Genomic DNA, 57,017 nt, shown 5'->3' with positions numbered 1-57,017 from the left:
GGGACGACGACGGGATGCCGTGGAAGAAGAAGCCGGGCCGTGAGGATTACGCTTGCCTCGCGTGGTTCGGCGTCGTCGGAGTCTTCTCCCTGCTCCTGCTGCCCACCCGTGCCTGGCTGATCGCCACCGCGCCTGACTGGCTGGCCATGATCACCGGCGGCCGGACCGCCGTCGCGGTGAGCGGTGCACTCGCGTCCCAGGGGGAGATGCCGCACTGGCCGATCGTGCTGGCCGTCGCCTCGGTGCTCAGCCTGAAGTTCGACTGGATCTACTGGTGGGCGGGCAAGCTGTGGGGGCGCGGCATGATCGAGGTGTGGGCGGGCCAGTCCAAGCGCGCCGCCCGCGGCTACGCCCGCGCCGAACGGTGGGCCGAGAAGCTCGGCCCGCTGGGCTTCCTCATCGCCTACGTGCCGTTGCCGTTGCCTCTCATGCAGGTCGTGTTCGTCCTGGCCGGGGCCACCGGGATGGGCATCAAGCGCTTCCTGGTCTACGACTACATCGCCTCGACGCTGTGGCTGGTCCTGTACTTCTACCTGGGCTGGCGCTTCGGCGAGCCGATCGTCGACGTGCTGGAGGCGTACGCCCGGATCGCGATGTGGGTGGCGCTCGGCCTCATTGCGTTCATCTTCGTCTCCACGTACCTTGCGCAGCGGCGGAAGGCCCGCGAAGGCGCCTCGGGCGGGGACGCCGGGTAGGCCTCACCGGGCACCCGTCGCCCAACGCTGAGGCTCCGGGTCAGGCGCGGCGGCAGATGGCGACGAGGAACGTCGACGCTGCGGTGAAGGGGCGAAGGTCCCAGGTCTCCAACGGAAGGTCGAGCGCGAGGCCCGCCTCGTCGAGATCCGCGAAGAAATCGCTGAACTCGTAGCCACGGCCGCCGCCGAAGCCGATGATCGCGCGACCCTCGGGGGCGAGGTGGTCGGCGAACCTGCGCAGCACATCGACCCGCGTCGAGGGGGCGAGGAACCCCATGACGTTACCGGCGGCCACGATGACGTCGAAGGGCTCTGAGATCCCGTGGGACGGCAGGTCGAGCTCGGCCAGATCCCCCGTGATCCAGGTCGGGCCGGGGTAGTCCTGCTCGGCGGCTGCGATGAGCGCGGAATCGACATCGACGCCGACGACCGTGTGCCCCATCGCGTGCAGGCGGCCTCCCACTCGGCCCGGCCCGCAGCCTGCGTCGAGGATGCGGGAGCCGCGCGGCACCATGGCGTCGACGGTGCGCGCTTCGCCGCCCAGGTCGTGCCCCTCGGCCTCCATGGTCTTGAACCGCTGGATGTAGCGGGCGGAGTGGCTGGGGTCGGCCGCGATGATGCGTGTCCACTTGCTGGGTTCGGGCGCCATGAAGGATTCCTGTCGGTTTGCGCACCCCCGCGCCGGAGACGGGGGCAGTGGAGCCTCCTGAGGGAGTCGAACCCTCGACCACTCGCTTACAAGGCGAGCGCTCTGGCCGCTGAGCTAAGGAGGCAGCCCGGCTATTGTGCCAATCAATCGCTCAGAACGAAAAGTCCACGGCCCGTCATGCGCCGGAGGCGGCGACGAAGAGCTGTCCCTGGCCCGTGAGGGCCACGTGCTCATCGGCGCACAGGAAGGCGGCGTCACCGCAGCCCAGGCGCCGGATCCCGTCGTCGCCCTCCAGGTGGAACTCCCCGTCGGTGACCAGCGCGATGCGCGCCGAGTCGGACCGCGGCAGGTTGAGGGTGTCGTCCGAGACCGGGGAGACGAGCCACAGCTCGAACTCCGGGAAGGGCGTTGGGTAGACGTAGATGCCGTCGGCACCCTCGGCGTTGAGGATGTGCGGCACGAGCGGGGTGAAGTCCACGACGTGCAGGAGGCCGTCGACGTCGATGTGCTTCTTGGTGAGCCCCCCGCGGATCACGTTGTCGGAGTTGGCCATGATCTCCACGCCCGTGCCGCGCAGGTAGGCGTGCATGACGCCGGCCTCCAGCGCCACGGCCTGCCCTGGTTCGAGCGAAATGCGGTTGAGGAGCAGTGCGGCGAGGATGCCCGGATCGCCGGGGAAGTGTTCGTCCAGTTCGACGGCGGTCCGGGCGAACTCGCCCAGTGCTCCCGGCGCCTGGAGGTGGTTGACGGCGGCGGCGAGCACCTCGTCGACGAGGTGGCGACGATCGTCCTCCAGGCTCAGGACGTCGAGGAAGACCTCCTGCAGGCCGAGGATGTCGGAGCGGTCGCGCAGCGGCCCGATGACAGACTGCAGCTCGTCCGCAACGCCCAAGCCCTCGAAGAGGCCCGCGGTCTCGACCGGATCGCGGAACCCGAGCAGGCCCTCGAACGGAGTGAGCGCGACGATCGCCTCGGGCTTGGGCCAGTCGTCCTTGAAGACGCGCGTGGGATCCGCTGGGTCGAGGCCGAGCAGCGACTCGCGGGCGTAGCCCACCTCGGCCTGTTCCCGTGAAGGATGGGCCTGCAAACTCAGCGGGCTGCCCGCCGACAGAAGCTTGAGCAGGAAGGGCAGCCTGGCGCCGAACGCCGCGTGCGTCGCCTCGCCGATCATCTCCGGGTGGCTGAGCAGGAAGTCCTCGAGCGAGGTGCCGTCCTCGAGGTGGGCAGGACCTCCCGGGTGCGTTCCGAGCCAGTACTCGGCCCACGGCTGGCCGTCCGGCTCGCGACGAAGAATCGCGGGGATCTCGTCGTGGCTTCCCCAGGCGAAGTGCTGGACGTGGCCGGTGAGTCGACGCATGGCTGCGATCAGTCCTTATCATCGAAGAGTTTGAGGGCGGAGTCGACTCTACCCCCCGCCGACGACACCCTTTCTAGGAGGGTAATGACACCCTTGTGATTTTCCCCTTAGACTGTCGGCATGTCTCAGGCCACGACCTTCGCCCACGGAGTCGAACTCTCGGCGCGCGACGCCGCCGTCCTGGACTTCGAGGACGGGTGGTACAAGTCGCCGGTGCCGAAGGAACAGGCCATCATGGAGCGGTTCCAGCTGACCTCGACGAAGTACTACCAGCTGCTCAACGCGCTGATCGACGCCCCCGAGGCACTCGAATACAAGCCCCTGCTGGTGAAGCGCCTGCGCCGCGAACGCTCGCGTCGACAGCAGCTCCGCTCGGCGCGCCGCCTGCACGCCTGATCCGGGGTCACCCCCTCAGCAGCCGTCTGATCCCCTCCCGGACCGGCCTCTTCTGACCCTCCCGATAGCCGCCTGCGGCCAGACCCGCCTGCACCTCGAAATGGTTGGCGGTGGCCCGGTCGCCGCTGCGCACCATGGACCACGCCATCGACGCCACGTAGAGCGGCACGAACGGAAGCCCAAGGCAGTAGGCCCATTGCCAGGCGTGCTCATCCTCATGCGCCATGAGCGTCGGGACGCGCGCCTCGGCTTCCTCCAGGGAACGGGTGGGGATGATCACGACGCTGCCGACCGTCACCGCACTCGCGCGCAGCAGGGGCAGACGGGCCCGGTCGACGATGACAAGGGACGATCGACGACGGAATCGACCCCGCGCCACCGCGCCCAGCACGAGGCCAAGGGGCGTGGACAGGTTGAGTACGTTGGCGATGTCCCTCAGGACGCGTGGGGTGTCCATGTTCTGTCCTCCTCGTCGGGGGGTCGGCCGCGGGGGCCCCGAGTATCAGAATCTTTGCACTCGTTTGGGGAGAGTGCTAATAATTGGGTTAGCACTCGGCTGGCCCGAGTGCTACCGAATCGCCGGTGAGGCCCCTGTGGTCGTCCGTCGCGGGCACCGCGATTCACAGCCAACTGAAGACATAAACCCCGGGGCGGCCACGCCCCATCGACGGGAGGACTCCCGAAACACCATGGCAAAGCTGATTGAATTCAACGAAGAGGCGCGTCGCGCTCTCGAGCGTGGCATGAACACGCTCGCCGACGCCGTCAAGGTGACGCTTGGTCCCAAGGGCCGCAACGTCGTCCTGGAGAAGAAGTGGGGAGCCCCCACCATTACCAACGACGGCGTCTCCATCGCCAAGGAGATCGAGCTCGAGGATCCCTACGAGCGCATCGGCGCCGAGCTCGTCAAGGAGGTCGCCAAGAAGACCGACGACGTCGCGGGCGACGGCACCACCACCGCCACGGTCATCGCCCAGGCGATGGTCCGCGAGGGTCTCCGCAACGTCACGGCCGGCGCGAACCCGATGGGCCTGAAGAAGGGCATCGAGACCGCTGTCACCGCGATCACCGAGAAGCTGGCCGAGATGGCCATCGACGTGGAGACCAAGGAGCAGATCGCTCAGACCGCCTCCATCTCCGCCGCCGATACCGGCGTCGGCGAGATCATCGCCGAGGCGATGGACAAGGTCGGCAAGGAGGGCGTCATCACGGTCGAGGAGTCGAACACGTTCGGCCTCGATCTCGAGCTCACCGAGGGCATGCGGTTCGACAAGGGTTACATCTCCCCGTACTTCGTCACGGACGCGGAGCGGATGGAAGCGACCCTCGACGACCCCTACATCCTGCTCGTCAACTCGAAGGTCTCCTCGCTCAAGGACCTCCTGCCCGTGCTCGAGAAGGTCATGCAGTCCGGCAAGCCGCTGCTGGTCATCGCCGAGGACGTCGAAGGTGAGGCCCTCGCCGGTCTCATCGTCAACAAGATCCGTGGCACCTTCAAGTCGATCGCCGTCAAGGCGCCCGGCTTCGGTGACCGTCGCAAGGCCATGCTGACCGACATCGCGATCCTCACCGGCGCTCAGGTCATCTCCGAAGAGGTCGGCCTCTCGCTCGACGCCGTGTCGCTCGACCTGCTCGGCCAGGCCCGGTCGGTCATGGTCACCAAGGACGAGACCACCATCATCGAGGGCGCCGGCGAGTCGGCTCAGATCGAAGGCCGCGTGGCCCAGATCCGTCGCGAGATCGAGAACTCCGACTCCGAGTACGACCGCGAGAAGCTCCAGGAGCGCCTCGCCAAGCTGGCCGGCGGCGTGGCCGTCATCAAGGTCGGCGCGGCCACCGAGGTCGAGCTCAAGGAGCGCAAGCACCGCATCGAGGACGCCGTCCGCAACGCGAAGGCGGCCGTCGAGGAGGGCATCGTCCCCGGCGGTGGCGTTGCGCTGCTGCAGGCGTCGAAGGCCGCAAAGGTCGACGGCCTGACCGGTGACGAGGCTGTCGGCGCGCAGATCGTGTTCACGGCTGCATCCGCCCCGCTCAAGCAGATCGCTGCGAACGCGGGTCTGGAGGGCGGCGTCGTCGCTGAAAAGGTTTCGCACCTGGCTGTCGGCGAAGGCCTCAACGCGGCCACCGGCGAGTACGTCAACATGGTCGAAGCCGGCATCATCGATCCGGCCAAGGTCACCCGTTCCGCGCTGCAGAACGCGGCGTCGATCGCGGCCCTGTTCCTCACCACCGAGGCCGTCATCGCGGACAAGCCCGAGAAGGCTCCCGCGATGCCCGGTGGCGACGACATGGGCGGCATGGGCGGCATGGGCGGCTTCTGAGCCACCGCTGCCACACTCGCCACACAGGGCGGTCCCGCTTCGGCGGGGCCGCCCTGTGCGCTGCGTGGGACGGGACGCGACCGTCGGTGAGAAGCGATAAGGCGACGCCGGCCGTCGGCACTAGGCTGGCGCGCATCGCTGAAGAAGGAGCACCCGCATGGAACGCGCACTGCTGGCCGAACGCACCGGCGCCGGATCGATCGCCGAGTACCTGGACGCGGTCGTCCAGCAGGTGCGCGATCAGGTGGGCGACCGCGCGGTGTTGTGCGCCCTGTCCGGCGGGGTCGACTCGAGCGTGTGCGCCGCCATCGTCCACAAGGCCGTCGGGGATCAACTGACCTGCATCTTCGTCGACCACGGCCTGATGCGCGCGGGCGAGCCGGAACTGGTGGCGGAGCTGTTCGGGCGGAACTTCGGCATGCGGTTGATCAGTGTCGACGCACGGGACCGGTTCCTTGGGAAGCTTGCTGGCGTCGACGATCCCGAGGCGAAGCGCAAGATCATCGGCGAGGAGTTCATCCGCGTCTTCGAGGAGGAGGCCGCCAGGCTGGGCGAGGTGGACTTCCTCGTGCAGGGCACCATCTACCCCGACATCATCGAGTCCGACTCCGCCAAGGGTGTGGTCAAGAGCCATCACAACGTGGGCGGGCTGCCCGAGGACATGGTGTTCGACCTTGTCGAGCCGGTGAAGTTCCTGTACAAGGACGAGGTCCGCGAGCTCGGTGAGGCGATCGGTCTACCCCGCGAACTCGTGTGGCGCCAGCCGTTCCCGGGCCCGGGGCTCGGGGTCCGGGTGGTCGGCGCGATCACTCCGGAGAAGGTCCGCATGGTGCGGGAGTCCGACCAGATCTTTCGCGACGAGATCGCCGCCGCGGGTCTGGACCAGAGCATCTGGCAGTACTTTACGGTGTGCCCCGGGTGCCGGTCGGTGGGCGTCACCGACGGCGTACGTACCTACGGCGAGGCGATCGTGCTGCGCGCGGTCCACAGCAACGACGCGATGAGCGCCGACGTGGCTGAGCTCTCGCCGGACCTGCTGCGTCGGGTCACGCTGCGGATCTGCGCGGAGGTCGAGGGCGTCAACCGCGTCATGTACGACACGACCCCGAAGCCTCCCGGCACCATCGAATGGGAATGAGGATTGCCCAACAGGTTGACGGGCGTGACTCAGGCGGAGCGGCGCACCATCCGGTGCATCGGCGCGCCGCCCCAGCTGGGGCCGGAGCGGAACGACTCATCGAGGGACACGAACCCCCGGCGAACGTAGAAGCGCTCCGCGCGCGCGTTGCCCGAGATCAGCCACAGGTAGAGGTCCTGCCCATCGTCGACGGCGCGGAACAGGTCGAGCGCCAGCCCCGTGCCCTGGAACTCGGGCGAAACGTAGAGACGCGCCAGCTCGCGATCGGCGGGCGAGGGGGTCAGCCCGTACTGCACCTCCCACTGCTGCGGTCCGTCGACGGCGGAGGCGAGCCCGACGATCTTCTCCCCGTCCTTCGCGACGGCGAACTTGGCCGTGCCCGGATCCGCGAACTGGCGGGCCAGGTCGGGCACCCACTCGTCGCGGTACTGCGACTGCACCTCTGCGAAGTCCGGCCGCACGATCCCCTGGTACGTGACGGTCTGCTGTTCGATGAGGAAGTCGAACCAGGCGCCTGCGTCGGCGGGTTCGGGCGCAGCGATGAGAGGCTTTTGCACCGATGCACTCTACCTTCCGGGGTTTCTCGCGGGAAAACCGCCGGCGGGCAGGCAAGATGGGCCCATGAGTCTGTTGGAGGTCATCGCGCTGCACGCCGCGGACGCGGAGCGGGCTGAAGCAGGCGGCGCCGACCGCATCGAGCTGCTGGGCACCATGGATGATGACGGGCTGTCGCCCGAACCGCGTCTCGTGGACAAGGTGCGCCGCGCCACCTCCATTCAGATCCGGCCGATGGTCCGACTGCGTCCCGGGTTCGGCACCGATGGGGGCGAGGTGACGAGGATGCAGGGTCTCATCGCCGCCTACCTCGACGCCGGAGCCGACGGCGTCGTGCTCGGATTCCTCAACGGACTCAACCGCATCGACAGCGAGGTGGTCTCCGAGCTGGTGGGTGACGGGGATTTCCCCTGGACGTTCCACCGGGCCATCGACCACTGCCTTGACGCGGACCGCGCGTGGAAGGCTGTGCGTGCTTTGCCGCGCGTGGATCAGGTACTGACGGCCGGCTCGGTGCGTGGAGTCGAGCACGGCCTCGACGATCTCCTGCGGCGGGCCCGGGCCGACGCGGACGTCGCACGGCTCATCATGGCGGGCGGGGGGCTGACGCCCGAACACGTCCCCTGGCTGGTGCGTGCAGGGGTCAGGTCTTTCCACATCGGCTCGCCGGCCAGGCCAGGTGGGTCCTTCAAGGCCTACGTCGACTCCGAGCTGGTGTCGAGCTGGCGCGATCTCATCGACGACGAGGCGGCCCATGCCCGACACGTTCACAGATGACCGACCTGTCCGCGAGCGTGATGCTGCGCGGGTGATCGTCGTCGCCGATCGCGAGGTGTTGCTGCAGGGTGACACAGACCCCGGCGTGCCCGGATCGCGTTTCTGGCAGACGCCGGGGGGAGGCGTCGATCCGGATGAGCTGAACCGAGCCGCTGCGGTCCGCGAGCTGGAGGAGGAGACGGGGCTGATCGTCGACCAGGACGACCTCGAGGGCCCCGTCGCGATCCGGCGGCTCATCCGGGGCTACTCCGACCGGATCCTGGTGCAGGACGAGACGTTCTACCTGCTGCGCACCGCGCGGTTCGACGCGGTCCCGGCTGGCCTCTCCGCGAGGGAAGAGGAGCGCCACGTCGACACCGACTGGCACCGCCTCGATGCCCTCCCCGAGAACACCTGGCCGGCGGAGTTGCCTCGGCTCGCGCTGTGGCGCGGGGAGGAGATGGTCGATCTCGGGGTCGTCGAGGAGTCGACGGTCCCGGTCAACCGGCCCCTGTGAGCAGTGCCTCTGCGGCTAGATCCGCCGGTTCGCCACGACGAGGAATCCGATCGCCACGGCCAGCGAAACCAGCTGGATAAGCAGCGAGCTGCCGCCGAGGGTGTCCGTGAGCAGCTGAACGACGGTGAAGGCGAGCCCGGCGCCGAGCGCCCAGCGCCCGATCAGACGCGCCTTCGGCGTGGAACGTAGGCCGAGCGCTCCTGCGACGACGAGCAGGAACGGTGCTGCCGTGGCCAACAGGAAGCCGATGAACGACAGACCGCTCGCGAGCAGCACGAGTTGCCTTGACGACTGATCCACCGGCACAGGTGCGGGGGGAGGCGGGGGGTAGCTCGCGGCGGGAGGTCCCCACGGACCGGCGTTTCGGGCTGCTGTCGGGGGCGGCTGCTGGCGCGGGTCCTGGTGGGGCACCGCGCCCGGTCCCACCGGCGGACGTGGAGGAGCAGGCTGCGGCAGCGGAGGCTCCGAGGGCGGTGCCGGGGGAGGTGGCTGCGTCGCCGGCGGCGGTGGCGGGGGGACCACGGGAGAGGCGGAGGTGGCGATGGGCTGGCGGGGATCGCGCTTGCGGGCACCCGGGCGAGCGGTCACCACGGATGAGGCCACCTCGAAAGGCTCGCGCGGATCTCTCTCCGCGGCCGCCTGCGGCGCACCGCTGTCCAGAGGTTTGGCGTCGGTGGGGGCGTCGAACGAGCCCGGGGGCGCGATGGGGCCTGGGGTTCCGGCCGACCAGGGAGGAGCTCCGGTCAGCGGATCCGCCGTCGGCGTCGCAAAGCCGTCCGGCCTCTCCAGGGGCGCGTACGCCGCGCCGTCCTTCCACGATGCCATGTGCCCATGCTACTGATGGCGGCAGCGTCGATGGTTGCGCCGGCGGTCGGTCCTCTCGGTCGGAGGTGCGGATCCGCGCGGACGCGCAGCCAGGGTGCGCAATTTCGGGTGAAAGTGAACAAAATGTGCGCGACTGGGACTGCCGGGAATACCCTCTTTGCAGGAGTTGGTCACCGACAACAGCGTCGATGATGTGAGGAAAAGGTTTGCGATGGAAGTTGTGATCTGCAGGGACGCCCAGGAAGTCGGCGAGCTTGCTGCCGACCGCGTGATCGCCTACCTGGAGGGCATCCACACGCCGGTGATCGGCCTGGCGACGGGGAGCTCCCCGCTTGCCCTGTACGCCGAGCTCTCCCGTCGGGTCCAGGCGGGCACCTTCGACTTCTCGCACGGCCTCGGCTTTGCCCTGGATGAGTACGTCGGGATCGACCCCGACCATCCCGAGAGCTACCGAAACGTCATCCGCCGCACGGTCGTTGAACCGCTGAAGATGGACCCTGGCCGTGTCCGGGTGCCCAACGGTTTCGCCGCCGATCTGCAGGGTGCCGCCGATGAGTACGACGCGGCGATCGAAGAGGCCGGGGGAGTGGACGTCCAGATCCTCGGGATCGGTTCCAACGGACACATCGGCTTCAACGAGCCCTTCTCCTCCTTCTCGTCCCGGACGAGGGTCAAGACCCTGACCCCGCAGACGCGCGAGGATAACGCCCGCTTCTTCAACTCACTCGACGAGGTGCCCCGCCACTGCGTCACGCAGGGCCTCGGCACCATCATGGATTCGCGCGTCGCGGTCCTGGTCGCCACAGGCGAGCACAAGGCCGATGCGATCGCCGCGATGATCGAAGGCCCGGTCTCGCAGAGGTGCCCCGCGTCGATCCTGCAGTTCCACCCCCGCGCCGTGATCGTCATCGACGAAGGGGCTGCGTCCAAGCTGGAAAGCGCCGAGTACTTTCGGCACGTGGCGGCCAACGACCACGTCACCGGGTACTCCCGCGACTGATCAGCCACGCCTGGCGGCGTGGAGCGTGCGGCGATGCGCTCGGCGCCTCGAAACTGCCGGGTGGCCCAGAGGGGATAGACTGGCGGTTCCATTCGGGACAACTAGTTAGAGCGAGGACGAAAGTGCCTACCGGTAAAGTGCGTTTCTTCGACGCCGACAAGGGCTTTGGATTCATCTCCAAAGACGACGGCGGCGATGTGTACGTGCGCTCCAACGCGCTGCCAGACGGCGTCACCACCCTCAAGGCCGGGCAACGGGTCGAGTTCGGCGTCGTCGAGGGACGCCGGGGTGAGCAGGCGCTCAGCCTGACGCTGCTCGAGATGCCGCCGTCGCTGTCCAAGGCGTCCCGCAAGAACCCGGAACAGATGGCCGTGATCGTCGAGGATCTGATCAAGATGCTCGATGGACTCGGCAACGACTACCGCCACCGGCGGCACCCGGACAGCAAGCATGCTGGCCGGATCGCAGGTCTACTGCGCCGTGTCGCCGACGAATTGGAGCTGTAAATGGCCAAGCCCAAACTCGATGCCGTCGCCGCGGGCGCTGTCGACCTAGCCCGCAACGCAGCAGTCGAGGTGGGCGGCGCAGACGCCGTCGGCGAGCATCTAGGGGTGTCGCCCGAGGAGGGCGAGCGTCTCGTCACGCACTACTTCGAGAGCCGCGTGCCCGGCTACGACGACTGGCAGTGGGCCGTCACGCTCGTGCGCGCTACGCGGGCGAAGACCGCGACGGTGAACGAGATCGTCCTGCTGCCCCGGGCTGACGCGCTCCTGGCGCCCCAGTGGGTGCCCTGGGAGGACCGGATCGGTGCCGGTGACATCGCGCCCGGCATGCTCATGGCCACCCCCGACAACGACCCCAGGCTCGAGCCCGGGTTCGCTGCCACCGATCTTCCGGTGGACGCGGACAACGCGGACTGGGTGCAGCTCCGCAGCACCGTCTCGGAGCTCGGCCTCGGCAGGGCCCGTGTGCTGAGCCGGTTCGGTCGCGACGAGGCCACCGAGCGTTGGCTCGATGGCCCGCCCGGTCCGAACAACGAGGAGACCCGGGAGGCCCCCGCCAACTGCGGTACCTGTGGCTACTTCGTGGCTCTCCGCGGCTCGCTCGGCGTGCTGTTCGGCGCGTGCACCAACCAGTACTCGCCGTCCGACGGCCGCGTGGTGTCGCTCGATCACGGCTGTGGAGGCCACTCGGACGTGGTGGCCGAGGAGCGGCCCAGGGAACTGCCGGCGCCCGTCTTCGACACGATCAGTATCGACGAGGGCTCACTCTTCGACTGACGGGGCGCGCGGTGGAGAGCCGTGCCCACACAGCGCATCGGCGCGGCCACCTGGCCGCGCCGATTGTTTTTCCACAGTGGTGTCCCGACTTCAGGACGTCGGGCAGGCGCCCTTGATGACGAAGGTCTCGAGCGCTTCGGGATCCTGCTCTGCGGCCGCTAGGTCCATGAACGTTCCCTGACCCGTCACCGTGAAGCTCTCGCCGTCCCACGCGATGTCGGCGCGGCCGGTCTCGCCCTTGTAGTCGACGAGCTTGCCGTCAGCAAGCACCACGCTGGCGCTCACCACCGTCTGGCGGTCGGCGCTCGTGATGAGCGCAACCTTCGCGCCACCCTCGTTGCTGCCGCTCATCGTCCAGTCGTCGTTCATCGAGGTGCAGCCGACCTTCGTGATCGCCTCTTCGATGTCCCCGAGCCGCACGGCGGCGCCGCCTTCCGGCGCTTCGGTACCGATCTCCGACGGGAGGGGTTCGTTGGTGGGGACAGCTGAGTTGGCGGCGGCGGTGCCTTGGCCAACGGGCGCCGGAGCGCCGCCGTCGCCGGAACAGGCGCTGGCCAGCAACGCGACCGAGGCGGCGCCGGCGAGAAGAACAACCTTCACACGGTTCATTGGTAGACCCTTTCGACGGGCCCAGCTTAGGGGAGAGGCCAAACCACCCCCGGCTCCACTCGTCCGCTCGCGCAGCGCAACTGTCCGCAAGCCGCCCCTGTGTCGGGCGGCCGGGGAGACCGGTCCTAGGATGAGGGTCCGTGGTTACCAATACTCCCAAGGCAGCGCGGCTGCACCCTGAGACCCAACCGTCCGGCTCGAAGCTGGACGGATACTTCGAGATCACGAAGCGGCACTCCACCGTCAGCCGAGAGGTGCGCGGCGGCCTGGTGACGTTCTTCGCGATGGCCTACATCATCGCCCTCAACCCGCTCATCATCGGTACCGCGGTTGACAAGGACGGGCGCCTCATCTCCGGAGCCCCGAAGTTCCTCGACGCCGCCATGACGCAGGTGGACAACGCAGCTGTCGGCGCGTCGATCGGGATGGTTGCCGCGGCCACAGCCCTGGTCGCCGGCCTCCTCACCATTGCGATGGGCGTCATCGGCCGGTTCCCGATCGGCCTGGCCGCCGGCCTCGGCCTCAACGCTCTGGTCGCCTACGTCCTGGCCCCGCAGATGACCTGGCCGCAGGCCATGGGGCTGGTGGTCTGGGAGGGCATCCTCATCGCCATCCTCGTGCTCACGGGCTTCCGCACCGCAGTGTTTCGGGCCATCCCGCGCACGCTGCGCACCGCGATCTCGGTGGGCATCGGCCTGTTCATCACGTTCGTCGGATTCGTCAACGCCGGGGTGGTCCGCAAGGCGGCCGGCACCCCGGTCGAGCTGGGTATCAACGGTTCCCTGCAGGGCTGGCCGATCGCCGTCTTCTTCATCGGGATCATGGTGCTCATCGCCCTTCACGTGCTGAAGGTCAAGGGCGCGATGCTGCTGTCGATCGTGGTGGCCACGGTCGTGGCGATCGTCGTCGAGGCCACGGCCAAGATCGGCCCGCAGGTGACGGCCGACGGCGCCAACCCGTTCGGCTGGTCGCTCAACGTGCCCTCGCTGGCCAACTTCACCCTGCCGGATCTGGGTCTCATCGGGCGGGTTGACATGGTCGGTGCCTTCTTCGTCGACGGTGAGTTCCAGTTCACCCGGCTGCTCGCGCTGGCCGTCCTCGTCTTCTCGCTGCTGCTGGCTGACTTCTTCGACACCATGGGCACCGTCGTGGCCGTGGGGTCGGAGGGCGACCTGCTCGATGAGCACGGGATGCCCCCGCGCACCACTGAGATCCTGCTCGTCGACTCGGTGGCGGCTGCAGCGGGAGGCCTCGGCTCGGTCTCGTCCAACACCTGCTACATCGAATCGACCGCCGGCGTCGGTGAGGGTGCCCGCACCGGTCTCGCCTCCGTCGTCACCGGCCTGGCATTCCTGCTGGCCATCTTCCTGTCGCCGATCATCAACCTGGTGCCCTCCGAGGCGGCCGCTCCGGTGCTCGTCTTCGTCGGCTTCCTCATGATCTCCCAGGTCGTCGACGTCGACTGGAACGACCCCGAGGTCGGCATCCCGGCGTTCCTGACAATGGTGCTCATGCCGTTCGCCTACTCCATCACCGTCGGCATCGGGGCGGGCTTCCTGGCCCACGTGTTCATCAAGCTGGTGCGCGGCCACGGGAAGCAGGTGCACCCGCTGATGTACGTGGTGGCGGGACTGTTCGTCATCTACTTCGTGCAGGGCGCACTCCTGGGCCTCATCGGCGCCTGAGCCGGGAGGTCACCCGCTCCCTGTTCAGCTTCCCCACCGCTCCGGGGTGAGGGAAGGCAGCACGTCCCGAAAGGTGCCATTCAGCGACACGTACGACCACTGTGGTCGTGCGTGTCACCAAACTGACCCTTTCAGAGTGGGTAGAGAAGGACCGATTGGCGGCGATCCCGGCGGGTTGCGCCGCCGAACCGGGACAATGGGGCCACGGAGGTGGCGTCCATGACAGAGGGATTCACGAGAGCGAGCAGCGGCATCGACGGGCTGGATCGCATCGTCGACGGGCTCCGGCTGGGCGACAACGTCGTCTGGCAGGTCGATTCCGTCGACGACTACCGGCTCGTCGCAGCCCCCTTCGTCGCGCGGGCGCGCGAGGAGGGACGGCGCCTGATCTACGTCCGGTACGGGGCCCACGAACCGGTCGTCGACGAGTCGCCGGACATCGAAGTGGTGACGGTGGAGCCGGGCTTCGGGTTCGAGGCTTTCGCCACCGGCGTGCACCAGTTGATCGCCGAGCGGGGCCGCCAGGCGTACTACGTGTTCGACTGCCTCACCGACCTCATGTCGGAATGGCACTCCGACCTCGCCGTCCTCAACTTCTTCGAGGTGACGTGTCCGTTCCTCTACGAGTTGGACACCGTCGCCTACTTCCCGCTGGTGCGTGGGGAACACTCCTACACCACCATCGCGGGCATCCGGTCAACCACCCAGTTGCTCCTCGACCTCTACAGCGTCGACGGCAACCTCTACGTCCATCCGCTGAAGGTGTGGGGCAGGCACTCGCCGACCATGTTCTTCCCCCACGAGATCGCCGGCGATGAGGTGCGGCCGATCACCTCGTCGGCGGCGTCATCCCAACTGTTCGCGCGCATCTCCGGGACGATGGACCCGCCCGATCACTGGCAGACCCTTGTGCAGGCTGGGCGGGACGCGTTGCGGTCCGGCAATCCCGGAGATCAGGCAGCGGCCAAGCGGTTGCTCACCGAGATGCTGATCGGCGGGGAGGGGCGAATGGTCGAACTCGCCGACCAGTACCTGAGCCTGACCGACCTGGTGGACACCGCCTCGCGCGAGATCGGCACCGGCTTCATCGGAGGTAAGAGCGTCGGCATGCTCGTCGCGCGCGCCATCCTGGCACGCGGCAGGGACGAGCGTTTCCGCACCCGCATGGAGGCGCACGACTCCTACTTCCTGGGCTCGGACCTCTTCTACTCCTACGTGGTGGCCAACGGGTGGTGGCGGCTCTGGATGGAGCAGAAGACGCCCGACGGCTACTTCGACGCGGGCGCGCGCCTCCACGAGAAGCTCAGCTCGGGAAAGTTTCCTCCCGCGGTGCGCGAACAGTTCATCCGCATGCTGGAGTACTTCGGACAGTCACCCATCATCGTCCGGTCATCCTCGCTGCTGGAGGACAACTTCGGCAACGCCTTCGCGGGGAAGTACGAGTCGATCTTCTGCGCGGGGCAAGGCAGCCCGGAGGATCGCTACCAGCGGTTCGAGGATGCGGTGCGGGCCGTCTACGCCAGCGCGATGAGCCAGGAGGCGCTCGCGTACCGGCGCAACCGCGGCCTGTCACACCTCGACGAGCAGATGGCCGTGCTCGTCCAGCGGGTCTCAGGCGACCACCACGGGGACCTGTTCTTCCCTCACGCCGGGGGAGTGGGCAACTCGTCGAACCTGTACGTCTGGGAGCGCGGCATCGACATGGATGCGGGGATGCTCCGCATCGTCTTTGGCCTCGGCACTCGAGCCGTCGACCGCACCCACGAGGACTACGCGCGCATCGTGACCCTGGATCGGCCTACCCGCCGGCCAAGCGTCGAGGAGGGCAAGGAACGCCGGTTCTCCCAGCACTTCGTCGATGTCATCTCCCTGACCGACAACGCGCTGGTGACGGTGCCGTTGGGGAGCCTCGTCAGCGGGCAGGCTGGGGACCCGAACGGCGACATCGGTGCCGACTGGAGCCTCTTCCTCTCCCCGGACGAAGGCGCCAAGCGCAGGCTGCGCGAGTTGGGACGCACGACGACGACGCCCCAGGTGATCTGCGATCTACAGGGTCTCCTGGGGTCCACGGATTTCGGCGACCTCATGCGCGGAGTCCTCGCGACCCTGAGCGCCGCGTACAACTACCCGGTCGATATCGAGTTCACCGTCAACCTGGGCCCCGACGGCGACTACAGGTTCAACCTGGTTCAGTGCCGCCCCCTCCAGACCCGCGGTCTGGGCAAGGCGGTCCGGATGCCGGAGCTGACGGACCCCGCCGACTGTCTGTTCAGCGCCGGGGGCAACTTCATGGGCGGCAACGTCCGGCTCCCGCTCGACGCCGTCGTCTACGTCCGGCCCGGCCGCTACCTAGGGCTCGGACACCAGGATCGCTACGCGGTGGCTCGGCTGGTCGGCGAGGCGACCCGCGCGCTCAAAGGCCGGGGAGTCATGGCGATCGGGCCTGGCCGGTGGGGCACCACGACGCCGTCGCTGGGGGTCCCCGTGTCCTACTCCGAGATCGCGGCGGCCGACGCGCTCATCGAGTACACCTACCCCGACGGCGACTTCCGCCCTGACCTGAGTTATGGCAGCCACTTCTTCCAGGAGATCGTCGAGGGTGAGACGTTCTACGCCGCCATCTTCGGGGGCCAGCCCGGGGTCGTGTTCAACCACGAGCGGCTGACGGACCAGCCCAACCGCATCCTCGATCTCGTGCCCGGCGCGACGGCGACCCTCGCGGACGTCGTCCACGTGGTCTACCCCGCCAACCTCGTGCTGTACTCCGACGTCGTTTCGCAGCGGGTGATCTGCGCCTGAGCGCGGCGGGGGAGCGGTGGGGGCGTGGAACGACCCTGTGCCGCTGAGGTGGCGGCCGCTAGGCTGGCGCCCATGATTTCGAAGGTACTGGTCGCCAACCGAGGCGAGATTGCGGTGCGCGGATTCCGCGCCGCCTATGAGCTGGGATTCCGCACGGTCGCCGTGTTCGCCCACGAGGATCGCAACGCCGACCACCGCATCAAGGCCCACGAGTCCTATCTGATCGGCGAGGAGGGGCATCCTGTCCGTGCCTACCTCGACATCGACGAGATCATCCGCGCCGCCAAGGAGTCGGGATCCGACGCGATCTACCCTGGCTACGGCTTCCTGTCCGAGAACCCCGACCTTGCGGCGGCCTGCGCAGCCAACGGCATCACGTTCATCGGCCCGCCGGCCCACGTCATCGAGCTGGCCGGCAACAAGGTCCGCGCGCTCGAGGAGGCGCGCAAAGCGGGGGTGCCCACGCTCGACTCCACCCCGCCCTCGACCGACGTCGACGAGCTCACGCGCGGCGCTGAGGAGATCGGCTTCCCCGTGTTCATCAAGGCAGTCGCGGGCGGCGGCGGCCGCGGCATGCGCCGCGTCGACGACCCCGCCAAGATGGCCGAGGAGCTCGGCGCCGCGATGCGCGAGGCGCAGGGCGCATTCGGCGACCCGACGGTCTTCATCGAGCAGGCCGTGGCCGCACCGCGTCACATCGAGGTGCAGATCCTCGCCGACGGCGAGGGCAACATCGTCCACCTCTTCGAGCGCGACTGCTCCATCCAGCGCCGCCACCAGAAGGTGATCGAGATCGCCCCCGCGCCCCACATCTCCGACGAACTGCGCGAGGCCCTGTGCAGCGACGCGGTGAAGTTCGCCGAGGCGATCGACTACTTCTGTGCCGGCACCGTCGAATTCCTCGTCGAGACCGAGGGCGAGCGCGCCGGCCAGCACGTCTTCATCGAGATGAACCCGCGCATCCAGGTGGAGCACACCGTCACGGAGGAGATCACCGACGTCGATCTCGTCCAGGCCCAGATGCGGATCGCCAACGGCGAGACGCTCGAGGAGATCGGAATCCGCCAGGACGAACTCGAGATCCGCGGCGCTGCCCTGCAGTGCCGGATCACCACGGAGGATCCGACGAACTCATTCCGGCCTGACACCGGCCTCATCACGGCCTACCGCTCCGCCTCCGGCGCCGGCATCCGCCTCGACGGCGGCACCACCGGTACCGGCGTGGAGATCAGCCCGCACTTCGATTCGCTGCTGGTGAAGCTCACCGCCCGCGGCCGAGACCTGCACATGGCCACGGCACGCGCCCGGCGGGCGCTGGCAGAGTTCAGGGTGCGCGGCGTCGCCACCAACATCCCCTTCCTGCGGGCCGTCCTGGACGACCCCGACTTCGAGGCCGGCGGCGTGACCACCTCGTTCATCGACGAGCGGCCCTACCTGCTCACCGCCCGAACCCCGGCCGACCGGGCCACCAAACTGTTGCGCTACATCGCTGAGGTGACGGTCAACAAGCCGCATGGCGATGCGCCCATGCACCTCGAGCCGCGGGTCAAGCTGCCGCAGGTGGACCTCACCTCCGAGATCGCGGCGGGCGCCCGGCAGCGGCTGCTGGCGTTGGGAGCCGAAGGATTCGCCAAGGAGTTGCGTGACGCCGTGCCAGTGGGGGTCACGGACACCACCTACCGCGACGCGCATCAGTCGCTCCTGGCGACCAGGGTGCGTACGCGCGACCTCCTTGAGGTCGCCCCCGTGCAGGCGAGGCTGCTGCCGCAGATGCTGTCGGTCGAGTGTTGGGGCGGGGCCACCTACGACGTCGCACTGCGGTTCCTCGGAGAGGACCCGTGGGAGCGCCTCGCCGCCCTCCGCGAGGCGATGCCCAACCAGAACCTGCAGATGCTGCTGCGCGGACGCAACACGGTCGGCTACACCCCGTACCCGACGGAGGTGACCAACGCGTTCGTCGCGGAGGCCGCCAGCACCGGCGTCGATATCTTCCGGATCTTCGACGCTCTCAACGACGTCGAACAGATGCGGCCGGCGATCGAGGCTGTGCGGGAGACCCCCTCGGTGGCCGAGGTGGCGCTCTGCTACACCTCCAACCTCCTCGACCCGGCCGAGAAGATCTACACGCTCGACTACTACCTGAAGCTGGCGGAGAAGATCGTCGATTCGGGCGCCCACATCCTGGCGATCAAGGACATGGCCGGGCTATTGCGTCCCGAGGCGGCCCGCCGGCTGGTCACCGCCCTGCGCGAGCGGTTCGACCTCCCGGTCCACCTGCACACGCACGATACGACGGGCGGTCAGCTCGCCACCCTGCTCGCCGCCATCGAGGCCGGCGTCGACGCCGTCGACGTCGCCAACTCGGCGCTCAGCTCGACCACGTCCCAGCCGCCGATGTCCGCGCTGCTCATGGCACTGGATCAGACCGAGCGCGCACCCGGTCTGGACCCGGAGGCCGTGCTCAACCTGGAGCCCTACTGGGAGGCTGTGCGCAAGATCTACCGTCCGTTCGAGTCGGGGCTGCCGGCTCCCACCGGGCGCGTCTACAGCCACGAGATCCCCGGAGGCCAGCTCAGCAACCTGCGTCAGCAGGCGATTGCGCTGGGGCTGGGAGACAAGTTCGAGCAGATCGAGGACATGTACGAGGCCGCCGACAAGATCCTCGGGCGCCCCACGAAGGTGACGCCGTCGTCGAAGGTGGTCGGCGACCTTGCGCTGCACCTGGTGGCGGTGGGGGCCGACCCGGCTGAATTCGAAGCAGATCCGCAGCGCTTCGACATCCCGGACTCGGTGATCGGCTTCCTCAACGGTGAGCTGGGCGAACCGGCCGGCGGTTGGCCGGAGCCCTTCCGCAGCAAGGCCATCGAGGGCCGTCGCCAGCCGGTGCGCGTCACCGAGGTGCCAGACGAGGATCTCGCGCTCCTGGCCGAGCAGGGCAGGGAACGCCAGCAGACGCTCAACCGGCTGCTCTTCCCCGGCCCGACGAAGGAGTTCGAGCAGCGCCGCGGCGACTTCGGCGATATTTCGGTGCTTCCCACGTTGCCCTACCTCTACGGCATGGACGGGGGCGAACAGGAGTACGCGATCACCCTGGAGAAGGGCGTCACGCTGCTCGTCGGCCTCGAGGCCATCGGCGAGCCGGACAAGCGCGGTAAGCGCACGGTCATGTGCACGCTCAACGGTCAGATCCGGCCGGTCCGGGTGCGTGACCTCTCGATCAAGTCCGAGGTTGCCGCTGCGGAGAAGGCGGACAGCTCCAACAAGGGTCACGTCGCGGCTCCGTTCAGCGGTGCGGTGACGCCGACCGTTGAGGAGGGCGCGACCGTGTCGGTTGGGGATGCTGTGGCGACCATCGAGGCGATGAAGATGGAGGCCGCGATCAACGCTCCGGTCGCTGGCAAGGTCTCCCGTGTCGTCCTCTCCGGTACTACGCAGCTGGAGGGCGGCGACCTCGTGGTCGTCATCGATCCCGCCTGACCCCTGTCCGTGATCCCTGAGCTTGTCTCTCCGTGATCCCTGAGCTTGTCGGTCCTTGATCCCTGAGCTTGTCGGTCGAGCTTGTCGAAGGGTTACGGCCCCGGCTGTGGTCGCCGCCCCTGGGGTTGGGGGCGGTGGTAGGCGTCGGTGTCGTTACCCTTCGACGGACGCTCCTCGCTGGCGCTCGTCGCTGCTCAGGGACCGATTCGACGGACGCTCCTCGCTGGCGCTCGTCGCTGCTCAGGGGCCAACCAAGGTCCCTGAGCTTGTCGAAGGGTTACGGCCTCGGCTGTGGTCGCCGCCCCTGGGGTCGGGGGCGGTGATGGGGAACGGTGTCGTTACCCTTCGACGGACGCTCGCTCGTTCCTCGCGAGCTGCTCAGGGACCGGTTCGACGGACGCTCCTCGCTGGCGCTCGTCGCTGCTCAGGGACCGATTCGACGGACGCTCCTCGCTGGCGCTCGGCGCTGCTCAGGGACTGATTCGTCGGCACCGTGAACGCGACCAGATCGAGGTGGGGGTCATTGGCCGCGGTCTCCAGCACTCCAACGAGCTGGTCCACGACAGCGTGCGCCTCTGGTGTGAACTCGGGGCGCTGGTCGATCGAGCGCAGGGCGTCGAGCGTCTCCACCACCTGCACGTGCTTCGCGTAGCCCGCGATCTGATCCGGGAGGCGACGAAGTGGGATGCCGAGATCGCGCTCGGCGAGGTTGCGGAGAGCGTAATCGCTGTTGAGGCCGGCGCGGGCGAGGTCGAACTCGATCTGTTCGGTCCTCGCCAGGTTCCAGGGGACCTTGGCGCTCGCCGCCGCGACCCCCTGCACCCAGGTGGCGACGAGAGTCCACGCCTGCGGGAGTCGGTCAGGGGCTACGAAGCTGCCCGTCAGCACGGCGTCCATGTCAGCATGGGTAGGGGCCGCCGGGTCGACGCGAACCTCATCGTGTCGCAGGACCGGCCCGAACCAGCGCCGCTTCTGGGCCGTTGGCGGGGAGAACGTGTCAGCCGCCAGCGCGCGCAGCCGGGCGGCGAGGGCCTCGTCGGCCCTGAAGATGTCGCGCACGTCGTCGATCGACACTGCGCACACCACGAGCGTCTGCATGCCATCACGGTAACCCGGGCGTACTATCGGGGTCAGTGAATCCGAAAACCCGACGCATCATTGTCACGAGCGTGCTCATCGCGCTCGTGCTGCTCGCTGTCGCCAGCGTGGTGTGGGGGCCAGCCCAGCCGTGACTATTGTTGGCGGAATGAACCTGCGGACCGCGGCTGCTGCCCTCGCGCTGGGGCTCGGCCTGGCCGCCCTGTCCCTGCCATCTCTCGCGGAGGAGATCGCCCCGCCCGAAGGCTCCACCCCCGTCGTCGGAATGGCGCCCGACCCACAGTCGGACGGCCTGTGGCTCGCAGGACCCAGCGCCGACGATGGCGTGATCCTGCACTCGGCGGACGGTCGGGAGGTGACGTTCGGCGGCGACCCGCTCTCGGTACAGGCGCTGGCCTGGAGCGGCGACCGCCTGTGGATCGCCGACATCGGCGACGAGCCGGCAGAGCGGGAGTCAGTCGTGGTGTTCCGCCTCGGCAGCGTCGCAGGCGGGCGCAGCACCTACCACGCGTTCGACTTCCAGTACGACGACGGACCGCGCGACGCGAAGGCGATGATGATCTCGGGCCGTGGCCGCATCTACATCGCCACCACCGGGGATGACCCCGGCATCTACCGAGCCCCGCTCGAGCCCTCCCGGCAGGATCTCAACACGCTCACCCGGGTCACCGACGCTCCCGACGGGGTCACCGACGGGGCGTTCCTCAGCGACGGCGCCACGATGGCGCTCCGGACAGCCGCCGGGATCGAGTACATCGACGCTTTCACCTGGGAGACCTTGGCCACCGACACGATCGTCGGCGGCGCGGAGAGCGAGTCGATTGCGGTGGGCTCCGACGACACGGTCTACGTCGGCGGGAACCCGTCGATCCGCGTCGTCGAGGTTGCGACCTCCGACGTGACGACGAGTCTGCCGCCAGAGGCTGAGGCCGGCGCTTCAGCAACCCCGTCACCGTCCCCGACGCCGGACGCCACGGGCACCCAAGCCCCGCCTGGGGAGGTTCCAGTGGAGGAGCCGTCGGACAGCCCGGCCCGAACGGGCACGATGATCGCCCTGGTTCTCGCGGGGATCGTCGCGGTCACCGCCGGGGCGCTCACATTTCTGCTGAAGCCGTAGCCCTACCCGATCATCCGTGCGACGAGATAGTCCACGCACTCGGTGAGCGCGACGACGTCCTCGGGATCGACCGAGGCGTAGCAGCCCACGCGAAGCTGGTTGCGCCCGAGCGCCCGGTAGGGGTCGACGTCGACGATGCCGTTGGCCCTGAGCTCGGCGATCAACTGCTTGCCGTCGACCTCGTCGGCCAGGTCGATGGTGGCCACGACGGGGGAGCGCTCGGCGGGGTTGGCGACGAACGGCGTCGCGAACTCGCTGCCCTCGGCCCAGTCGTACAGGATCGTCGTGGATTCGGCGCACCGGTCGGCCACCACCGACAGGCCGCCGAGCTCCAGCATCCAGCCCAGCTGATCCTCGAGCAGGAGGAGGGTGGCCAGCGCGGGCGTGTTGAGGGTCTGGTGCTGACGGGAGTTGCGGATCGCGACGGTCAGGTCCAGCGACTCGGGGATCCAGCGGCCGCTCGCCTTGATGGACTCGGCGCGCTCCACCGCGGCGGGGGAGAGGAAGGCCAACCAGAGGCCGCCGTCGGAGGAGAAGTTCTTCTGCGGCGCGAAGTAGTAGACATCCGTGGCCGAGATGTCGGCCGGCATGCCGCCGGCCGCAGAGGTGGCGTCGACGAGCACGAGCCCGTCACCGATGCGGCGAACCGGCGCGGCCGCGCCGGTGGAGGTCTCGTTCTGCGCCCACGCGTAGACGTCGGCGTCGGTGGGCTCGGGCAGCGCGACCGAGCCGGCGGGAGCCTCGCTGATCGCGGGGTTCTCGAGGTGCGGGGCCCGCGCCGCCGCTGCGTAGAACTTGCGGGAGAACTCGCCGAAGACCCCGTGCGCCGATCGACGCTCGATCAGGGAGGACACCGCGACGTCCCAGAACACCGTCGAGCCACCGTTGCCGAGCACAACCTCGTACCCGTCCGGGATGGAGTAGAGCTCGGCGAGCGACTCCTGGACCGAGGCGACGAGGTTCCGTACGGGAGCCTGCCGGTGGGAGGTGCCCATGATGTCGCCGCGCAGCGACAGGTATTCGAGCGCCTCTGGGCGCACCTTCGCGGGGCCGGAGCCGAAGCGGCCGTCGACGGGGAGCAGGTCTTCGGGAAGCTGGATCACAGCCCTAGTCTCCCACCCCCGCCGTGCCCGGCTCCACGGGGTCCGCGTCGAAAAGTGTTGACATGCGCGCCCACTCGGGGTGCGATGCGCACCGCTGACAGGGGTGGTGCTTGGATGTGGCCATGAGCATCGAAGAGCTGTCCGTCGCCCGCGCCGTGACCCCCGACGGAGTCGTCGACAACGCGGTCATCACGATCGAGGATGGGCGCATCGTGTCCGTCACTTCCGGAGGCTCGGGCGGGCTGAAGCTGTGGGCGGTGCCGGGCTTCGTCGACACCCACTGTCACGGTGCCGTGGGCGTCAGCTATGGCAATCCCGATCGCGCGGCCAACATGCGCGCCATCGAGTACCACCGCAGGCAGGGCACCACCACCACGTTCGCCTCCACCGTCACGGAACCGATCGAGAAGCTCGAGGCTCAACTCGCGGTGCTGCGCGCTCTCTACGACGACGGCGAACTCGCCGGCATCCACCTCGAGGGACCCTTCCTCGCCGAGGCCAAGAAGGGGGCCCACGATGCCGCCCTGCTCCGCGACCCGGACCCCGAGTCCGTCGAGCGACTGATCTCCGCGGGTGGACCGGCGCTGAAGATGATCACGATGGCGGTCGAGCGCGACCATTCGGAGGAGGCCACCCGCCGCTTCATCGAGGCCGGGGTGCACGTCGCCTTCGGTCACTCGGACGCCGACGACGTCACCACGGCGCTGTCGATCGAGTGGGGCGCCGACATCGCCACGCACCTGTTCAGCGCCATGCGGTCGATCCACCACCGCGAACCGGGGCCCGTCCCGGTCCTCCTGTCCGACGAGCGCGTCATGGTGGAACTCATCTGCGACGGAGTCCATCACAAGGCCGTGATCGCCGCGATGTCCATCGACGCCGCCGGCCCAGAGCGCGTGGCGCTGGTCACCGACGCCATGAGCGCCACGGGGCACGGCGACGGCCGGTACATCCTCGGCGAGCTGGAGGTTGACGTGCTGGACGGCACCGCCCGGCTCGTCACCGCCGACGGCACGCCGGGTGCAATCGCGGGGTCCACCCTCACGATGGCGAAGGCGTTCGAGTTCGTCGTCTGGGAGGTGGGCGTGTCCATTCCCGACGCCGCCCTCATGGCCGCCACGACGCCCGCGCGCTGGCATGGGCTCACGGACGTGGGGGAGCTCGCGGCGGGACGCCTGGCCGACATCTGCCTCGTCGACGACGAGGGGGCGCTGCACGGCGTGATCCGGCACGGCGAATGGATCGTCTCGCCGCACTGACCTGTCCGAACCCGCCTAGGATGGACGGGAAGGGGTGCGAATGAGTGATTTGATCGATACGACGGAGATGTATCTCCGAACGGTCTACGAACTCCTGGAGGAGGGGGTCGTACCGCTGCGCGCGCGCATCGCCGAGCGCCTCCATCAGTCCGGCCCCACCGTCTCCCAGACCGTGGCCCGCATGGAGCGCGACGGGTTGCTCGTCGTCGACGCTGACCGCACCATCAAGCTCACGCGCGAGGGTGCGCGCCTGGCGCGCGACGTCATGCGCAAGCATCGGCTCGCCGAGTGCCTGTTGACCGAGGTGATCGGGTTGGAGTGGGAGAAGGTGCACGACGAGGCGTGCCGCTGGGAGCACGTCATCTCGGTCGACGTCGAGAAGCGCCTGCTGGCCATCCTCGACCAGCCGACCCGCTCGCCCTACGGCAACCCGATCCCGGGGCTCCGCGCCCTCGGGGTGGAGGTTCCCCTGACGCCGTTCAGGGAGGGGGCAGATCCTCTCATCGACGAGCTGACCGACCAGCCCCAACGTTTCGTGCTGGTCAGGATGAGCGAGAACATCCAGGCCGACGCTTCGATGCTGGCCGACCTGGCCCACATCGGACTTCGTCCAGGCGGCATCTTCGAGGCCTCCCGCGCCGACGGCGACGTCCACCTGACCGTCGACGGTAGGGACGCGACGATCGGGCTGTTCGCGGCGGAACTGCTCTTCGTGAGCCGCCATGGCTGACCCGATGCGCTGGTTCGGAAGCCGACAGCCGGGGGCAGTCGAGGCGGTTCTGGGCCGCGCCTACGGCGGCGGAAGCACCCCGTACGAGTGGCTGTCCCGGGCCGTGTCCAAGTCGGCCGTCACAGTGCTGGATCTGGCCTGCGGTGCGGGAGCGATGATCGACCGACTCCAGCGCGACGGACGAACCGTCATCGGCCTGGACCGTTCGGCCGAGGAACTCGCTCTGGCGCGGGAGCGCGGCAGGGGGCCGCTGGTGCAGGCGCACGCCTCCTATCTGCCGTTCGCCGACGGCAGCTTCGACGCGGTCGTCACCTCACTCGGTTTCGCGGTGGTCGCTGACCGCCCCCGGTTCCTCGCCGAGGCGGCCCGGGTGCTCCGGCCGGGCGGCGTGTTCGCGGCCCTGACGCCGTCCGTCAGACCGGCCAACGTGGAGGACCTCCGGGTCGTCAGCCGCCTCGCCGGCTATCTGCGCGTGACCCCCCACGTGCCCGGCATCACCGAGTTCAAGGCGAACCAGGCGCTATCCGCCGTCGGCCTGACGAAGGCCGAGGACAAGCGTGCCCGGTACTACTTCGAGGTGTCGAGCAGGGAGGACGCTGAGCTCCTTCTGGGTGGGCTGCGCAGCTCGCCGGATCGCGGCCGGGCAAGCAGCGCCGTCGATTTCATGACGGCCAGGGTGGAGTCGCTCGGGCCCCTGCGGGTGCCGCTGCCGATGCGACGCATCATCGCCATCAAGTAGCGGCTGAAAGCAGGGGTGCTGCGGCCGGCTCGCGAAAATACCCCCGGGGGTTTATACTTTGGAATATCCGCCAGCCATGTAGCGTTGTACGCAATGCACTAAAAGACGACGAAAGGGGTTCGCCCGTGGCGACCACCGACCTGACTGCAGAGAACTTCGAGACCATCGTCAAGGACAACGAGGTTGTCCTGATCGACTTCTGGGCCGACTGGTGCGCGCCCTGCAAGCGCTTCTCGCCCATCTTCGAGGAGGCCTCTGGCCGGCACGACGACGTCGTGTTTGGCAAGGTCGACACGGAAGATGCGCGTGATCTGGCCGCCGCCCTCGAGATCCAGTCGATCCCGACGATCATGGGCTTCCGCAAGGGCAACCTGGTCTTCCGCCAGGCCGGCCTGCTGAGCGGCAAGCAGCTCGACTCCCTAATCGAGCAGATCAAGGAACTCGACATCGACGCCCTGGTCGAAGAGGCCAAGAAGAACTGACGCTCCGCGTCCCGCACGAGGCCCGTCCCCATCGGGGGCGGGCCTCGTCGCATCCCCGATTCCATCCCGGACCGGTACCCCGCTAGGGTTCCTGACCCCCGGCGCGGCACCCGACCCGGCTCCCCCTACGATGGCTTGTAGTAGCGATCTTCAGCGAAGGGGAAGCCAATGACGGCCGAACGACGGGACATGACCGTCCTACCCGATCTCAGCCAGAGTGAGGGGCGGGTCGGCCCCGTCCGATCGCGTCGCCCCATCTATCTCGACATGCTGCCGCCCTGCAACGCTGGCTGTCCGGCCGGCGAGAACATCCAGGAATGGTTGCGGCTGATCAAGGCCGGCGAGGCCGAGGCGGCCTGGCGTCAGTTGGTTGCCGATAACCCGTTCCCCGCCATCCACGGCCGCGTCTGCTACCACCCGTGTGAGACCGCCTGTAACCGCAAGGACCTCGACGCAGCCGTCAGCATTCACTCCGTGGAGCGCTACCTCGGCGACCTCGCCATCGAGAAGGGCTGGCAGTTCCCGAAGCCCCGCCGTAGGTCTGGGCGCCGCATCCTGGTCGTCGGAGCGGGGCCGTCGGGACTGTCGGCCGCCTACCACCTGGCCAAGCTCGGCCACGAGGTCGAGATCTTCGACGCCGGCGACCTCCCCGGTGGCATGATGCGCTACGGCATCCCGGAGTACCGGCTCCCGCGCGACGTGCTCGACGCCGAGATCTCGCGACTCGTGGAGCTCGGCGTCGTGCTGCGACAGAACACGCCGATCAAGGACCTCCTCGCCACCCAGGCCGACGGAAACTTCGACGCCGTCTTCGTCGCGGTGGGCGCCCACATCTCCAAGCGCGTGGACATCCCCGCCTCGGACGCCACCCGCGTCGTTGACGCCGTCAGCTTCCTGCGGGACGTCGCCTCCGGCGAGCGACCCATCATCGGCCGGAAGGTCGCCGTCTACGGTGGCGGCAACACGGCGATGGACGCGGCCCGCGTCGCACGACGCCTCGGGGCAGAGGAGTCGGTGGTGGTCTACCGCCGGACCCTCGAGCAGATGCCAGCCCACGAGGAGGAGCGCGAAGGCGCCGAGGCGGAGGGCGTCAAGATGAACTGGCTCCGCACGATCACGTCCATGGACGAGGAAGACCTGACGGTCGAGATCATGGAGCTGGACGAGAACGGCAAGGCCCGCGGCACCGGACGCTACGAAAAGCTGGCGGCGGACACCGTCATCCTCGCGCTCGGTCAGCGCGCTGACACCGACTTCCTGCGCGCGATCCCCGGCATGAGCTTCAACGACGACGTCGTCGACGTCGACCCGACCAGCCTCATGACGGCGGTGCCAGGCATCTTCGCCGGGGGAGACGCCGTGCCGTCGGACCGCACGGTCACCATCGGCGTCGGCCACGGGAAGAAGGCCGCCCGCCGGATCGACGCCTGGCTCAACACCGAGGAGTTCCTCGAGCGGCCCAAGAACCGCGTCGTCACGCTCGACCAGATGAACGTCTGGTACTTCGGCGACCACGCGCGCCGCCAGCACGTCGAGTCGGAGATGGCGGAACGCCTCGAGGGCTTCGGCGAGATCGTCTCCGGCCTGACCGACGCGGAGGCGGAGTTCGAGGCGAGGCGCTGCCTCAGCTGCGGCAACTGCTTCGAGTGCGACGGCTGCTACGGTGCCTGCCCCGAGGACGCCATCATCAAGCTCGGCAAGGGGAAGCGATATCGCTTCGACTACGAGAAATGCACCGGCTGCGCGACCTGCTACGAGCAGTGCCCCGTGCACGCGATCGAAATGATTCCGGAGGGGAACCGATGAGCGGGCAGGAGATGCGCAAGGCGATCATCGACGGCAACGAGGCTGCGGCGGACGTGGCCTTCCGGGTGAGCGAGCTGTGCTCGATCTACCCGATCACGCCGTCGTCGACGATGGCGGAGCTCGCCGACGAGTGGGCGGCCCACGGCCGCACGAACGTCTGGGGCCAGGTGCCGACCGTCATCGAGATGCAGTCGGAGGGTGGCGCCGCCGGTGCCATGCACGGGGCGCTCCAGGGCGGCGCGCTGTCCACGACGTTCACCGCCTCGCAAGGCCTGCTGCTCATGATCCCCAACATGTTCCGCATCGCCGGAGAGCTGACGTCGACCGTCTTCCACGTCGCGGCGCGCTCGCTCGCCACGCAGGGTCTGTCGATCTTCGGCGACCACCAGGACGTGATGGCCGTCCGGCAGACCGGCGTCTGCCTGCTCAGCTCGGCCTCCGTGCAGGAGGCGCACGACATGGCCGCGATCGCCCATCACGCGACGCTGCGCACCAGACTGCCGTTCGTCCACTTCTTCGACGGCTTCCGCACCAGCCACGAGCTGAACACGATGACCCGCATCTCCGACGACGAGTTGCGGTCCTTCATCCCGCGTGACCTGGTGCTCGAGCACCGCGGGCGGGCACTCAGCCCCGCCAATCCGTTCATCCGCGGCACCGCTCAGAACCCCGACACCTACTTCCAGTCCCGCGAGACGTCCAACCTCTTCTACCAGTGGGTCCCCGAGGTGCTCACCGACGCCATGGTCAAGTTCGAACGGCTGACGGGCCGGCGCTACGGGCTGGTCGAGTACCACGGCGCGGACGACGCCGAGCAGGTAGTCGTCGTCATGGGCTCCGGCGTCGAGGCGATCACCCCGGTGGTCGACCGGCTGAACGCCGAGGGGCGGAAGGTGGGCGTGATCCAGGTGCGCCTGTACCGGCCGTTCCCGACCGACGCGTTCCTCGCCGCGCTGCCCGCCACCGCCACCCGCGTCGCGGTGCTGGACCGCACGAAGGAGCCGGGCGCCTCGGGCGAGCCGATGTTCCTCGACGTCACCTCCATGCTCGCCGAAGCGGTGGCCGACGGCCGCCGCGGCTCCCTGCCCACGGTGATCGGCGGCCGGTACGGACTGTCGTCGAAGGAGTTCACGCCAGCCATGGTCGTGGCGATCTTCGACGAGCTGGCCTTGGAACGCCCTCGCCCGCGGTTCACCGTCGGCATCCACGACGACGTCACCCACCTGTCGCTGGACTACGATCCGACGATCGATCTGGAGGATCCCGAGACGCTGCGCGCGGTGTTCTACGGGCTCGGCTCGGACGGGACCGTTGGCGCCAACAAGAACACCATCAAGATCCTCGGCTCCAGCGACGAGACGTTCGCGCAGGGATACTTCGTCTACGACTCGAAGAAGTCCGGATCGCGGACCGTCTCCCACCTGCGCTTCGGCCCCAACCCGATCAAGGCGCCGTACCTGGTGAACCAGGCGGGCTTCATCGGCTGCCACCACTGGTCGATCCTGGAGCGCGTGGACGTTCTCGAGTTCGCCCGCGAAGGCACCACGCTGCTCCTCAACTCGGCGTATGGCCCCGACGAGACGTGGCACCATCTGCCGGCACCCATGCAGCGACGGATCATCGAGCTGGGCATCAACCTGTACGTCATCGACGCCAACAAGGTGGCGAGGGCTGCGGGCCTCGGCAGCCGGACCAACACCATCCTCCAGACGTGCTTCTTCGCCATCTCCGGTGTGCTGCCGCGGGACAAGGCGATCACCAAGATCAAGGACGCCATCTCGAAGACCTACGCGCGCAAGTCAGCCGAGGTGGTGCGGAAGAACCACAGCGCAGTCGACTCGGCGCTGGCCGAGCTCCACCGCGTCGAGATCCCTGCGACATCGACGTCGGAGCGTGGGCTGATCCCGCCCGTCCCGTCGGACTCGCCGGAATTCGTGCGGACCGTCACCGCGACGATGCTGCGGGGGAGGGGCGACGACCTGCCGGTCTCCGCGTTGCCGATCGACGGCACCTACCCGTCGGGCACCACCAAGTTCGAGAAGCGCAACATCTCCGCGATCGTTGCCGAGTGGGATCCGGAGACGTGTATCCAGTGCGGCAACTGTGCCTTCGTGTGCCCGCATGCGGTGCTCCGCGCGAAGTCCTACCCTGAGCACCTCCTCGACGGGGCGCCCGACGGCTTCCTGTCCGCGCCCCTCAACGCCGCCGGACTGCCGTCGACCAAGTACACCCTGCAGGTCTACGCGGAGGACTGCACCGGCTGCGGGCTCTGCGTGGAGGCGTGCCCGGTCAAGCCGATCGACCAGCCGTCGCGCCGCGCGATCAACCTCGTACCGCTGCTCGACCGCGAGCCGGAGAAGAAGGCCGTCGAGTTCTTCGAGGAACTGCCGCAGAACGACCGCATCAACGTCGACTTCGGCACCGTGCGTGGCACCCAGTTCCTGGAGCCCCTGTTCGAGTTCTCCGGGGCATGCGCCGGGTGTGGGGAGACCCCCTACCTTAAGCTGCTGAGCCAGTTGTTCGGCGACCGCGCGATCATCGCCAACGCGACCGGCTGCTCGTCGATCTACGGCGGCAACCTGCCGACGACGCCGTGGGCCAAGAACGCTGCGGGCCGAGGGCCGGCCTGGTCCAACTCGCTGTTCGAGGACAACGCCGAGTTCGGCCTGGGGATGCGGCTGGCGGCCGACCTGCACGAGCGGTTGGCCCGGGCCCGCCTGGCCGAGCTCAGGGACGAGATCGGTGACCCGGAACTGGTCGATGGAATCCTCGACGCCACCCAGCACCAGGGCTCCGAGATCACCCGCCAGATGGAGCGGGTCATCGCGCTGAAGGAGAAAATCGCCCCGCTCACCGGCACCGCCGCCGAGGATCTCAAGTCGGTGGCCGACCACCTGGTCCGGCGGTCCGTGTGGATCGTCGGTGGAGACGGATGGGCCTACGACATCGGCAGCTCCGGCGTCGACCACGTGCTGGCCTCCGGGCGTAACGTGAACATCCTGGTCCTCGACACCGAGGTCTACTCCAACACTGGCGGCCAGGCCTCGAAGTCGACGCCGCTGGGCGCCGTCGCCAAGTTCGCCTCGGCGGGCAAGCTGACCAACAAGAAGGACATGGCGATGCAGGCCGCCGCCTACGGTTCGGTCTACGTGGCCCGGGTGGCGATGGGCGCCGACCCGCAGCAGACGCTCAAGGCGTTCCGGGAGGCCGAGGCCTACGACGGGCCGAGCCTCATCATCGCCTACAGCCACTGCATCGCCCACGGCTACGACATCCGCAAGGGCCTGGAGCAGCAGTACCGCGCCGTCAACTCCGGGCACTGGCCGCTCATGCGCTACAACCCGGTGATCCGGGACGCTGGGGGCAACCCGTTCCTGCTGGACTCGCCGCGGCCGCGCCTGACGCTGTCGCAGTACCAGTCGGCGGAACTGCGCTACAAGGTCCTGCGCGCGGCCGACCCGGTGGAGGCCGATAGACTGCTGGCGCTCGCACAGGCGCAGGTTGACCGGCGCTGGGACGAGTACGAAGAACTTGCCAGCCGCGGTGCGGAACAGTTCGCCAAGGACCCGAGGAGCGCCCGATGACAGACCTGACCACCACGTACCTCGGGCTGCCGCTGCGCAACCCGGTCGTCGCTTCGGCAGGGCCGCTCTCGCAGACGGTGGAGGGCATCAAGACCCTCGCCGACGGCGGAGTCGGGGCAGTCGTCATGTACTCGCTGTTCGAAGAGCAGCTCCGCAGGGAGGCCGCCGCGACCGCGGAACTTGAGGAGCTTTACGAGGATTCCTACGCCGAGGCGCTGAGCTACTTCCCGAGCGTCCCGCGGTCGGATCGTGACGCCAGCCACGCCTATTTGAAGCTCGTCGAGGAGAGCGTCAAATCCATTGACGTGCCGCTCATCGCGTCTCTGAACGGGGCCTCGATGGGGGGCTGGACGCAGACCGCCCGTCAGCTCGCCGACGCCGGCGCCGCTGCGATCGAGCTCAACATCTACTTCGTCCCCGGCGACATCCACATGCCCGGGCTGACAGTGGAGGAGAGGCACCTGGAGATCCTGGCCGGCGTGAAGCAGTCCGTCGACGTCCCGGTGGCGGTGAAGCTCAGCCCGTACTTCTCGTCGATCGGCAACGTCGCCGTCCAATTGGACGCCGCCGGCGCCGACGGCCTGGTCCTCTTCAACCGGTTCCTGCAGCCGGACATCGACATCGACCGCATCACCGTCGAGAGCGGGGTGTCGCTCTCCAATCCGCTGGAGGCGCGTCTGCCGCGCACGTGGATCGCGGTCCTGCGCGGCAAGATCGCGGCGTCGCTGGCGGCGACCACGGGCGTCGACACCGCGGAGGACGTGATCAAGTACATCCTCGCGGGCGCGGACGTCGTGATGACGACGTCGGCCCTGCTCCGGCGCGGACCCGCCTACGCCAAGGTGCTGGTGGACGGGCTGGAGGAGTGGCTGTCCGCGCGTCAGCTGACCCTCGCGAAGGCCCGCGGCCTGCTCGCTGTCCCGGCGGATTCCGCCGAGGCGTACGAGCGTGCCGGCTACGTCTCGGCCCTGGAGAAGGCGAAGACCACGTACGGTTCGCTGCGCTGACGCGGGTTACGCGTGGGTTGTTGGTTGAGCAAATGACATGGGTCAACGCCGCGACACGCCGGTGTAACAGCGTTCGGTTTCCGCGACCCATCTCACTTGCTCAACTCGTGGGAACCGGGCCCTGACGGCTCCCGCGCTGAGTCAGAAGCGGAACGGGATGGGGATACCCCCGCAGCAGCAGACGCCCTGGACCGCCTGCGGCCCGGACCTCAGCGTCGACGCGGCCCTGGCGCAGGCGGCGAACTGAGCCACCGTCGGCACGAATCCGGCGACAAGACCCTCATCCGCGACGATCGCCCGGATCACCGCCGAGCACGAGCGCGTCCCGCCGGCGGCGAGGTGCGCGCAGGTGAAGCCCTTCCGCGGTGAGAGGCGGCGTTGGTATAGGTCGATCGCGGCGACAACGCCCCGTCGCGGGGTCGTGAGGATGGCTGCAAGCGAGTTCATGCACCGACTCTAGACCCGTCGGCGGAGAGCGCGTTGAGCAAGTGAGATGGGTCGACGCCGCGACTCGCCGGGATGACAACGTTTCCGTTCGTTGAGCCATCTCATTTGCTCAAGTCATCGCGGCCCGCAGGCACGCGGCCGTTGAGGTGGCGACCCCGGTTGGATTCGAACCAACGACACCCGCTTTAGGAGAGCGGTGCTCTATCCCCTGAGCTACGGGGCCAACCCGTGCAGGATACCCGGGGATCGACTGCGCGCGCATCCCGGGCCGGGACCGCCAGGGCGCTGGTCCGCTAAGGCGACCCCCCAGGAATTAAACAAAAGATTGGTAGTAATATCTCCTGCATGACTGAACTGAATCTCACCGCCAAGTCCGGCTGCGGCTGCGGCGGCCACGACGAATCCCTCCCCGAGCTGGATGCACGTGTGATCCCGCACGCCGTCCGCCACGCCGCCATCCACGGCGTCGTCGACTCCCTCCAGACGGGCTCCGCGTTCGTCCTGGTGGCGCCCCACGATCCTGTTCCCCTTCTGCGTCAGATCAACGACCGTCACGGGGACAACATCGCGGTCAGCTACGTCCAGGAAGGTCCCGAGGCCTGGAAGCTCAAGCTCGCGCGTGTGTAGCTACTGCGGCTGCGACTCCATCACCGTCATCGGGCGGTTCATGGAGGAGCACGTAGAGATCATCAACGCCTGCGGCGACCTACGCCACGCGGTCGCCGACGGCGGGGATGTGCCGGGCGCTGCCGCAGCGCTCGGCGCTCTGCTGGGCCCCCACACCGCGTCAGAAGAGGTGGGCCTGTTCGCCGTCATGAAGCGGCGCGATGAGTTCACCGACCACGTGTCGACGCTGTGTGGGGAGCACCGGTCCCTCGACGAACTGCTGGCAGCTATCGCCGACGGCGAGCACGAGCTCATGGAGTCGTTCGAGAAGGCGCTGCGCGACCACATCCACAAAGAGGACAACGGACTCTTCCCCGCCGCCGCCATGGGGCTGGACGGCGAGGAGTGGATCGAGATCGATCAGGTGACCCATGACCACGACCACGCCACCGGCACGGTCCACCACCACTGAGCGAGCTGGGGACACGGCTCGGCGGCTGAGGACGGGACTGGTCCTGCTCGCCGGAGTGTCGCTCCTCACGGGCCTCAACGCCGGTCTTCTCAGGCTCGGTGTGTGGGCCCCCGTCGCCTCGACTCGGCTGGGGGATCTCCATGGGCCGGTGATGGTGCTGGGCTTCATGGGGAGCCTCATCGCGTTGGAGCGGGCCCAGGCTCTGCGGAACCCGCTCGCCTACCTCGCGCCCGCCCTGCTGGCGGCGGGCTCGGTGGCCCTCATCGCGGGGGCTCCGCTGCTGCTCGGCAAGCTCCTCCTTCTTGACGGCGCACTCGCCTTCACTGCTGTCGCCATCGCGCTGTGGCGCAGAGCGCCGCTGGGACTCGTGGCGGCTCAGGCCGTCGGCACTGCCTTCGCAGCCCTCGCGGCCGGTCTCTGGTTGGTGACCGACCTCGCCGTCATCCTTCCGCTGCTCGCCGCGTTCCTCGTCATCATGATCGCCAGCGAACGCGCGGAGCTCGCTCAGCTGACGATGGGGCGACGGGCGGTGCCCGCGCTACTCGCCGCCACCGTCGTGGTCTCGGCGTCGGCGGTGGCGACCTTGGTCGCGCCCGACTGGGGCGCGAGGGCTCTCGGGCTCGGCTGCCTACTGGTGGCGGTCTGGCTGATCCGGGACGACGTCGGGCGCCGCATGATCCGCAGCACCGGGTTGCGGCGGTTCAACGCCGCCGCCCTTCTGCTGGGCAACCTGTGGCTCGGCGTGGCAGGCGTGGTCTGGGCCGTCGGTGGGCAGCCGTCGGCGTCAGGTGCCTACGACGCCGTCATCCACGGCGTCTTCCTCGGCTTCGGGATGAGCATGATCATGGCTCACGCCCCTATCATCTTCCCCACAGTCCTCGGCCGACCCCTGCCCTACCGCCCCGCCATGTGGGGCCCCCTCGCCCTCCTGCACCTCGGCATGGCCACCCGGCTGACGGGAGGCCTGGCCGCAATCGCCCCGCTCTACAGACTCGGAGGAGTCCTCACCGTGCTGTCCGTCCTCGCCTTCGCGATCACCGTCATCTACTCCGTGGTGAAGCGGTGAGGCGCGGCAGGTCGCTCCGCGACTACGCGCTCGTCTTCTGGCTGGTGGCCGCGGGCGTCGTGGCCATCGCCCATCAGTGGGTGCCGGAAGCCACGTGGCTGATGGTTCATCTCGTCGCGCTGGGCGCCCTGACCCACGCAGCGATGGTGTGGAGCGCCCACTTCACCGCCGCGCTGCTGAGGACCAGGCACGACGACGACGCCCGCAACCGGCACAACCGTCGGTTGGGTGTCCTGGGGCTCGGGTCCCTCCTCGTCCTCGTCGGGGTGCCGATTGCCCAGTGGTGGCTGGTGCTGGTGGGCGCGCTGCTCGTGACCGCGGCGGTCGTCTGGCACGCGACACTGCTCCTGGCGGACCTTCGGCGGGCCCTGCCGGGGCGGTTCCGGATCTGTGTCCGCTACTACGTGGCGGCCGCCGCGTGTCTCCCCGTCGGCGCTGGCTTCGGCACGGCGCTGGCCTGGGGGCTGGACAGCAGATGGCACGCGAACCTGCTGGTGGCCCACACCATGACCATGCTGCTCGGCTGGATCGGGCTGACCGTCGTCGGGACGCTCGTCACGTTCTGGCCCACCGTGCTGCGCACGCGGATGGACGACCGCGCCGAGGCTCTCGCCAAACGCGCGCTGCCACTGCTCATAGGGGCGCTGGCAGTCGTCATCGCCGGCTCGGTGGCGGGCTGGCGGCCTGCCGCAGCGCTCGGCATCGCGGCCTACGCGGCCGCCATCGTGTACTGGGGGCGCAGCCTCGTCGCCCCGCTCCGCAAGAGCCCGCCGAAGGAGTTCGCGTCGGCGTCCATCGGTGCGGCGGGCGTGTGGGCGGTCGTCGGGCTCGTGGCAACCGCCGTGCACGTCCTGCGGGCCGACGACCTCGAGCTGGCGTCCGGCTATCCACTCATCGCGTCGGTATGGGTGGTCGGGTTCGGCCTGCAACTCCTCACAGGAGCGTTGAGCTACCTGTTGCCGTCGGTGCTCGGCGGCGGGCCGCGCGTCGTTCGCGCGGGGGCCCGGCATTTCGACCGGTGGGCCACGGCACGACTCGTCGTCATCAACGCCGGCCTGCTGCTGTGGCTACTCCCGCTCCCCGGCTGGATCCGCGTGACGGTGTCGTCGACGGTGCTCCTTGCGCTGCTGGTCTTCGTCCCGCTGCTGATCGCCGGGATCCGCGCCTCGGTGGCGGAGCGGCGGCGTGCAGCCGCAGGCGAGCCGGCGGCCCCTCACGAGCGTCCCAACGCGATGACCGGCAGCGGCCTCATGGCCGGCGTGGCGGCGCTGGCGCTGGCCGTCACGGTGGGGTTCGGCATCGACCCCGGAGCGGCGGGCATCGCCGCCCCGGCGCCGCCGACCTCCGCCGTCGCGCCGTCGGGGGAGACGGTTCGGGTGGAAGTCTCGGCGGTCGGCATGAGCTATGAACCCAACCGCATCGAGGTGGACCAGGGAGACCGGGTCGTCGTCGTGCTGACCAACGAGGATCCGACGAACGTCCACGATCTCGCGGTCGGAGCCTCGCGCACGCCACGGCTGGCCCACGGCGAAACAGCCGAGCTCGACCTCGGCGTCGTGGGGGAGAGCCTCGAGGGGTGGTGCACCGTGGTGGGCCACCGGCAGATGGGGATGACCCTCGACGTGGTGGTGCGCGGTGCGGGAGAAGCCCCGCCCGACGACGCGCCCGCGGCGCACGAGGGGCATCAGCCCGCGCACGGTGACCCGAGCGCGAGGCTCAGCTCCGTCGTCGATCCGGTTGCCCCTGCTCTGCCGAACGGCACTGTCCACCGGCACGAGTTCAGGGTCACGGAGGTGCCGCTCGAGGTCGCGCCAGGCCTCTGGCAGCGGCGCTGGACGTTCAACGGGGCGTCGGTGGGGCCCACCCTGCGCGGCAAGGTGGGCGACCGGTTTGAGATCACGCTCATCAACGACGGCACGATGGGCCACTCGATCGACTTCCACGCCGGAGCCGTCGCGCCGGACGTGCCGATGCGCACCATCGCCCCGGGGGAGAGCCTCGTCTACACGTTTACGGCGGAGAGGGCGGGCATCTGGATGTACCACTGCTCGACGATGCCGATGAGCGCCCACATCGCGGCGGGCATGCACGGTGCGGTGATCATCGAGCCCGCCGAGGGTCTGCCCGAGGTGGACCGGGAGTATGTGCTCGTGCAGTCCGAGGTGTTCGCCGACGACGCCGCGAGCGCGGAGGACGCCTCCGACGTCGACGCAGACGCCGTCCTGGCCGAGCAGCCCGACCGTGTGGTGTTCAACGGGGTGGCGAACCAGTACGACCAGCAGCCGTTCGCCGCGCGGGTCGGCGAGCGGGTCAGGTTCTGGGTGCTCGACGCCGGACCAAACCGGCCCACGAGCTTCCACATCGTCGGGGGGCAGTTCGACACCGTCTACCGCGAGGGCGGGTACGTGCTGCGAGACGGCGTCGATCCGTTCGGCAACTCAGGGGGCGGATCGCAGGCGCTGGCCCTGCAGCCAGCGGAGGGCGGTTTCGTGGAACTCACGTTCCCGGAGGCCGGCCACTACCCGGTGGTCAGCCACATCATGGTCGACGCCGAGCGCGGTGCGCACGGGATCGTGCGCGTCGAGGAGTAGCCATCTCTCGCCACGGCCGGCGCGCGTCGGGGTTTGAGGGAAGAGGAGGGGGTCGTTGCGGCCCAGCCCACGGCGGCTAGGATCGGTCACGGTCACACCGAAGGGAGCCACCATGTCCAAAGAAGGCCTTGCCGCCGCCCGCGCGAAGATGGAAGAGGCGGGAGTCTCAACGCCGGCGATCGAGGTGTTCACGCGCTTCTACGAGCTGCTGGAATCCGGCGAGACCGGCATCATCCGCGAGGACTCCATCGAGCCGCTGCTGGACCCGCCGATGCTCGCCGACGTCGACATCACCGATCTTCAGGCGCGCGAGGCGATCCAGAAGACCGTCATCATCAAGCTCAACGGCGGGCTCGGGACGTCGATGGGTCTCGACAAGGCCAAGACTCTCCTCGAGGTGCGCGACGGCAACAACTTCCTCGATCTCCTCGCCCAGCAGGTGCTGGCCGCGAGAGAGCGCTACGACGCGCGCCTGCCGCTGCTGCTGATGAACTCGTTCCGCACGGAGGCCGACACCCTCGACTACCTCTCGAAGTACCCCGAGCTGCCCGTCGGTGACCTGCCGCTGAGCTTCATGCAGAACCAGGAGCCGAAGCTCCGAGCCGACGACCTGACCCCGGTCGAATGGCCCGCCGACCCGACGCTGGAGTGGTGCCCGCCGGGTCACGGCGACCTCTACCCGGCGCTGGAGGGCTCCGGCGTCCTGGACGCGCTGCTGGAGGCCGGGTTCCGCTACGCCTGCGTGTCGAACGGCGACAACCTCGGCGCCGCGCCCAACGCCACCATCGCCGGCTGGTTCGCGCAGTCCGGAGCTCCCTACGCGGCCGAGCTCTGCCGTCGTACCATCAACGACAAGAAGGGCGGCCACCTCGCGGTGCGCAAGTCCGATGGTCAGCTGATCCTTCGCGACACCGCCCAGACGGCCAGCGAGGAGATGGAATTCTTCACCGACGAGCACCGGCACCCGTTCTTCCACACCAACAACCTGTGGTTCGACCTGCAGGTGCTCCGGGAGACGCTCACCGAGCGTGGCTCGGTGCTGGGCCTGCCGCTCATCCGCAACGAGAAGACGGTGGACCCGAGCGATTCGTCGTCGACCCCGGTGATTCAGGTGGAGTCGGCTATGGGAGCGGCGATCGAGGTGTTTGAGGGCGCGACTGCGATCTGCGTCGGTCGGGACCGGTTCCTGCCGGTGAAGACCACCAATGAGCTTCTCCTGCTGCGCTCCGACGTCTACGAACTCAACGACGAGGGGCGCCTCATCGCCCGCACGTCGAGCACCCCGGAGATCGATCTCGACTCCCGGTACTACAAGAAGGTCGACAAGTTCGAACAGCGCATCCCGGTGGCGCCGTCGCTACGCCGTGCGACGTCGCTCAAGGTGACCGGGGACTGGACGTTCGGGCCGGGCGTCAAGGTTGTCGGTGACGTCACGCTGCCCGACGAAGGCGAGGGTCAGCAGGTCCCTGCCGGCACCACCCTTGAGTGATGACGCCGCGCTGGCCGAGGCGCTGGGCCAGGCGCTGACGGGGGAGCGGTTGCAGCTCACCTCGCCAGCGCTGTTGGAGGGCCAGCTGGCGGAACTCGGTTACGACCGGCGTCGGCTTGGGGAGATCCGCGCCCGGTGCCAGGAGGTACGCGCGGCTTGGCCGTTCGACGTCGGCCCTGACACTCGGCGTGCGATCGGGTTCGCCCGCTTCGACGCGGCGTTGGCGGAGGCACGCTCGGCGCTGGGCCTCGACGGACTCCGCCCGACCATGCCCACGGTGCGGCCGCTGGACCGCGACGATCGGCGTCTCACGGAGGATCGACCCCCGCACTGGGGCTGACCCATGCTCCCTGAACTTGGCGCCTCGTGGTCCCTGAGCTTGTCCTCCGTGGTCCCTGAGCTTGTCGTCCTCGTTCCCTGAGCTTGTCGAAGGGTTACGGCCCCGACCGTGGTCACCGCCCTTGTGGTCGAGGGCGGCGGGAGGGATCCGGTCGTTACCCTTCGACGGACGCTCGCTCGTTCCTCGCGAGCTGCTCAGGGACCACCCTTCGACGGACGTTCCTCGCGCTGAGCGCTCGTCACTGCTCAGGGTTCAGGTCCCTGAGCTTGTCGTCCTCGTTCCCTGAGCTTGTCGAAGGGTTACGGCCCCGACCGTGGTCGCCGCCCTGTGGTCGGGGGCGGTGGTAGGGGTTCGGTCGTTACCCTTCGACGGACGCTCGCTCGTTCCTCGCGAGCTGCTCAGGGACCGATTGACGGACGGACGCTCATAGAGGAATAAGCGAGGGGCGCCACCCAACGGGTGATGCCCCTCGCCGATGCTTGCGAACGACTCAGAGAGCGTTGCGGCCGCGGAGCGAGTCGCGGATCTCCTCGAGGAGCTGCTCCGACTTCGTAAGGGCGGGGGCTTCCTCGACGGACTTGTCGAAGCGCTCCTTGGCCTTGGTGTAGGGCAGGACCACGCCGAAGTAGATGATGGCGGCGACGATGAAGAACGCCACGAGCGCGGTCAGGAACGCGCCGACGGAGATGCCGCCGGGGTTGTAGGAGGAAAAGTCGGGGGTGCCGCCAAGCTTGCCCAGGAGGTCCATGAACATGGCGGTGAAGGTCTCGACGACCTTGGCGAACGCGGCGGCCATGACGAAGGCAACGGCAAGCTCAATGAGGTTGCCGCGCATCAGGAATTCTTTGAAGCCCTTCATGTGGCTCAACTTTCTGTGGATCCGCAAGGTGCGGTGATTGGACCCGCGACTGCGGCGGCAGCGCGGGATGCCGCGCTGGGCGCGGCGGGGCCAGGCCCCCGCGGAAGTATAACGTTCAAATAGAGTGGTGGCCACTCGCTCAGCCACCTCCGAGGATGACGCTGAGCTGTCCGGTCTGGCCCATGGCGGCCACACGAGGGGCCTGATCGACGGGCACGTCCACGAGCACCAAGCCACCGGCGCCGCCGCTTCCCACCGATAACACGCCCGGTTGCGACTCTGTGGGAAGCGCAGCGATGCGCGCGAGATCGGTGATCACGTCGGCCGAATCCATGCCCACGGCGACGAGAGTGACCGCATCGCCTGGCCGCAGCAGGGTCAGCAGCCGTGCGTCCGGCAGCGTGATGGGTACCGCGGCGCGCCCAGCTGACACCTCCTGGCCGCTCGCGAGGAGGCCGTCCTGCAGCACCGTGCCACGGCTGAGGCCCACGGCGACGGCGCGCCCGACTACGCCGTCGTCGCTGCTGAAGGCGCCAAGGGGGAGGGCGCTATCGGGGATCTGGCGCATCTCCACGTGCTCGGCCGAGATGAGTTGCCCTGCGGTGAGGTCAACCGCGAGGGTTACGACAGCTCTCGTCTCGGGTGCGGGTCGGGCGACCCACTGGGCGATCGTGACGACGCTGGCCGCAATCAGCACAGAGCCGATCAGCCGACGGTGCCACGAGACGAAGGTGGCTGCTGAACGAAGAGGGCGCACACCGCATTCATCGTCACCGGTGGCGTCGGTTTCCCCTTATCCACAGGAGCGCGTCGAAAAAAGGCGCTGTCAGCGAACCCAGGCAGCGCTCACGTCAGGACCGGGTCAGGCCGACTTCGCCTCAACCTTGGGGGCTTCGGTCTTGGGGGCAGCCTTCTCGGCGGCGGGGGAGGCCGACTTGGTACTGGCGGTCTTGGACTTGCGGGAGTCGGTCGCGTAGAAGCCGGAACCCTTGAAGACGACGCCGACGGCGTTGAAGACCTTTCGCAGCTCGCCGTCGCAGTCCGGGCACACGGTCAGCGCGTCGTCGGTGAACTTCTGCACGACCTCAAGGTCGGTGCCGCATTCGGTGCAGCGGTACTGGTAGGTAGGCATTGGTGTCCTTGCGTCTCGAGTCGCAGCCATGATAGACGCGCGCGGCCCACGGCCCAAAGCAGGCAAGAAGCGCCTCGCGGGGCCGGCGGCCGCGCATGGCGACCGTCGCCGGCTCACGAGTCTTTGAACGTCGCGCCAGCCTCGGTGATGTAACCGTCCACCGCGACGTCGTGCGGCTCGGTCGGCACGGTGTCGAACACGTCCGCCTCTCTGACCAGCGCGATCACGGCCGCGTCTGCGGTGCGGTGGAGCAGCGCGCGGTCGTACCACCCGCCGCCGGTGCCCAGTCGCGAGAAGTCCCGCCCGATCGCCGTGCACGGAACGAAGATGAGGCTCGCCGAGGCGAGCGCAGGGGCTCCGAGGCGCGGCCCTGTCGGTTGCGGGATCCCGCCCCAACCGACCGCCATCTCATCCCAGCCGCCGAATTCGGCCCAGTCGACGGCACGTCGGATGACGGGCAGCAACACGCGCCATCCCCTCCGTGCGAGTTCTGTGATGAGCTCGCCCGTCTCCGGCTCCGCGGCCCGGGACGCGTAGAGAGCGACGGTCGCCGTCGGTCGTGCGTCCGCGAAGTTGAGGGCCGAGCGGGTCATGGCGCGGCTGACCGCGCTCCATTCGCCGTCGGTGACTCGCGAGCGGGCCGCCGAGACACGGCTCCGCAGCGAGTCCTTCTGGGCGTCACTAGGCATTGGCCTATCGTAGAAGCATGGCTTGGTTTGGTCGCAAGAAGCAGGACGACGACGTTGTAGAAGAAGAGATCATCGAGGAGCCCCGACTCCCGGAGCCTCCCGCGGCCGACGCGCAGGGCCTGCGCAGCGTGGCGGACCACACCGCCTATCTCCTCGAACTGGTCGAACCCCTCAAGCCGTTCGGGATGTCGCTGCTCGAAGCCTGGGATCAGGTGATGTGCGAGGACATCGACTCGATGATCAACGTACCGCCGGCTAGCACCGCCAAGGTCGCGGGCTACGCCGTGCGCGCCTCTGACCTGCTCGACGACGAGGGCCACCTCGCCCCGCCGCTCGCCATCGTCGACGCCGATGTCGACCACCTCCCGGCTGATGCGGCCGTCGTCGTGGGCGCCGGAGATGTCCTGCCCCGGGGCGCCAACGCGGTGCTGCCGTCGTCGTTCGCGGCGGTCGAGGAGAACCACGTCCGCCTGATCGAGAAGGTGTCGGCGGGCGAATACCTCCGCGCCGCCGGTGAGCACCTCCGTCAGGGCACCCGGCTGCTGAGCGAGGGAGACGTCCTCGGCGAGCGGGCCATCGGTCTCCTAGCCAGCGCCGGCGTTGACAAGGTCCTCGTCCGGCCTCGCCCCAGGGTCGTCGTCGTGAGTTCGGGGGAGCACCTGGTGGAGCCGGGGGCCGAGATCCGCCACGGGGACGTGGCTGACACCAATTCCTTCATGATCGCGGCGGCGGCACGCGCGATCGGCGCGACGGTCTTCAGGGTGGCGGTGCACTCCAACGATCCCGACGCCATCCGCGAGGCCATCACCGACCAACTCATTCGTGCCGATCTGGTCATCTCGACCACCGGCGGGCGTCGCGAGGACTATGAGACCGTCGCGTCGGTCATGCGGGACCTCGGTCTGGTCGACTCCGTCGACGTGTTGATGACGCCGGGCCGCACCCAGACCTTCGGCCTCATCGGCGACGAGCGGGTGCCGATGTTGATGCTCCCCGGCAACCCCGTCAGCGCCTACGTGTCGTTCCACGCCTTTGCCCGCCCTCTCATCCGTCGGCTCATGGGTGCCCGCACGGAGCACCGTGCGGTGCGTGCCATCGCGTCCGGCACGCTGCGCTCCCTGCGCGGCCAGATGCACCTCCTCCGGGGCCGCGTGTGGAGCGAGGGGAGCGTGCGCCACGTGGAGCAGGTGTCTGCTCCCCATGCGCTCACGGAACTGGCGCGCTCCAACGCACTCATCGTGCTGGACGACGGAATCGAGACCGTTCGCCCGGGTGAAGCGGTGAAGGTCTGGCTCATCGAAGAGGAATGAGTTCAAGGCGTCCCCCGACTCGCCGGGGTACGACCTGAAAATTACGCCGATGTTGTTTACGGTGGTGCCGTGCTCGCCGGAATCCTCATCGCCATCGTGGTCGTCGCTGGAATCGCAGTCGCCCTGCCCTGGGTCGCCGCGCAGAAGCCCGCAGATGTGGAGCTCGAGTCCGACCCGGCCGAGCGCTTCGCCGATTCGATGCGGATCATCCGCTCCGACATCACCGACTACGTGGCCGAGCAGGATGCGGCGGAGGTCTCCACCCCGCTGACCCGGCGTGCGGAACTCAACGAGCTCCGGCTGATCGCCAAGCAGGCCGCGAAGCGTCGCCGCACCACGGTGCTGCTGCTGCTCACCGCCCTGGTGGTGGTCACCGTCCTGAGTGCGCTCTCGATCACCCCGTGGTGGTCGCTCGCCATCCCGGGCACGCCGCTGATCGCCTTCCTTGCGGTGGCGCGGTTCACCGTCGTCGCGATGCACCGCAGCCTCGACGCGAGGGCCGCGGCGGTGCGCGCCGGCTACGACGACGCGGAGGACACCACCACAATCGACCTGTCGGCGCATGCCGAGACCGAGGAGTTCGAGATCTCGGTGGACCTGACGATGCCGACGACGATGGGCGCCCTCTGGGATCCGATCCCCATCACGCCCGCCACCTACGTCTCGCAGCCTCTGCTGCCGCGCACCGTGCGCACGATCGACCTCTCCGCCCCGGTCGCCAGCGCGCCGTTGGTCCCCACCGCCGACCACCCCGACGCCGTACTCGACGACGAGGAGACCCTCGGCGCGCCGATCACCGAACTCCGCCCCCGCGCGGTCGGTGAGTAGCGCCCCCAGCCGATCGGTCTCCTGAGCTGAGCGACGGGCGTCCGTCTCCCTCAGTAGCGTCTTTCCGATCTGGCCCATTCCGTCTCCTCAGTAGCGTCCCGAACTGGCCCATTCCGTCTCCCTCAGTAGCGTCCCGAACTGGCCCATTCCGTCTCCCTCAGTAGCGTCCCGAACTGGCCCATTCCGTCTCCCTGAGTAACGGCCGCGAGGGACGAGCGGCCGTGTATCGAAGGGCTGGTGAGACGACCGCTGTCCTTGGTCCGCGACGCCCCGCGTCGTGCGCTCGAATCGATGCTCGCTAGCTGATCTCCTGCTCGACGACGCCAAGTGGAACCCTCTCTGGCGTGGTGCTAAACTCATCGTGCTGATTCAGCATGGGGCTATGGCGCAGTTGGTAGCGCGTCTCGTTCGCAATGAGAAGGCCAGGGGTTCGAATCCCCTTAGCTCCACCATCGTCCGTCCTGGGCTTCGCTCAGGACGGTTTTGTTCATCCGGGCCGTCGTCTTCCGGCACCTCCTGCATTGGCCCACTGACACAATGGCGGCATGGTTTCGCGATACAGCCCGGGTCAGACCGCAGAGCACGAGCGGCTCGCCGCAGCCACCGACGATCACGCCCCCTGGCGGCTCTGGGGACCGTACGTGTCCGGCCGACAATGGGGCACCGTCCGGGAGGACTACTCTGCCGACGGCAACGCGTGGGACTTCTTCCCCTTCGACCACTCGCATCGACGCGCCTACCGCTGGGGCGAGGACGGCATCGCGGGGATCTGCGACCGCTACGGCTTCCTCAACCTGGCACCCGCCTTCTGGAACGGTGACGACGACCGCCTGAAGGAGCGCCTCTTCGGGCTGACGAACGCGCAGGGCAACCACGGCGAGGACACCAAGGAACTGTGGTGGCACGTCGACGCCACGCCCACCCACTCCTATGGGGAGTACCTCTACCGCTACCCGCAGCGGGCCTTCCCGTACCGGCAACTCGTCGACGAGGGAAGCGCCCAGCCTAAGGAGGCCCGCGAGTACAAGCTCGTCGACACCGGGGTCCTGGACGAGGACCGGTTCTTCGACATCACCGTCGTCCACGCCAAGGACTCACCGGATGACATCGTCGTCGAGTTTCACGTGGTCAATCACGGCCCCGAGGCCGCACCCATCGACGTGCTGGGCCAGTGGTGGTTCCGCAACACGTGGTCGTGGGGGCGCGACGAGCGACGACCGGTCATCACTCGCGGCCGGGCCGCTGGCCGGGACTGCCTGACCGCCAAGCACGAATGGCTGGGCACCTACCATCTCGTGGCTGAGGACGGCCCGGCCGGAGCGCCCAGGTTCCTCCTCTGCGACAACGAGACCAACGCCGAGCGCGTCTTCGGGAGTGACTCGGGCACCCCGCAGCCCGCGCACCCGAAGGATGCGATCGACGACGCCGTCGTCCACGGCGACGAGTCGGGGCTCGCCGACGACAAGGGCACCAAGGCCGCTGTGTGGTGGCACTTGGACGCAGTGCAGCCCGGTGAAGAAGTGGTCCTCCGGCTCCGGATGATGGGCGACGCGTCCGCGTCGCGGATCCGGAACCCATTCGCGGCGGCCTGCGAGGTGGTGGCGGACCGGAAGGCCGACGCCGACGCCTTCTACGGCGTCGTCATCCCCGAGAAGGCCTCTGCGGAGGACACGTTCATCGCCCGCCGCGCCTTCGCGGGCCTGCTGTGGTGCAAGCAGCTCTACCGGTACTCGGTGCGCGACTGGCTCGAGGGAGATCCGAACGAGCCTGCCCCGCCAGCCGAGCGGCTCGAGCCGGAGCCTGACGGGCGCAACACCTACTGGCGGCACTTGGCGCTGGCCGACATCATCTCCATGCCCGACGAGTGGGAGTACCCGTGGTTCGCCTCGTGGGACCTCGCCTTCCACTGCGTCGCGTTGGCCCGTATCGATCCCTGGTTCGCCAAGGAGCAGCTGGTGCTCATGTGCCGTGAGTGGTGCATGCATCCGTCCGGGCAGCTGGCCGCGTACGAGTGGAAGTTCAGCGACGTCAACCCTCCGGTGCTGGCCTGGGCCGCCCGGGTGGTGTTCTTCGCCGACGGCGCGTGGGACCGGGCGTTCCTCGTCCGCGTCTTCACGAAGCTCCTGCTCAACTTCGGCTGGTGGGTCAACAGGAAGGACGAGAATGGCTCGGGCCTGTTCGAGGGCGGATTCCTCGGCCTCGACAACGTCACGGTGTTCGACCGCTCGGCACCCCTGCCGGAGGGGCAGATCCTCGAGCAGTCCGATGCCACCAGCTGGATGGCGTTCTACTGCCTGTCGATGCTGAAGATCGCCGTCGAACTGGCGCGCGACGACGACGGCTGGGGCGACATCGCGACGAAGTTTTTCGAGCACTTCCTCGAGATCGCCGAGGCCATGGACGCGTTCGGCAACCCGGCGGCGGCGCTGTGGGACGAGGAGGACGGCTTCTACTACGACGTCCTGGTCGACAACGGTGTGCCGGCGCCTGTGAGGGTCCGGTCGCTCGTGGGGCTCCTGCCGCTGCTGGGTGTGATGAACCTGCCCGACGACATCTCGGACCAGTTGCCCGACCTCAAGCGGCACACGGCATGGCTGCGCGATCGTCGGCCGGAGGTGACCGAGCCCATCATGCAGCGTCACGACGGGGTCACCACGCTGTCGGTGGTCACGCGCGACCGGCTGCGGAGGCTGATCCAGCGGATCCTCGATGAGGGAGAGTTCCTCAGCCCACACGGGATCAGGTCGCTCTCGGCGGCGTACCGGTCAGAGATCACGGTGGAATTGCCTGGGCACGGGAAGCTGCCGATCGACTACCAGCCCGCGGAGAGCCGCGACTACCTGTTCGGCGGCAACTCGAACTGGCGCGGACCGGTGTGGTTCCCGATCAACACTCTTCTGGTGCATGCGCTGGCCACGTACGGGCGCGGGATCGCGAAGGATGAGACGTTCGAGTTCCCGACCGGGTCCGGGAAGTGGCTAACGCTGGAGGCGATCACGCACGAGTTGCGGCAGCGGCTGATCTCGCTGTTCCGGGTCGGCCCCGACGGGCGCCGCCCGAGCGATCCGATCCACATGCCGACTGGACCGCTGTGGCAGGCCCACCCGACCTTCAGCGAGTACTTCAACGGCGACACCGGTGCCGGCCTCGGCGCCGCGCATCAGACGGGGTGGACGGCAATGGTGGCCGACCTCATCTGCGCTGAAGACGGCGACGATCCGGTGCGCGGCGACGCCATGAGCTGAGGGGCGTGCCGTGGGCTTCGCTGGATCGGGCCCGTTCCTGGGGCGAACAGGTCAGGTGGCTGGCCCGACGTCGCGGAAGGTGCGCAGGTGGTAGCCGAGGGAGTGGTCGCCGGCCGTGGCGGCGTCGTCGACGTGGGCGAGGATGACGGTGTGGTCCCCGCCCGGGAGTAGCTGGAGTTGCTCGCAGCGCAGCCACGCCACGGCGCCGTCGATCCGCGGGAGGCCGTGGTCGTCGTGCCAGGCCAGCCCGGCGAAGCGGTCGGGAAGGTCCCGGCGGGCGAAGCGGATCGCGATCTCCTCCTGCCCGGCCGCGAGGATGTTGATGCCGATCCGACCGGCGTCGCGCACGCGGCCGATCATGCCGCCCCTGTTGTCGAGCGCCAGGAACGCCATGGGCGGCGCGATGGAGAGCGACGCGAACGCCGACACGGTCGTGCCGATCGGTACCCCGTCCACCATCGTCGTGATCACCGTCACGGGCGCGGGCACGCGCGCCATGGCGTCACGGAAGGTCAGTTGCAGCTCGTCCACGCGGCCAACCGTAGCGCGGGACTCAGAGCCGGGGTGTGGCGTCCTCGTCCGTGTAGATGCCCGGCGCGTCGTAGATGATCGAGGCGCCGTCGGCCTGCTCCCGCATGGTCCTCGGTGCGATGATGCGCGCCAGGTGGTAGACGCCGATCGTCACGATCGTCCCGAGAGCGATACCGCCCAGTTCGAAGTCGCCGCCCAGCGGCACGGACACGTTGCCGATGCCGATGATGATGCCGGCGGAGGCGGGGATGAGGTTGAGCGGGTTGCCGAAGTCGACGTTGTTCTCTTTCCAGATCTTCGCGCCGAGCAGGCCGATCATGCCGTAGAGGACCACCGTGATGCCGCCGAGGACCGCCGACGGGGTGGCGGAGATGACCGCGCCGAACTTGGGGGAGAAGCCGAACAGGATGGCGACGACGGCGGCGACGACGTAGGCGGCGGTGGAGTAGACGCGAGAAGCAGCCATGACGCCGATGTTCTCGGCGTAGGTGGTGGTGGGCCCGGCGCCGACGAGCGTCGCCACCATGGACCCGGCGCCGTCGGCCGCGATGGCGCGCCCCATGAGCGGGTCGAGATCGTCCTTCGTCATCTCGGCGACGGCCTTCACGTGGCCCGTGTTCTCAGCGATCAGCGCGATCACCACCGGCATCGCGACGATGATGGCGCCTAGCGAGAACTGGGGAAGGTGGAAGCCGACGACGTTGTCGGTGGCCCCGTAGGTCCAGTTCGCGAGGTCAGTCAGGGGAGGGAAGCCGATCCAGTCCGCGGCTGCGACGTTCGACCAGTCGACGCGGGGGCGCGCCCCGTCCGCGGTCTGGAGCGGCCCCATCACCACGTCGGCCGCCCAGCTGAGCACGTAGCCAACGACGAGGGACAGGAAGATCGCGATGCGGCCCCAGAAGCCGCGCAGCCCGATCGACAGGCCGACGACGATGAGCATGACGAGGAACGCTAGCCACGGGTCCACCGGCCAGTATTCGCTCGCCACGACCGGGGCGAGGTTGAAACCGATCAGCATGACGACGGCGCCCGTCACCACCGGTGGGAGCGCACGATGGATGACCCGTGCCCCGGCGAAGTGGATGATGAGTCCGGCCATGAACAGCAGCAGGCCGACGACGAACAACGCGCCGGTCAGCGTCGCAGGGTTACCGCCTGCGGTGTAGACGGCAGTCGCGACGCCGACGAACGACGCGGACGAACCGAGGTAGCTCGGCACCCGGTGCTTGACGACGAAGAGGAACAGCAGCGTCGCAACGCCCGACATCATGACTGCCAGCTGCGGGTTGAGGCCCATCAGGAGCGGGAACACGAACGTCGCGCCGAACATGGCCACGACGTGCTGGGCACCGAGACCGACGGTCCGACCCCACGTCAGCCGCTCTGTCGGTGTCACCACCGCGTCCGGCAAGAGAACTCCGTTGTTGTGCAACTTCCACATGGGGTGTGTCCTTCCGTCTGCGGAATGCTACTGCCCGGGGCCCCCGGCTCCACGGTCGGGGCCTCGCATGAACAACTGAACTGAGGCGCGGGGCTCCCTCGGGGCGGGATGCGACGGCGTTATGGTGGGAGCATGGCGCATGACGTGGTGGTACTCGGGGCTACTGTTGCCGGGCTGACGGCGTCTCGGCGCCTCGCCGCCGAGGGCTACGACGTCGTGGTCCTCGACCCCAACCTCGAGCTGCGCAGCGCCGCGATCGGCCATGGCGTCGCCGCGATCGGGCACGCGTCGACAGTCGCCAACATGGCCCATGCGTATGGACTTGAGGCGGCCCGGGAGCATGTCCGGCGCAACATCGCCGCGCTGCAGGAGATCCGGACGACCCTGCCCGATCACGACACCCACACGCTCCGGGATCAGTCCCTGCCTGGCGGCGACGAGCGCGAGACGCAGGAGATCGCAGCGCTGTACAGATCGCAGGGCACGCAGGCCTCCGTCGCCGGGGGTCCGCGGGACGCCACGCTGATCACCGAGGCCACCTGCGTCGACCCTGCCGAGTACGCCTCAGCGCTCCGGACCGCCGCCGTGGGCGAGGGTGTCCAGGTGGTCCACGGTGTCACGGTGACGCACCTCAAACGGAAGGAAGGCGTGACGCGCGTCGGCTTCCGCAACAACCTCGCGTGGGCGCGAGAGCTGGGCTCCATCACTGGCGCCGCCGTCATCGACACCCTGGGCGTGAGCCCGTGGGGACGCGTGGCGCGGGTCGGCCCTGCGCAGTGGGTGCCGGTGGTCCGGTGTGTGCCGGGCGTTCCGGTCACCGACGTGCGCCTTCATGCCACCGGCCCCGCCTGGATGGTCCGTCCAACGACGGAAGGCGCTCTGGTCCTGGGGCAGAAGACCTCGCTGTCAGCGATCGACGAGTCGACCATCGAGCTTGAGCAGTGGGCCGCAGAGGCGCTCGGCGCCGAGTGGATGGAGACGGGCCGGCTCGCGATCGATCCGAGTGATCACGGCCGTCCGGTGGTCGGGGCCTCGGCGATCCCCGGCGGCTTCTACGCGCGGGGTAACGGTCGCGGGGAGCTGATGAACGGAACGGCTAGCGGGTACTACCTGGCCACCCTCCTTCTGGGCGACGACGCCGCCCCCGGCAACGCGCTCCCGCCGCTGAGCCGGATGCGCGCCTACGGTTCGCGTCTGCGCCGCGCCTCCCACCGCCCCGCGGAGTGACACCACTTCTCGCCCCCTGAGCTTGTCGCTTCCTGTTCCCTGAGCTTGTCGCTTCCTGGTCCCTGAGCTGTCGAAGGGTTACGGCCCCGATCCCTACCGCCGCCCCGACCACAGGGCGGCGAGCAACCACCGGCCGTAACCCTTCGACAAGCTCAGGGACCAATTGCGACGGATGGGCTGCTCCCAAAGCGAGCCGGCCCTGCTCAGGGAACGTGAAGGGCCCCGCCGAACTGGGGGATTCGGCGGGGCCCACACCTGTTTTACACGGCGTGTCTCACCAGGGGCGGAACATCACCATGTTGTTGAACACCCACTCGTTCGACTGGCTGAACGTGTACCCGCCACCCGGCTTCGCGTGCGCCGCGTACACCGTCGTCAACCGGTACGTCCGGCACGCATTCGCACCAGTCGCGGCCGTGTCACACTCCGTGCGCCACTGAGCATTATCGGTGCCCAGGAAGTAGCCAGGCGTGCCCAGCGGGTTCGACGCCCACTGCGCCCGGGTCATGTACGGCAGGTAGGTGAGGTTGTTGAACGCCCACCCCCGCTCGATGACGAAGCCGGTGTCGGTCTTCTTCACCACCGACGCCCAGATGTCGGTGCGGCACCGCTGGGTCTGCGAGTACGGCTCACACGTGGTCAGCCACTGCCGCCCGTTGACGAAATGCACACCGGGCTTGGTGTACGGCGCGGTCGGCACGAACTCGTACGCAGTCGCGGCGATCGTGAACCGCACCGTCGTCGACGCCGTGTTCCCGGCGGCATCGGTGACCGTGACGGTCGCCGTCGACACACCGTGCCCGGTCGGGGTACCCGAGATGACACCGGTGGACGGGTTGATCGACACCCCTGCCGGCAGCCCCGTCGCGGAGTAGGTCAACGGCAGCGACTCGTCACTAGCCTCAAAAGTCACCGACAGCGCGGTGCCCTGCTTCCCCGTCACCGGACCAACAGCCGCGATCGCCGGGGCAGTGGTGTCGACCACCGGCGCCTCGGCCACCGTCATGGTGAACGACGTCGAATCCGACCCGGCCTCGTTCGTGGCCGTCACCGTCACCGACGACGACCCAGCCGCTTCCGGCTCACCACTGATCACACCAGACGCCGGATCAATCGCGACACCGGCAGGAAGCCCCGACGCGGAGAACACGATCGGTGCCGTCCCGGTGGCCGACGCCTGCACCGACACGGTCTCACCGACCTCGACCGACACATCGGCCAGGTCCGCGATCACCGGCGCAGTCGCCGGCGCCGCTGTCACCTCCGCCGACGCCGACGCCGACAGGTCACCCTGAGACACCGTCACCGTCACCTGACCCGCAGCAGGAAGCGTCAACTCCGTCGCCACGAAACCGAACCCGTCGGCAACGGCCGTCACCGACTCACCGCCAGCCTCGACCGTCACCTCCCCGGGGGCGAACCCGCCGCCGGTGACCAGCACCGACCCGCCGACCGGGACCGACGACGGCGACACCCACACCCGCGGCTCCACCGCCGGATCATCGAGCAACGCCGGGGCCTCGGCGGCAGCGCCGCGCACCTGCAGCTCAGCGATGTGCGCCCACGCCTGACCACCCACGGCCGACAACGACGTCAACTTCACAAACCGCGTGGTCACCGGCTCATCGAACACAACCGTCTTCGGGTTCGTGTTCGTCGACTCGAACTGACCGGTAGCGACCTCTACGTACGTCGCATCGGACGGCTCGAGGAACGCCCGCTGCAACAGCCGGGCTCGTCGGCCTCGGCCGGCGCACTGCAGCACGTCATCACCGGAGCCGGCGCACTGGCCCGCCTGGGTGAGGTGGTCACGAGCCCTCGGGGGCGGTCTTCATCTGGGCTTCGACCAGGTCGAGCAGGCCGGTCAGGTCGAGCCCAGCGGGATCCTTGACCACCCGCTCGGTGGTCAGTTCCCCCCATTGCAGTGGGGCGATGAACGAGACGCTGGCCCAGATCGGCATCCACCACCCCGCCCTGCGTGAACGCGCCCTGACGATCGGTGAGCGCCTGGAAGTGCTCAAGGACTACCCGACCCCACCCAACTGCACCTCGCCGTTCGCCCCGACCTGGATCACCGAGATGGTGGCCCGGCAGGGGTGAGCTCAGATCCTGAGTTCGCGCACGCGCCTGGTCACCAGGTCGACGCGGGTTTCCTCATCGTCAGCATCGAGCAACAGTTCATCGGTGACCTGGCCGTCGACCATGAACACCACCCGATGGGCGCGCGCGGCAACCCGCACGTCGTGGGTGACGACCAGCAGGGTGGTTCCCTCGGCGTTCAGGTCACTGAGCAGGTCCATGATCTCACCGGCCGCGGTGCTGTTCAGTGCGCCGGTCGGCTCGTCACCGAAGATGATGCGTGGCCGACGCATCAGTGCCCGGCAGATGCCCGCGCGCTGCAACTGGCCACCCGAGACCTGAGAGGTCATCCGGTCGCGCAGTTCCCAGATGCCGGCCCGGGTCATCAACTCCTCAGCCCGCGCCCGGCGTTCGGCCGGGGTGCCCACCTTGTCCAGTGCACTGGTCAGAACGATGTTGTCCAGCAGGGGCAGGTCCTTGAGCAGGGTCGGCTGTTGGAAGACGAAGCCCATCAATTCGCGTCTGGCATCAGCCAGTCCGTCGCCGTCCAGGGTGGTCAACTCGGTGCCGGCCAGGTGGACGTCCCCGGCATCAACCGGGTCCATGCCCGACACGGCGTACAGCAGGGTCGACTTGCCTGAGCCCGAGGGGCCCATCACAGCCACGAATTCGCCTTCGGTGATGTGCAGGTCGACGCCGTGCAGCACCTCGATGTTCGAGCCGTCGATGGGGAAGCTCTTGCGGACTCCGGTCGCGGACAGCAGTGCGGTGGGGGTGGACATGGGCGTTCTCATTCCTTGATCGTCTGCGAGATGGAGTACTTGTCACTGGGCCGGGTGCTGACCAGGGTCGCGATGACCACGGCAGCCACCAGCGCCAGCGGTGAGGCGAGGTAGGCCAACCACGGGTTGGCGACCAGGTGCAGTTGCGACAGGCCGATGCTGGACAGCATCAGGCCCGCCAGCGTCCCACCCAAGGTGTTGGCCAGGACCACGCCCAGGACGATGCCGACCACCAGGACGGCCAGTGATCGCACCACGTACTGGCGATGCACGTCGCTGTTGCGAAAGCCGAGGGCCTTCATGGCCGCGATGGAGAACCCGTCGCGCACCATCAGCATCCGCATGAACAGGGCGGTGATCAGCACCGCCACCAGCACGCCGACGACGAAGGAGACCGCTGCCACCCCCTGCAGCGCCGAGATGGTGCCGCCCAGGGTGGCGTTGACGTAGACGCTGACCGAACTGACCTTCACGTCGGGATGGGCTTGGGTGTAGGCGGCGATGGTCGCAGTCTGGTCGGTGCCCTCGATGAAGTCGGCGAACAGGATGTTCCACATCACGTCGGCGCTGGTGTGGGCGCGCAGCATCTTGGCGGTCTGGCCGCCGTTGGTGAGGTCCTGGTAGATGCCGGTCACCGTCAGCACCACTTGCTGGGGAGCCCCGTTGGCTGCTCGCACCGGGGTCAGGGTGACCTGGCTGCCAAGGCTCGCGCCCAGCGCCGCGGCTTGGAGTGCCGACAGGCCCAGGTCGGCATCGCTTTCGGGTGCTCGTCCGGACAGGTAGGTGACCGGGAATGCGGCCAGGTCACCCGACTCGACCTTGACGGTGACCCGGCCACCATCGGCGCCGGTGGAGGTGTACGAGGCGGTGGTGAGGAGCGTGTGTCTGCTCACCTGTGGGTCAATGGCCAGTTGCTGGTCGACCTCGCGCACCCGATCGAGGCCGGCCGACTGCGGGACGTCGATGCGCATGTCGCTGACCCCGGCGCCCATGTAGGTGATGAAGTCGGGCCGGGTGACCGTCGTGTGCAGGTTCTGTGGCACCACCAGGATGAAGGCGGCCAGGGTGTAGATCACCAGCGGCAGCACGTACAACCCCGGACGACGCAGCACGTCGCCGAGCCCGAGCAGGTCATTGGTGTTGAATCGGCCCGCGCCGATCGAGAGCCAGCGTGGCGCCCGGCGCACAGGCTTCTGGCTCGCCGATCCGGTACGGATCGCCTGCACTGGCGAGACCTTGGCCAAACGGCGCAAGGTGCGTCGCACGGCCAGGGCGATGACGAGCACGATGACCGCGCTGAGCACCAGACTGGTCAGCAGGGACTGGACCGTCCGGCCGGCTGGGCCCATGTACAACTCGATGTCTCGCAGCAGCACCCGGCTGAGCCCCAACGAGGCAAGGAACCCGATGCCGGCGCCGGCCGCCGCCATCACCAGGTAGCGCCGTGAGTACATCCGCGACAGGTCGCGGTGGCGCACCCCGAGGGCCTTGAGCACGCCGATCTCGCGATAGTCCTGCTCGATGGTGGTCATCAGGGTGAAGCGGACGCACAGGAAGGCGATCGCCACCAGCAGCAGCGTCACCGTGGCCACGACCGCGGCGGTGATCCCCGAGGACAACGAGTTGATCAGCGCGAACAGCGTCCAGGTAATGGTCGGACCGTTCGCCTCCAGGCCGGCCTCCCGGTACTGGGTGTCGAAGCTGGAGACATCGGCAGGGTTGTCGAGGCGGAACTCAATCAGGTACTCGATGGAGCCCGCCTCACCGAGGGCCAGCGCCAGGGCATCGAAGTCGGGCTGGGAAACCAGCAGTCGCTTGGACGAGGCATAGCTGGCGTTCATCTGGGAGTCGCGCAGGAAGCCGGCCACCCGCAGCGTGATCGGCTCCCCGGGGCCCGAGACGGTGACCGTCTGGTTGACGCCGAGGTCAAGTGACTGCTGGTAGAACAGCGGCAGCCAGACGGTGCCCGGCTCCGGATCGATGACCTGCCCGTCGGTGTCGAGCAGGAAGTCAAACTTCGTGTTCTGGGTGACGAAGCTGTTGTCCTGCAGTCCGGCGGCGAGGTTCGTGTCGGTGCCGTCGTCGCCGGTGACCCGGATCGCTGCCCCGTCCACGTTCAGCATCGGAGCAGCGATCCACTGCTCGACATGCGGGTTGTTCTCGGCGAAGTCGCGAAGTCGATCATGGTCGACCTGACCGGCATGCATCTGGAGCAGGTGTGGGGTGCGGGCCTGTCGCATCAATGAGGCGGTGGCGCCATTGGCGGTGATCATCAGCGTGCCGGCGGCGCTGGCGAGCATGGCCGAGAGAGCCACGAAAGCGACCAGGATCACCGCCGTCGTCCGACTGCGACGCATTGCGTTGCGTGTGAGAGTGCTCAATTGAGATGACCTGGTCACTTCGCCTCCTGGGCTGCCACCCTGAGGCTACGCAGACGGCCGACCACCCACATCGGGGGGGTCCTGATCTGGCCCCCAGCCGCACCCCGAGCCGACCCCGGCATTGGCCGCAATGCTCCGCTCACGATGACGTTGTCCGGGTAGGAGGCGAAGTACTCGCGGGTGAACGTGGTCTGCCCGACGGTGTAGGTCACCTTGGCGATCGAGTTGTCGATGTCGAGCGAGCGCTCGTACCCGGTCGCGGTGCCAGCGCCGTTGTCGAACGCGAACTGAAGGCGGCCGAACGACTGGTAGGAGCCGTAGCCGAGCTTCGGCTGTCCCAGCAGGTTGGCGACCGCACCGGCCGTCATCGAGCCGTTCTCGTTGATCGTGTCGCGCACCTGCTCGAGGTTGGCCCTGCGCTGTTCGATCTCGCTCTCGGGGTAGTTACCGTACCGGTAGCCGTCGACGCCCGGGCCGCCGGTCCACAGCGTCTTCTCGTTGAGGAACACCTCGTCGTT

Annotated in this window: 51 protein-coding genes and 3 tRNA genes (2 of these 54 running past the window's edge); 32 read left to right on the top strand and 22 right to left on the bottom strand. The window is 68.4% G+C overall.

Going from position 1 to position 57,017, the window contains the following annotated elements; genetic code table 11:
* Positions 1-695, top strand: partial view of a DedA family protein gene (locus RPIT_RS11135; protein ID WP_226996258.1) — the 3' portion only. 115 nt of this gene lie to the left of the window's left edge; the window shows 695 of its 810 coding nt (coding positions 116-810); its start codon lies off the left edge, out of view; its stop codon occupies positions 693-695.
* A gap of 40 nt (positions 696-735) precedes the next feature.
* Here RPIT_RS11135 and RPIT_RS11130 read toward each other — a convergent pair whose 3' ends face one another.
* The 3 genes from RPIT_RS11130 to manA form a co-directional block, all read right to left on the bottom strand.
* Positions 736-1,344: a class I SAM-dependent methyltransferase gene (locus RPIT_RS11130; RefSeq protein ID WP_077343225.1), complete on the bottom strand. Its 609-nt coding sequence runs from the start codon at positions 1,342-1,344 to the stop codon at positions 736-738.
* Positions 1,345-1,392: 48 nt separating this feature from the next.
* Positions 1,393-1,468: transfer RNA gene (locus RPIT_RS11125), tRNA-Thr, on the bottom strand.
* A gap of 51 nt (positions 1,469-1,519) precedes the next feature.
* The gene (gene manA / locus RPIT_RS11120) at positions 1,520-2,701 is read right to left on the bottom strand and encodes a mannose-6-phosphate isomerase, class I (protein ID WP_077343223.1); all 1,182 of its coding nucleotides are present in this window, start codon (positions 2,699-2,701) and stop codon (positions 1,520-1,522) included.
* A gap of 120 nt (positions 2,702-2,821) precedes the next feature.
* On the opposite strand from manA, the gene RPIT_RS11115 reads away from it, so the two are divergent.
* Entirely contained in the window at positions 2,822-3,097 is a 276-nt protein-coding gene (locus RPIT_RS11115) for a DUF3263 domain-containing protein (protein ID WP_077343221.1), read from the top strand.
* Positions 3,098-3,104: 7 nt separating this feature from the next.
* Here the strand turns inward: RPIT_RS11115 and RPIT_RS11110 are convergent, their stop codons facing one another.
* Positions 3,105-3,554: a hypothetical protein gene (locus tag RPIT_RS11110; protein WP_077343219.1), complete on the bottom strand. Its 450-nt coding sequence runs from the start codon at positions 3,552-3,554 to the stop codon at positions 3,105-3,107.
* Between the two features lie 232 nt (positions 3,555-3,786).
* Here RPIT_RS11110 and groL point away from each other — a divergent pair, with 232 nt between their 5' ends.
* A complete protein-coding gene (gene groL / locus RPIT_RS11105; RefSeq protein ID WP_077343217.1) occupies positions 3,787-5,418 on the top strand; it encodes a chaperonin GroEL in 1,632 nt (543 codons plus the stop codon).
* A gap of 157 nt (positions 5,419-5,575) precedes the next feature.
* Positions 5,576-6,556 carry a glutamine-hydrolyzing GMP synthase gene (gene guaA / locus RPIT_RS11100; RefSeq protein ID WP_077343215.1) on the top strand — a complete coding sequence of 327 codons (981 nt, stop codon included), beginning with the start codon at positions 5,576-5,578 and terminating at the stop codon, positions 6,554-6,556.
* Between the two features lie 29 nt (positions 6,557-6,585).
* Here the strand turns inward: guaA and RPIT_RS11095 are convergent, their stop codons facing one another.
* Positions 6,586-7,113 carry a GNAT family N-acetyltransferase gene (locus RPIT_RS11095; RefSeq protein ID WP_077343213.1) on the bottom strand — a complete coding sequence of 176 codons (528 nt, stop codon included), beginning with the start codon at positions 7,111-7,113 and terminating at the stop codon, positions 6,586-6,588.
* 64 nt (positions 7,114-7,177) lie between these two features.
* Between RPIT_RS11095 and RPIT_RS11090 the strand changes: the two genes are divergently transcribed.
* Positions 7,178-7,888, top strand: a complete 711-nt coding sequence (locus RPIT_RS11090) for a copper homeostasis protein CutC (protein WP_077343211.1) — start codon at positions 7,178-7,180, stop codon at positions 7,886-7,888.
* The gene (locus RPIT_RS11085; protein ID WP_077343209.1) at positions 7,866-8,384 is read left to right on the top strand and encodes an NUDIX hydrolase; all 519 of its coding nucleotides are present in this window, start codon (positions 7,866-7,868) and stop codon (positions 8,382-8,384) included. The genes RPIT_RS11090 and RPIT_RS11085 overlap by 23 nt, the downstream gene beginning before the upstream one ends.
* A gap of 15 nt (positions 8,385-8,399) precedes the next feature.
* Here RPIT_RS11085 and RPIT_RS15055 read toward each other — a convergent pair whose 3' ends face one another.
* A complete protein-coding gene (locus RPIT_RS15055) occupies positions 8,400-9,209 on the bottom strand; it encodes a hypothetical protein (protein ID WP_143028183.1) in 810 nt (269 codons plus the stop codon).
* A gap of 211 nt (positions 9,210-9,420) precedes the next feature.
* Between RPIT_RS15055 and nagB the strand changes: the two genes are divergently transcribed.
* From nagB to RPIT_RS11065, 3 genes are all read left to right on the top strand, one after another.
* Positions 9,421-10,209 (top strand): glucosamine-6-phosphate deaminase, encoded by a 789-nt coding sequence (gene nagB / locus RPIT_RS11075; RefSeq protein ID WP_077343205.1) that lies wholly within the window; start codon positions 9,421-9,423, stop codon positions 10,207-10,209.
* Between the two features lie 122 nt (positions 10,210-10,331).
* Entirely contained in the window at positions 10,332-10,715 is a 384-nt protein-coding gene (locus RPIT_RS11070) for a cold-shock protein (protein WP_077343203.1), read from the top strand.
* A complete protein-coding gene (locus RPIT_RS11065) occupies positions 10,716-11,489 on the top strand; it encodes a DUF3027 domain-containing protein (protein ID WP_077343201.1) in 774 nt (257 codons plus the stop codon).
* A gap of 90 nt (positions 11,490-11,579) precedes the next feature.
* On the opposite strand, the gene RPIT_RS11060 is transcribed toward RPIT_RS11065, so the two are convergent.
* Entirely contained in the window at positions 11,580-12,098 is a 519-nt protein-coding gene (locus tag RPIT_RS11060; RefSeq protein WP_077343199.1) for a lipoprotein LpqH, read from the bottom strand.
* 140 nt (positions 12,099-12,238) lie between these two features.
* On the opposite strand from RPIT_RS11060, the gene RPIT_RS11055 reads away from it, so the two are divergent.
* From RPIT_RS11055 to RPIT_RS11045, 3 genes are all read left to right on the top strand, one after another.
* Complete coding sequence (locus tag RPIT_RS11055; protein WP_077343197.1) at positions 12,239-13,783, top strand: NCS2 family permease; 1,545 nt, start codon at positions 12,239-12,241, stop codon at positions 13,781-13,783.
* Between the two features lie 219 nt (positions 13,784-14,002).
* Positions 14,003-16,582, top strand: a complete 2,580-nt coding sequence (locus RPIT_RS11050) for a PEP/pyruvate-binding domain-containing protein (protein WP_077343195.1) — start codon at positions 14,003-14,005, stop codon at positions 16,580-16,582.
* Positions 16,583-16,654: 72 nt separating this feature from the next.
* Entirely contained in the window at positions 16,655-20,059 is a 3,405-nt protein-coding gene (locus tag RPIT_RS11045) for a pyruvate carboxylase (protein ID WP_077343193.1), read from the top strand.
* Positions 20,060-20,437: 378 nt separating this feature from the next.
* Here the strand turns inward: RPIT_RS11045 and RPIT_RS11040 are convergent, their stop codons facing one another.
* Positions 20,438-21,157, bottom strand: coding sequence for a hypothetical protein (locus RPIT_RS11040; protein WP_077343191.1), 720 nt, complete (start codon positions 21,155-21,157; stop codon positions 20,438-20,440).
* A 148-nt stretch (positions 21,158-21,305) separates the two neighbouring features.
* Here RPIT_RS11040 and RPIT_RS11035 point away from each other — a divergent pair, with 148 nt between their 5' ends.
* Positions 21,306-22,274, top strand: coding sequence for a hypothetical protein (locus tag RPIT_RS11035; protein ID WP_077343189.1), 969 nt, complete (start codon positions 21,306-21,308; stop codon positions 22,272-22,274).
* A 2-nt stretch (positions 22,275-22,276) separates the two neighbouring features.
* Here the strand turns inward: RPIT_RS11035 and serC are convergent, their stop codons facing one another.
* Complete coding sequence (gene serC, locus RPIT_RS11030) at positions 22,277-23,377, bottom strand: phosphoserine transaminase (protein ID WP_077343187.1); 1,101 nt, start codon at positions 23,375-23,377, stop codon at positions 22,277-22,279.
* Positions 23,378-23,499: 122 nt separating this feature from the next.
* On the opposite strand from serC, the gene RPIT_RS11025 reads away from it, so the two are divergent.
* The 7 genes from RPIT_RS11025 (at position 23,500) to RPIT_RS10995 (ending at position 32,984) form a co-directional block, all read left to right on the top strand.
* A complete protein-coding gene (locus RPIT_RS11025; protein ID WP_077343185.1) occupies positions 23,500-24,636 on the top strand; it encodes an N-acetylglucosamine-6-phosphate deacetylase in 1,137 nt (378 codons plus the stop codon).
* Between the two features lie 40 nt (positions 24,637-24,676).
* Entirely contained in the window at positions 24,677-25,366 is a 690-nt protein-coding gene (locus tag RPIT_RS15995) for a metal-dependent transcriptional regulator (protein WP_077343183.1), read from the top strand.
* A gap of 4 nt (positions 25,367-25,370) precedes the next feature.
* Positions 25,371-26,105 (top strand): class I SAM-dependent methyltransferase, encoded by a 735-nt coding sequence (locus tag RPIT_RS11015; protein ID WP_162274545.1) that lies wholly within the window; start codon positions 25,371-25,373, stop codon positions 26,103-26,105.
* Positions 26,106-26,230: 125 nt separating this feature from the next.
* Positions 26,231-26,587 carry a thioredoxin gene (gene trxA, locus RPIT_RS11010; protein ID WP_077343179.1) on the top strand — a complete coding sequence of 119 codons (357 nt, stop codon included), beginning with the start codon at positions 26,231-26,233 and terminating at the stop codon, positions 26,585-26,587.
* A gap of 168 nt (positions 26,588-26,755) precedes the next feature.
* Positions 26,756-28,393 carry an NAD(P)-binding protein gene (locus tag RPIT_RS11005; RefSeq protein WP_077343177.1) on the top strand — a complete coding sequence of 546 codons (1,638 nt, stop codon included), beginning with the start codon at positions 26,756-26,758 and terminating at the stop codon, positions 28,391-28,393.
* Positions 28,390-31,977, top strand: coding sequence for a pyruvate:ferredoxin (flavodoxin) oxidoreductase (nifJ, locus tag RPIT_RS11000; protein ID WP_218121535.1), 3,588 nt, complete (start codon positions 28,390-28,392; stop codon positions 31,975-31,977). The genes RPIT_RS11005 and nifJ overlap by 4 nt, the downstream gene beginning before the upstream one ends.
* Positions 31,974-32,984: a dihydroorotate dehydrogenase-like protein gene (locus RPIT_RS10995; protein WP_077343175.1), complete on the top strand. Its 1,011-nt coding sequence runs from the start codon at positions 31,974-31,976 to the stop codon at positions 32,982-32,984. Before nifJ ends, RPIT_RS10995 begins: the two co-directional genes overlap by 4 nt.
* A 141-nt stretch (positions 32,985-33,125) precedes the next feature.
* On the opposite strand, the gene yidD is transcribed toward RPIT_RS10995, so the two are convergent.
* Both yidD and RPIT_RS10985 read right to left on the bottom strand, forming a co-directional pair.
* Positions 33,126-33,431: a membrane protein insertion efficiency factor YidD gene (gene yidD, locus RPIT_RS10990; RefSeq protein ID WP_077343173.1), complete on the bottom strand. Its 306-nt coding sequence runs from the start codon at positions 33,429-33,431 to the stop codon at positions 33,126-33,128.
* Positions 33,432-33,578: 147 nt separating this feature from the next.
* Positions 33,579-33,654, bottom strand: a tRNA-Arg gene (locus tag RPIT_RS10985).
* A gap of 122 nt (positions 33,655-33,776) precedes the next feature.
* Here RPIT_RS10985 and RPIT_RS10980 point away from each other — a divergent pair.
* From RPIT_RS10980 to RPIT_RS10955, 6 genes are all read left to right on the top strand, one after another.
* Positions 33,777-34,058 carry a DUF2249 domain-containing protein gene (locus tag RPIT_RS10980; RefSeq protein WP_077343171.1) on the top strand — a complete coding sequence of 94 codons (282 nt, stop codon included), beginning with the start codon at positions 33,777-33,779 and terminating at the stop codon, positions 34,056-34,058.
* The gene (locus RPIT_RS10975; protein WP_077343169.1) at positions 34,051-34,509 is read left to right on the top strand and encodes a hemerythrin domain-containing protein; all 459 of its coding nucleotides are present in this window, start codon (positions 34,051-34,053) and stop codon (positions 34,507-34,509) included. Before RPIT_RS10980 ends, RPIT_RS10975 begins: the two co-directional genes overlap by 8 nt.
* Positions 34,469-35,575 (top strand): hypothetical protein, encoded by a 1,107-nt coding sequence (locus tag RPIT_RS10970; RefSeq protein WP_143028184.1) that lies wholly within the window; start codon positions 34,469-34,471, stop codon positions 35,573-35,575. Before RPIT_RS10975 ends, RPIT_RS10970 begins: the two co-directional genes overlap by 41 nt.
* The gene (locus RPIT_RS10965) at positions 35,572-38,166 is read left to right on the top strand and encodes a multicopper oxidase domain-containing protein (protein WP_077343167.1); all 2,595 of its coding nucleotides are present in this window, start codon (positions 35,572-35,574) and stop codon (positions 38,164-38,166) included. The genes RPIT_RS10970 and RPIT_RS10965 overlap by 4 nt, the downstream gene beginning before the upstream one ends.
* A 112-nt stretch (positions 38,167-38,278) precedes the next feature.
* The gene (locus RPIT_RS10960) at positions 38,279-39,655 is read left to right on the top strand and encodes a UTP--glucose-1-phosphate uridylyltransferase (protein WP_077343165.1); all 1,377 of its coding nucleotides are present in this window, start codon (positions 38,279-38,281) and stop codon (positions 39,653-39,655) included.
* Positions 39,648-39,995, top strand: coding sequence for a hypothetical protein (locus RPIT_RS10955; protein WP_077343163.1), 348 nt, complete (start codon positions 39,648-39,650; stop codon positions 39,993-39,995). The genes RPIT_RS10960 and RPIT_RS10955 overlap by 8 nt, the downstream gene beginning before the upstream one ends.
* 490 nt (positions 39,996-40,485) lie before the next feature.
* Here the strand turns inward: RPIT_RS10955 and RPIT_RS10950 are convergent, their stop codons facing one another.
* The 4 genes from RPIT_RS10950 to RPIT_RS10935 all read right to left on the bottom strand — a co-directional run bounded on the left by RPIT_RS10950 (position 40,486) and on the right by RPIT_RS10935 (position 42,675).
* The gene (locus tag RPIT_RS10950) at positions 40,486-40,854 is read right to left on the bottom strand and encodes an MscL family protein (RefSeq protein ID WP_077343161.1); all 369 of its coding nucleotides are present in this window, start codon (positions 40,852-40,854) and stop codon (positions 40,486-40,488) included.
* A gap of 139 nt (positions 40,855-40,993) precedes the next feature.
* Positions 40,994-41,611: an SAF domain-containing protein gene (locus RPIT_RS10945; RefSeq protein ID WP_077343159.1), complete on the bottom strand. Its 618-nt coding sequence runs from the start codon at positions 41,609-41,611 to the stop codon at positions 40,994-40,996.
* A 105-nt stretch (positions 41,612-41,716) separates the two neighbouring features.
* Positions 41,717-41,986: an FmdB family zinc ribbon protein gene (locus RPIT_RS10940; protein ID WP_077343157.1), complete on the bottom strand. Its 270-nt coding sequence runs from the start codon at positions 41,984-41,986 to the stop codon at positions 41,717-41,719.
* Between the two features lie 113 nt (positions 41,987-42,099).
* Positions 42,100-42,675 carry a 5-formyltetrahydrofolate cyclo-ligase gene (locus tag RPIT_RS10935; protein WP_077343155.1) on the bottom strand — a complete coding sequence of 192 codons (576 nt, stop codon included), beginning with the start codon at positions 42,673-42,675 and terminating at the stop codon, positions 42,100-42,102.
* 17 nt (positions 42,676-42,692) lie between these two features.
* Here RPIT_RS10935 and RPIT_RS10930 point away from each other — a divergent pair, with 17 nt between their 5' ends.
* From RPIT_RS10930 to RPIT_RS10915, 4 genes are all read left to right on the top strand, one after another.
* A complete protein-coding gene (locus tag RPIT_RS10930; protein ID WP_077343153.1) occupies positions 42,693-43,985 on the top strand; it encodes a molybdopterin molybdotransferase MoeA in 1,293 nt (430 codons plus the stop codon).
* Positions 43,986-44,054: 69 nt separating this feature from the next.
* Positions 44,055-44,813: a hypothetical protein gene (locus RPIT_RS10925; RefSeq protein ID WP_077343151.1), complete on the top strand. Its 759-nt coding sequence runs from the start codon at positions 44,055-44,057 to the stop codon at positions 44,811-44,813.
* Positions 44,814-45,189: 376 nt separating this feature from the next.
* A tRNA-Ala gene (locus RPIT_RS10920) sits at positions 45,190-45,265 on the top strand.
* Between the two features lie 93 nt (positions 45,266-45,358).
* Positions 45,359-48,058 (top strand): MGH1-like glycoside hydrolase domain-containing protein, encoded by a 2,700-nt coding sequence (locus RPIT_RS10915; protein ID WP_077343149.1) that lies wholly within the window; start codon positions 45,359-45,361, stop codon positions 48,056-48,058.
* A gap of 51 nt (positions 48,059-48,109) precedes the next feature.
* Here RPIT_RS10915 and RPIT_RS10910 read toward each other — a convergent pair whose 3' ends face one another.
* On the bottom strand, positions 48,110-48,589 hold the full coding sequence (locus tag RPIT_RS10910) for a flavin reductase family protein (RefSeq protein ID WP_077343147.1): 480 nt from the start codon (positions 48,587-48,589) through the stop codon (positions 48,110-48,112).
* 22 nt (positions 48,590-48,611) lie between these two features.
* A complete protein-coding gene (locus tag RPIT_RS10905; protein ID WP_077343145.1) occupies positions 48,612-50,030 on the bottom strand; it encodes a uracil-xanthine permease family protein in 1,419 nt (472 codons plus the stop codon).
* Between the two features lie 132 nt (positions 50,031-50,162).
* Between RPIT_RS10905 and RPIT_RS10900 the strand changes: the two genes are divergently transcribed.
* Positions 50,163-51,257, top strand: a complete 1,095-nt coding sequence (locus RPIT_RS10900; RefSeq protein ID WP_162274544.1) for an FAD-dependent oxidoreductase — start codon at positions 50,163-50,165, stop codon at positions 51,255-51,257.
* A gap of 274 nt (positions 51,258-51,531) precedes the next feature.
* Here the strand turns inward: RPIT_RS10900 and RPIT_RS15970 are convergent, their stop codons facing one another.
* Positions 51,532-53,022: a putative Ig domain-containing protein gene (locus RPIT_RS15970; protein WP_077343141.1), complete on the bottom strand. Its 1,491-nt coding sequence runs from the start codon at positions 53,020-53,022 to the stop codon at positions 51,532-51,534.
* Positions 53,023-53,065: 43 nt separating this feature from the next.
* Positions 53,066-53,218 carry a hypothetical protein gene (locus RPIT_RS15795; RefSeq protein WP_218121536.1) on the bottom strand — a complete coding sequence of 51 codons (153 nt, stop codon included), beginning with the start codon at positions 53,216-53,218 and terminating at the stop codon, positions 53,066-53,068.
* Between RPIT_RS15795 and RPIT_RS10890 the strand changes: the two genes are divergently transcribed.
* Positions 53,190-53,357 carry a hypothetical protein gene (locus RPIT_RS10890; RefSeq protein WP_218121537.1) on the top strand — a complete coding sequence of 56 codons (168 nt, stop codon included), beginning with the start codon at positions 53,190-53,192 and terminating at the stop codon, positions 53,355-53,357. The two genes, RPIT_RS15795 and RPIT_RS10890, sit on opposite strands and share 29 nt — an antisense overlap.
* Positions 53,358-53,359: 2 nt before the next feature.
* Here the strand turns inward: RPIT_RS10890 and RPIT_RS10885 are convergent, their stop codons facing one another.
* The 3 genes in view from RPIT_RS10885 to RPIT_RS10875 are tightly spaced (at most 38 nt apart) and all read right to left on the bottom strand, a layout consistent with a single transcriptional unit that may run on beyond the window.
* A complete protein-coding gene (locus RPIT_RS10885; RefSeq protein WP_077343139.1) occupies positions 53,360-54,118 on the bottom strand; it encodes an ABC transporter ATP-binding protein in 759 nt (252 codons plus the stop codon).
* Between the two features lie 8 nt (positions 54,119-54,126).
* Positions 54,127-56,475: an ABC transporter permease gene (locus RPIT_RS10880; protein WP_077343137.1), complete on the bottom strand. Its 2,349-nt coding sequence runs from the start codon at positions 56,473-56,475 to the stop codon at positions 54,127-54,129.
* 38 nt (positions 56,476-56,513) lie between these two features.
* Positions 56,514-57,017: the 3' portion of a glycoside hydrolase N-terminal domain-containing protein gene (locus RPIT_RS10875; RefSeq protein ID WP_162274543.1), read on the bottom strand. It continues 228 nt past the right edge of the window; the window shows 504 of its 732 coding nt (coding positions 229-732); the start codon falls outside the window, past its right edge — the gene reads right to left on this strand; its stop codon occupies positions 56,514-56,516.

Origin of the sequence: Tessaracoccus flavus, from assembly GCF_001997295.1 — a bacterium.
Lineage (GTDB): Bacteria > Actinomycetota > Actinomycetes > Propionibacteriales > Propionibacteriaceae > Arachnia > Arachnia flava.
The sequence above is the reverse complement of the archived record's forward strand: the minus strand, read 5'-3'. Positions and strand labels throughout refer to the sequence as shown.

Coding starts and splice junctions, on each gene's coding strand:
- RPIT_RS11130 (WP_077343225.1), bottom strand. CDS start 1,344: ATGGCGCCCGAACCCAGCAAGTGGACACGCATCATCGCGGCCGACCCC.
- manA (WP_077343223.1), bottom strand. CDS start 2,701: ATGCGTCGACTCACCGGCCACGTCCAGCACTTCGCCTGGGGAAGCCAC.
- RPIT_RS11115 (WP_077343221.1), top strand. CDS start 2,822: ATGTCTCAGGCCACGACCTTCGCCCACGGAGTCGAACTCTCGGCGCGC.
- RPIT_RS11110 (WP_077343219.1), bottom strand. CDS start 3,554: ATGGACACCCCACGCGTCCTGAGGGACATCGCCAACGTACTCAACCTG.
- groL (WP_077343217.1), top strand. CDS start 3,787: ATGGCAAAGCTGATTGAATTCAACGAAGAGGCGCGTCGCGCTCTCGAG.
- guaA (WP_077343215.1), top strand. CDS start 5,576: ATGGAACGCGCACTGCTGGCCGAACGCACCGGCGCCGGATCGATCGCC.
- RPIT_RS11090 (WP_077343211.1), top strand. CDS start 7,178: ATGAGTCTGTTGGAGGTCATCGCGCTGCACGCCGCGGACGCGGAGCGG.
- RPIT_RS11085 (WP_077343209.1), top strand. CDS start 7,866: ATGCCCGACACGTTCACAGATGACCGACCTGTCCGCGAGCGTGATGCT.
- RPIT_RS15055 (WP_143028183.1), bottom strand. CDS start 9,209: ATGGCATCGTGGAAGGACGGCGCGGCGTACGCGCCCCTGGAGAGGCCG.
- nagB (WP_077343205.1), top strand. CDS start 9,421: ATGGAAGTTGTGATCTGCAGGGACGCCCAGGAAGTCGGCGAGCTTGCT.
- RPIT_RS11065 (WP_077343201.1), top strand. CDS start 10,716: ATGGCCAAGCCCAAACTCGATGCCGTCGCCGCGGGCGCTGTCGACCTA.
- RPIT_RS11060 (WP_077343199.1), bottom strand. CDS start 12,098: ATGAACCGTGTGAAGGTTGTTCTTCTCGCCGGCGCCGCCTCGGTCGCG.
- RPIT_RS11050 (WP_077343195.1), top strand. CDS start 14,003: ATGACAGAGGGATTCACGAGAGCGAGCAGCGGCATCGACGGGCTGGAT.
- RPIT_RS11045 (WP_077343193.1), top strand. CDS start 16,655: ATGATTTCGAAGGTACTGGTCGCCAACCGAGGCGAGATTGCGGTGCGC.
- RPIT_RS11040 (WP_077343191.1), bottom strand. CDS start 21,157: ATGCAGACGCTCGTGGTGTGCGCAGTGTCGATCGACGACGTGCGCGAC.
- RPIT_RS11035 (WP_077343189.1), top strand. CDS start 21,306: ATGAACCTGCGGACCGCGGCTGCTGCCCTCGCGCTGGGGCTCGGCCTG.
- RPIT_RS11025 (WP_077343185.1), top strand. CDS start 23,500: ATGAGCATCGAAGAGCTGTCCGTCGCCCGCGCCGTGACCCCCGACGGA.
- RPIT_RS15995 (WP_077343183.1), top strand. CDS start 24,677: ATGAGTGATTTGATCGATACGACGGAGATGTATCTCCGAACGGTCTAC.
- RPIT_RS11015 (WP_162274545.1), top strand. CDS start 25,371: ATGCGCTGGTTCGGAAGCCGACAGCCGGGGGCAGTCGAGGCGGTTCTG.
- RPIT_RS11005 (WP_077343177.1), top strand. CDS start 26,756: ATGACGGCCGAACGACGGGACATGACCGTCCTACCCGATCTCAGCCAG.
- nifJ (WP_218121535.1), top strand. CDS start 28,390: ATGAGCGGGCAGGAGATGCGCAAGGCGATCATCGACGGCAACGAGGCT.
- RPIT_RS10995 (WP_077343175.1), top strand. CDS start 31,974: ATGACAGACCTGACCACCACGTACCTCGGGCTGCCGCTGCGCAACCCG.
- yidD (WP_077343173.1), bottom strand. CDS start 33,431: ATGAACTCGCTTGCAGCCATCCTCACGACCCCGCGACGGGGCGTTGTC.
- RPIT_RS10980 (WP_077343171.1), top strand. CDS start 33,777: ATGACTGAACTGAATCTCACCGCCAAGTCCGGCTGCGGCTGCGGCGGC.
- RPIT_RS10970 (WP_143028184.1), top strand. CDS start 34,469: ATGACCACGACCACGCCACCGGCACGGTCCACCACCACTGAGCGAGCT.
- RPIT_RS10960 (WP_077343165.1), top strand. CDS start 38,279: ATGTCCAAAGAAGGCCTTGCCGCCGCCCGCGCGAAGATGGAAGAGGCG.
- RPIT_RS10950 (WP_077343161.1), bottom strand. CDS start 40,854: ATGAAGGGCTTCAAAGAATTCCTGATGCGCGGCAACCTCATTGAGCTT.
- RPIT_RS10940 (WP_077343157.1), bottom strand. CDS start 41,986: ATGCCTACCTACCAGTACCGCTGCACCGAATGCGGCACCGACCTTGAG.
- RPIT_RS10935 (WP_077343155.1), bottom strand. CDS start 42,675: ATGCCTAGTGACGCCCAGAAGGACTCGCTGCGGAGCCGTGTCTCGGCG.
- RPIT_RS10930 (WP_077343153.1), top strand. CDS start 42,693: ATGGCTTGGTTTGGTCGCAAGAAGCAGGACGACGACGTTGTAGAAGAA.
- RPIT_RS10915 (WP_077343149.1), top strand. CDS start 45,359: ATGGTTTCGCGATACAGCCCGGGTCAGACCGCAGAGCACGAGCGGCTC.
- RPIT_RS10905 (WP_077343145.1), bottom strand. CDS start 50,030: ATGTGGAAGTTGCACAACAACGGAGTTCTCTTGCCGGACGCGGTGGTG.
- RPIT_RS10900 (WP_162274544.1), top strand. CDS start 50,163: ATGGCGCATGACGTGGTGGTACTCGGGGCTACTGTTGCCGGGCTGACG.
- RPIT_RS10890 (WP_218121537.1), top strand. CDS start 53,190: ATGAACGAGACGCTGGCCCAGATCGGCATCCACCACCCCGCCCTGCGT.
- RPIT_RS15795 (WP_218121536.1), bottom strand. CDS start 53,218: ATGCCGATCTGGGCCAGCGTCTCGTTCATCGCCCCACTGCAATGGGGG.
- RPIT_RS10885 (WP_077343139.1), bottom strand. CDS start 54,118: ATGTCCACCCCCACCGCACTGCTGTCCGCGACCGGAGTCCGCAAGAGC.
- RPIT_RS10880 (WP_077343137.1), bottom strand. CDS start 56,475: ATGCGTCGCAGTCGGACGACGGCGGTGATCCTGGTCGCTTTCGTGGCT.